Annotated in this window: 47 protein-coding genes (1 of these 47 only partly in view); 14 read left to right on the top strand and 33 right to left on the bottom strand. The window is 64.3% G+C overall.

The features are described 5' to 3' along the window. Positions 1-841: 841 nt before the first annotated feature. From OG474_RS29450 to OG474_RS29385, 14 genes are all read right to left on the bottom strand, one after another. Positions 842-2,056 carry a diguanylate cyclase gene (locus OG474_RS29450; RefSeq protein ID WP_405056847.1) on the bottom strand — a complete coding sequence of 405 codons (1,215 nt, stop codon included), beginning with the start codon at positions 2,054-2,056 and terminating at the stop codon, positions 842-844. A gap of 480 nt (positions 2,057-2,536) precedes the next feature. After that, positions 2,537-2,923, bottom strand: coding sequence for a hypothetical protein (locus tag OG474_RS29445; protein ID WP_405056846.1), 387 nt, complete (start codon positions 2,921-2,923; stop codon positions 2,537-2,539). Then, complete coding sequence (locus tag OG474_RS29440; RefSeq protein ID WP_405056845.1) at positions 2,920-4,674, bottom strand: type IV secretory system conjugative DNA transfer family protein; 1,755 nt, start codon at positions 4,672-4,674, stop codon at positions 2,920-2,922. The genes OG474_RS29445 and OG474_RS29440 overlap by 4 nt, the downstream gene beginning before the upstream one ends. A gap of 4 nt (positions 4,675-4,678) precedes the next feature. Next, the gene (locus tag OG474_RS29435) at positions 4,679-5,959 is read right to left on the bottom strand and encodes an ATP-binding protein (protein WP_405056844.1); all 1,281 of its coding nucleotides are present in this window, start codon (positions 5,957-5,959) and stop codon (positions 4,679-4,681) included. A gap of 125 nt (positions 5,960-6,084) precedes the next feature. Then, positions 6,085-7,503 (bottom strand): SCO6880 family protein, encoded by a 1,419-nt coding sequence (locus OG474_RS29430; protein WP_405056843.1) that lies wholly within the window; start codon positions 7,501-7,503, stop codon positions 6,085-6,087. Then, positions 7,500-8,738, bottom strand: a complete 1,239-nt coding sequence (locus OG474_RS29425; protein WP_405056842.1) for a hypothetical protein — start codon at positions 8,736-8,738, stop codon at positions 7,500-7,502. The genes OG474_RS29430 and OG474_RS29425 overlap by 4 nt, the downstream gene beginning before the upstream one ends. A gap of 12 nt (positions 8,739-8,750) precedes the next feature. Next, complete coding sequence (locus OG474_RS29420) at positions 8,751-9,041, bottom strand: DUF6112 family protein (protein ID WP_405056841.1); 291 nt, start codon at positions 9,039-9,041, stop codon at positions 8,751-8,753. A gap of 17 nt (positions 9,042-9,058) precedes the next feature. After that, on the bottom strand, positions 9,059-9,613 hold the full coding sequence (locus OG474_RS29415; RefSeq protein WP_405056840.1) for a CHAP domain-containing protein: 555 nt from the start codon (positions 9,611-9,613) through the stop codon (positions 9,059-9,061). Continuing rightward, positions 9,610-10,377: a hypothetical protein gene (locus tag OG474_RS29410; protein WP_405056839.1), complete on the bottom strand. Its 768-nt coding sequence runs from the start codon at positions 10,375-10,377 to the stop codon at positions 9,610-9,612. Before OG474_RS29410 ends, OG474_RS29415 begins: the two co-directional genes overlap by 4 nt. A gap of 36 nt (positions 10,378-10,413) precedes the next feature. Continuing rightward, a complete protein-coding gene (locus OG474_RS29405; protein ID WP_405056838.1) occupies positions 10,414-11,139 on the bottom strand; it encodes a hypothetical protein in 726 nt (241 codons plus the stop codon). A 110-nt stretch (positions 11,140-11,249) separates the two neighbouring features. Further along, positions 11,250-12,293, bottom strand: coding sequence for a toprim domain-containing protein (locus OG474_RS29400; protein ID WP_405064627.1), 1,044 nt, complete (start codon positions 12,291-12,293; stop codon positions 11,250-11,252). 12 nt (positions 12,294-12,305) lie between these two features. Further along, a complete protein-coding gene (locus OG474_RS29395) occupies positions 12,306-13,193 on the bottom strand; it encodes a hypothetical protein (RefSeq protein WP_405056837.1) in 888 nt (295 codons plus the stop codon). Positions 13,194-13,629: 436 nt separating this feature from the next. Further along, on the bottom strand, positions 13,630-13,998 hold the full coding sequence (locus OG474_RS29390; RefSeq protein WP_405056836.1) for a hypothetical protein: 369 nt from the start codon (positions 13,996-13,998) through the stop codon (positions 13,630-13,632). A 273-nt stretch (positions 13,999-14,271) separates the two neighbouring features. After that, positions 14,272-16,287 (bottom strand): hypothetical protein, encoded by a 2,016-nt coding sequence (locus OG474_RS29385; protein WP_405056835.1) that lies wholly within the window; start codon positions 16,285-16,287, stop codon positions 14,272-14,274. Positions 16,288-16,971: 684 nt separating this feature from the next. On the opposite strand from OG474_RS29385, the gene OG474_RS29380 reads away from it, so the two are divergent. Further along, positions 16,972-17,442, top strand: coding sequence for a hypothetical protein (locus OG474_RS29380; RefSeq protein ID WP_405056834.1), 471 nt, complete (start codon positions 16,972-16,974; stop codon positions 17,440-17,442). Between the two features lie 159 nt (positions 17,443-17,601). Here OG474_RS29380 and OG474_RS29375 read toward each other — a convergent pair whose 3' ends face one another. Continuing rightward, positions 17,602-19,311, bottom strand: a complete 1,710-nt coding sequence (locus OG474_RS29375; protein ID WP_405056833.1) for a hypothetical protein — start codon at positions 19,309-19,311, stop codon at positions 17,602-17,604. A 319-nt stretch (positions 19,312-19,630) separates the two neighbouring features. Then, complete coding sequence (locus OG474_RS29370) at positions 19,631-19,780, bottom strand: hypothetical protein (protein ID WP_405056832.1); 150 nt, start codon at positions 19,778-19,780, stop codon at positions 19,631-19,633. Between the two features lie 172 nt (positions 19,781-19,952). Between OG474_RS29370 and OG474_RS29365 the strand changes: the two genes are divergently transcribed. The 3 genes from OG474_RS29365 to OG474_RS29355 all read left to right on the top strand — a co-directional run bounded on the left by OG474_RS29365 (position 19,953) and on the right by OG474_RS29355 (position 23,282). After that, on the top strand, positions 19,953-20,273 hold the full coding sequence (locus tag OG474_RS29365; RefSeq protein WP_405056219.1) for a transposase: 321 nt from the start codon (positions 19,953-19,955) through the stop codon (positions 20,271-20,273). Beyond that, the gene (locus OG474_RS29360) at positions 20,270-21,154 is read left to right on the top strand and encodes an IS3 family transposase (RefSeq protein WP_405056218.1); all 885 of its coding nucleotides are present in this window, start codon (positions 20,270-20,272) and stop codon (positions 21,152-21,154) included. Before OG474_RS29365 ends, OG474_RS29360 begins: the two co-directional genes overlap by 4 nt. Positions 21,155-21,428: 274 nt before the next feature. After that, positions 21,429-23,282 (top strand): hypothetical protein, encoded by a 1,854-nt coding sequence (locus tag OG474_RS29355; RefSeq protein ID WP_405056831.1) that lies wholly within the window; start codon positions 21,429-21,431, stop codon positions 23,280-23,282. A gap of 390 nt (positions 23,283-23,672) precedes the next feature. On the opposite strand, the gene OG474_RS29350 is transcribed toward OG474_RS29355, so the two are convergent. The 8 genes from OG474_RS29350 to OG474_RS29315 all read right to left on the bottom strand — a co-directional run bounded on the left by OG474_RS29350 (position 23,673) and on the right by OG474_RS29315 (position 34,458). Beyond that, positions 23,673-24,428 (bottom strand): hypothetical protein, encoded by a 756-nt coding sequence (locus OG474_RS29350; protein WP_405056830.1) that lies wholly within the window; start codon positions 24,426-24,428, stop codon positions 23,673-23,675. 457 nt (positions 24,429-24,885) lie between these two features. Then, a complete protein-coding gene (locus OG474_RS29345) occupies positions 24,886-25,110 on the bottom strand; it encodes a hypothetical protein (protein ID WP_405056829.1) in 225 nt (74 codons plus the stop codon). Between the two features lie 15 nt (positions 25,111-25,125). Then, a complete protein-coding gene (locus tag OG474_RS29340; RefSeq protein ID WP_405056828.1) occupies positions 25,126-26,658 on the bottom strand; it encodes a UvrD-helicase domain-containing protein in 1,533 nt (510 codons plus the stop codon). After that, entirely contained in the window at positions 26,655-28,043 is a 1,389-nt protein-coding gene (locus OG474_RS29335; protein ID WP_405056827.1) for an ATP-dependent nuclease, read from the bottom strand. The genes OG474_RS29340 and OG474_RS29335 overlap by 4 nt, the downstream gene beginning before the upstream one ends. A gap of 1,745 nt (positions 28,044-29,788) precedes the next feature. Beyond that, complete coding sequence (locus OG474_RS29330; RefSeq protein WP_405056826.1) at positions 29,789-30,226, bottom strand: DUF4917 family protein; 438 nt, start codon at positions 30,224-30,226, stop codon at positions 29,789-29,791. Positions 30,227-30,399: 173 nt separating this feature from the next. Beyond that, a complete protein-coding gene (locus tag OG474_RS29325) occupies positions 30,400-31,368 on the bottom strand; it encodes a hypothetical protein (RefSeq protein ID WP_405056825.1) in 969 nt (322 codons plus the stop codon). A 476-nt stretch (positions 31,369-31,844) separates the two neighbouring features. Beyond that, the gene (locus OG474_RS29320; protein ID WP_405056824.1) at positions 31,845-33,329 is read right to left on the bottom strand and encodes a hypothetical protein; all 1,485 of its coding nucleotides are present in this window, start codon (positions 33,327-33,329) and stop codon (positions 31,845-31,847) included. 187 nt (positions 33,330-33,516) lie between these two features. Beyond that, entirely contained in the window at positions 33,517-34,458 is a 942-nt protein-coding gene (locus tag OG474_RS29315; RefSeq protein ID WP_405056823.1) for a hypothetical protein, read from the bottom strand. A gap of 735 nt (positions 34,459-35,193) precedes the next feature. Here OG474_RS29315 and OG474_RS29310 point away from each other — a divergent pair. Together OG474_RS29310 and OG474_RS29305 are read left to right on the top strand one after the other, a co-directional pair. Beyond that, positions 35,194-36,816, top strand: a complete 1,623-nt coding sequence (locus OG474_RS29310) for a hypothetical protein (protein ID WP_405056822.1) — start codon at positions 35,194-35,196, stop codon at positions 36,814-36,816. Between the two features lie 1,103 nt (positions 36,817-37,919). Then, positions 37,920-38,660 carry a helix-turn-helix domain-containing protein gene (locus tag OG474_RS29305; protein ID WP_405056821.1) on the top strand — a complete coding sequence of 247 codons (741 nt, stop codon included), beginning with the start codon at positions 37,920-37,922 and terminating at the stop codon, positions 38,658-38,660. Between the two features lie 117 nt (positions 38,661-38,777). Here OG474_RS29305 and OG474_RS29300 read toward each other — a convergent pair whose 3' ends face one another. After that, on the bottom strand, positions 38,778-39,323 hold the full coding sequence (locus OG474_RS29300) for a hypothetical protein (RefSeq protein WP_405056820.1): 546 nt from the start codon (positions 39,321-39,323) through the stop codon (positions 38,778-38,780). A gap of 1,715 nt (positions 39,324-41,038) precedes the next feature. Here OG474_RS29300 and OG474_RS29295 point away from each other — a divergent pair. From OG474_RS29295 to OG474_RS29285, 3 genes are all read left to right on the top strand, one after another. Next, positions 41,039-44,557, top strand: coding sequence for an ATP-binding protein (locus OG474_RS29295; protein WP_405056819.1), 3,519 nt, complete (start codon positions 41,039-41,041; stop codon positions 44,555-44,557). 419 nt (positions 44,558-44,976) lie between these two features. After that, the gene (locus tag OG474_RS29290) at positions 44,977-45,762 is read left to right on the top strand and encodes a hypothetical protein (RefSeq protein ID WP_405056818.1); all 786 of its coding nucleotides are present in this window, start codon (positions 44,977-44,979) and stop codon (positions 45,760-45,762) included. Beyond that, complete coding sequence (locus tag OG474_RS29285; RefSeq protein ID WP_405056817.1) at positions 45,753-46,490, top strand: hypothetical protein; 738 nt, start codon at positions 45,753-45,755, stop codon at positions 46,488-46,490. The genes OG474_RS29290 and OG474_RS29285 overlap by 10 nt, the downstream gene beginning before the upstream one ends. Before the next feature lie 991 nt (positions 46,491-47,481). Here the strand turns inward: OG474_RS29285 and OG474_RS29280 are convergent. Both OG474_RS29280 and OG474_RS29275 read right to left on the bottom strand, forming a co-directional pair. Then, positions 47,482-47,901 carry a hypothetical protein gene (locus OG474_RS29280; protein WP_405056816.1) on the bottom strand — a complete coding sequence of 140 codons (420 nt, stop codon included), beginning with the start codon at positions 47,899-47,901 and terminating at the stop codon, positions 47,482-47,484. A gap of 482 nt (positions 47,902-48,383) precedes the next feature. After that, positions 48,384-48,608, bottom strand: a complete 225-nt coding sequence (locus OG474_RS29275) for a hypothetical protein (RefSeq protein ID WP_405056815.1) — start codon at positions 48,606-48,608, stop codon at positions 48,384-48,386. Positions 48,609-48,775: 167 nt separating this feature from the next. On the opposite strand from OG474_RS29275, the gene OG474_RS29270 reads away from it, so the two are divergent. After that, positions 48,776-49,882: a GDSL-type esterase/lipase family protein gene (locus OG474_RS29270; protein WP_405056814.1), complete on the top strand. Its 1,107-nt coding sequence runs from the start codon at positions 48,776-48,778 to the stop codon at positions 49,880-49,882. Positions 49,883-49,890: 8 nt separating this feature from the next. Here OG474_RS29270 and OG474_RS29265 read toward each other — a convergent pair whose 3' ends face one another. Further along, positions 49,891-50,082, bottom strand: a complete 192-nt coding sequence (locus tag OG474_RS29265) for an alpha/beta fold hydrolase (RefSeq protein ID WP_405056813.1) — start codon at positions 50,080-50,082, stop codon at positions 49,891-49,893. Between the two features lie 104 nt (positions 50,083-50,186). Between OG474_RS29265 and OG474_RS29260 the strand changes: the two genes are divergently transcribed. Then, positions 50,187-51,143, top strand: a complete 957-nt coding sequence (locus OG474_RS29260; RefSeq protein ID WP_405056812.1) for a TIGR03557 family F420-dependent LLM class oxidoreductase — start codon at positions 50,187-50,189, stop codon at positions 51,141-51,143. Here the strand turns inward: OG474_RS29260 and OG474_RS29255 are convergent. After that, complete coding sequence (locus OG474_RS29255; protein ID WP_405056811.1) at positions 51,135-51,662, bottom strand: type 1 glutamine amidotransferase domain-containing protein; 528 nt, start codon at positions 51,660-51,662, stop codon at positions 51,135-51,137. The genes OG474_RS29260 and OG474_RS29255 overlap by 9 nt on opposite strands. A 15-nt stretch (positions 51,663-51,677) precedes the next feature. Beyond that, positions 51,678-52,286: a flavodoxin family protein gene (locus OG474_RS29250; RefSeq protein WP_405056810.1), complete on the bottom strand. Its 609-nt coding sequence runs from the start codon at positions 52,284-52,286 to the stop codon at positions 51,678-51,680. A 130-nt stretch (positions 52,287-52,416) separates the two neighbouring features. On the opposite strand from OG474_RS29250, the gene OG474_RS29245 reads away from it, so the two are divergent. From OG474_RS29245 to OG474_RS29235, 3 genes are all read left to right on the top strand, one after another. Continuing rightward, positions 52,417-53,121 (top strand): GntR family transcriptional regulator, encoded by a 705-nt coding sequence (locus tag OG474_RS29245; protein ID WP_405056809.1) that lies wholly within the window; start codon positions 52,417-52,419, stop codon positions 53,119-53,121. Positions 53,122-53,249: 128 nt separating this feature from the next. Continuing rightward, entirely contained in the window at positions 53,250-54,716 is a 1,467-nt protein-coding gene (locus OG474_RS29240) for an NCS1 family nucleobase:cation symporter-1 (RefSeq protein ID WP_405056808.1), read from the top strand. 4 nt (positions 54,717-54,720) lie between these two features. Then, a complete protein-coding gene (locus OG474_RS29235; RefSeq protein WP_405056807.1) occupies positions 54,721-55,413 on the top strand; it encodes an aspartate/glutamate racemase family protein in 693 nt (230 codons plus the stop codon). On the opposite strand, the gene OG474_RS29230 is transcribed toward OG474_RS29235, so the two are convergent. The 3 genes from OG474_RS29230 to OG474_RS29220 all read right to left on the bottom strand — a co-directional run. Next, the gene (locus OG474_RS29230) at positions 55,385-56,155 is read right to left on the bottom strand and encodes a class I SAM-dependent methyltransferase (RefSeq protein WP_405056806.1); all 771 of its coding nucleotides are present in this window, start codon (positions 56,153-56,155) and stop codon (positions 55,385-55,387) included. The genes OG474_RS29235 and OG474_RS29230 overlap by 29 nt on opposite strands. A 149-nt stretch (positions 56,156-56,304) precedes the next feature. Further along, positions 56,305-56,721 (bottom strand): Dabb family protein, encoded by a 417-nt coding sequence (locus OG474_RS29225; protein ID WP_405056805.1) that lies wholly within the window; start codon positions 56,719-56,721, stop codon positions 56,305-56,307. Then, positions 56,718-57,671, bottom strand: the 3' portion of a protein-coding gene (locus tag OG474_RS29220; protein ID WP_405056804.1) for an MFS transporter. It continues 210 nt past the right edge of the window; the window shows 954 of its 1,164 coding nt (coding positions 211-1,164); the start codon falls outside the window, past its right edge — the gene reads right to left on this strand; the stop codon is at positions 56,718-56,720. The genes OG474_RS29225 and OG474_RS29220 overlap by 4 nt, the downstream gene beginning before the upstream one ends.

Genomic DNA, 57,671 nt, shown 5'->3' with positions numbered 1-57,671 from the left:
GCTTTGGCGACGCCCAAGGTGAAGCCCCAGACAGTCCGCCCCGGTACGTAGTATGGATCGTAGGACTCGTTGGTGAAGCTCCACGTCGCCGCAGCGGCCGAAGCGGCCCGAGGGCCCTGAATCGCTGGGGTAGGAACGGCCTTCTGCCGCAGAGGCATCTGCTGCGCTTTCGCAACCTGAGCACGTCGCGCATCCAACGACATCGGCGCCTCTGGCGGCTTGGGCGACACAACCGCCGCAGCCGGCTCCGCAGGAGCGGGCACCACTGCAACAGACTTCACGCTCGCATCAGCACCAGCAGGCGCGAGCAGAGCCAGCAACAGGGCAGACAAAGGTAAGACGGCGAAACGGCGCATGATCATCCCCAGTCATGCGTTGGCCCCACGAACCCCACGTCCCCAGCCACGACCAACGCAACCACAAACACCACCACAAACACCCAGCAACGTCAACCAAGCTCTGAGTAATTGCAAGTTCCTGCAGCGATCGCCTCTGAACCGCCCGTCACTGCCGTCGGCTCGCGCGCGGGTCCGCGGTGGGCTGTTCGTGTGCGGCCGAGGAGGGCTGTCCAGTCGCGGAGGCGTCGGAGTGCCAAGGTCAGGTCGCGGTGGAAGGCCAGGGGTTCTGATGGGCCGGCGTCGTCTTGGAAGCAGAATTCCCAGAAGGTGCGGAGGGCCGAGAGCTCTTCGACGACGGCGCCGTGTTCGCGCCAGCACGGTGGGATGACCTTGTGGTCGAGGCAGTAGCGCTCCGAGGCCCAGCTGACCCAGTGTGCAAGGCGCTCCGCCTCCTCCGCCGTACTGGTCGAGTGCGGTTATCGGCACTCATGGCATGAATCAGTTCAGCTTTCGGGGCCTGTGTCCGGTTGCGCGGTGACAACGCGGTCGCGACCGGCGTTCTTGGCGGCATACATGGCTGTGTCGGCTGCTCGGCTGAGGTCGGCGACGGTCTGGCCGGTGTCTGGGTAGGTGGCTACGCCGATGGAGCAACTGAGTCCGTCGATGGTTGCGAGGCCGGTACTGGCGGTGACCTCGACGGTCAGCGCGGCGATCCGGCGGCGGATTCGCTCGGCGGTGGCGGTCGTGTCGGCGGCGGTGGTGTTCGGGAGTAGCACGGCGAACTCTTCTCCGCCGAGCCTGCCGACGAGGTCGTCGCCGCGGAGTTCGCGGCGCAGCTCGACGGCGATGGTTTTGAGGACGGTGTCGCCAGCGGCGTGGCCGTAGGCGTCGTTGACATCCTTGAAGTGGTCGAGATCCAGGTACAGCATTCCGAGCGGAGTGGTCGTGCGCTCGGCCCGCTCGAGTTCCTTACCGGCCAACTGGTACCAGAACACCTGATTCGCCAGCCCCGTGAGCGGATCGTTTTGGGACGCGTCCTGGAACTGTCCGACCAGGAGCGCGCGGTGCAGCCCGAGCACGGTGAGCAGCAGCATGACCAGTGCCCAGGGCTCGCTGGCCAGCACGACGGCGATCGCGACCCCGAGCCCGAGAGCACCGGCCACGATGAATTGGTCCGACAATCGCCCGAGCGCCTTGCTGGCCCGACCAGTGGGGTTGGACAGCATGACCGCGCCGACGACGAGGGCGTAGTTCACGAACCAGTACGCCAGACCTGCGGCACTGGCTGCGACGAGGCCGATCGGGCCGTGCGGATAGCCGGGGTAGGTCAGCGGGCTGATTGCTGCCAGGCACAAGGCACCGAGGGCGCCGGCCAAGATGACGGTGGCCGCGGAGAAGCACCACCGGTACGGCGGGACGCGGCGCAGCCGGAACCATGAATGGATGTACGTCGAGGCGATGAGAACAACAGCCAGCGGAGGCGGCAGAACCAGGATTCCGGCGAATGTCCACATCCCTTTGAGGTTCACGTAGGGCACGCCTTCAGCCACAACCTCCCGCAATCGCTCGATCCGGCGGGCACCTTCGATATGCACCGCGGAACCGGCCGCGAGGATCGCGAGCCAGATCCAGTGACGGCCGGTGACGTCAACCAGTCTGAGCGTGGCGATGATCGTGACGAGGGCGATCAGGTCGACGGCGAGGACGTAGCTAATCACGACCCGAGGTGCCGACCACAGGTTCCAGCGGGCAGGTGACCATGCGGCATCGGTTCGCCTGCGATTCCTGCGTCTGAGTACCCAATACCGGATACTCGGCATGAAAGCCCCCCAACCTCACTGTGTCCCCAGAGTTCAGGGTAGCTGCCGCGTCACCCATTGTCAGCGGCAGGGCCCACCTCCTGAGGGGCTCCCCGGATGCCGGGAAGGAGGTGCGTCGCGATGCGTAACAACGACTGGCACTGACCGATCCGCAGCCCGGCCCGGCACGGTGGCCGCGCACCACATTTGCAACGATCGGCGCCCGCAGCGGGTAGCCGTCGGAGCAACCAACCAGGACCGGCGTCGGCGCTCACTTCGTGCTTGACGCGGTAGTCACCGTTGTTCAGGCGACGGACCTGGCCGCCGCCCGCTCCACGCTGCCCTGCGGCGTCCGGGTCACGAGCTAGGGCATTGCGGGCATCTTCGACTCATTGGGGGTTACCTACCGTTTGCTCGTGTACCAGGTTCGCGGTGGGCTGTTCGTGTGCAGCCGAGGAGGGCTGTCCAGTCGCGGAGGCGTCGGAGCGCGAGGGTCAGGTCGCGGTGGAAGGCCAGGGGTTCTGATGGGCCGGCGTCATCTTGGAAGCAGGACTCCCAGAACGTGCGGAGGGCCGAGAGTTCTTCGACGACGGCGCCGTGTTCGCGCCAGCACGGTGGGATGACCTTGTGGTCGAGGCCGTAGCGGTCCGAGGCCCAGCTGACCCAGTGTGCGAGACGCTCCGCCTCCTCCGCCGTACTGGTGGGATCCAGGTCTCGCCAGCAGATGACGTATGGATCGGCGGATGGAAGGTCGAAGGCGCGATCGAATTCCTCACGGTGCTTCATGGGAGGTCGGTTGCTCGGGCGATGCTCAGGCGGATGGCGTCGGCGTCTGTGCGGGCTGTCCAGGGGGTCATGTTCAGGAAGATGGGTGGGGCGGTGCGGGCCAGTAGTACGCCTGTGCCGAAGGGGAGGGTGCGGATGACGTCGGGCGGGAGGATGGGGAGGCGGCGGGTGCTGGTGGAGGTGGTGCGACCGCCGTCGGGGCCTCGGCTCCAGTTGCGGATTTCTTCGTCGCGTTCGCCGCAGACGGCGGCGAGGTCTTGGAGGTCTCGGGGTTGGGCTGAGCCGCCGAGGATGAGGCGGAGGGTGGCGGCGTCCCACATGGCTGCGGCAGCTTGTTCACCCCAGCGTTCGCGGGCCTGGGCGAGGGACTGGATGACCACGTGGGTGGAGATGCCAGAGCCACCGCCGTCGGCCATGAGGGATGGCAGGGACGGTACGGCGCAGAGGTTGGCGATCTCGTCGAGGACAAGGGCCAGGGGTGGTTCGAGGCGGCCGCCGGGGTTGTGGGCGGCCATCTGCCGGGCCGATTCGGTGATGTCTTCGAGGAGTGCGGCGATGAACGCCGAGGTGGCCGAGGCACCGGCTCCGGTGCCAAGGAGGTAGATGGTGCCTCGTTGACGGATGAACTCGGCCGGGTCCAGGCCCTCTCCCTCGGGTGGGTCGAAGGATCGGCGTACGGCGGGGTCAGCCAGGGCGGACAGGGCGGAGCGGACGCCGGCCCAGATGGCGTCCCGGGTACGGCCGTCCATGCGGACGATGCCGTCGAGCGTGTCACCCCAGCCTTCGGCGGCGTCGTCTGAGCGGTTGAGGATGCCGACGGCTTCGATGGCGGAGGCGGGCTCGAGGCTCCAGCGGTAGAGCTGGCCGATCCCAGTGTCGTCGAGAGCGGCGGCGTGGAGAAGCCCGCGAAGCGCCATCTCGGTTTGACCGTGCCAGAACGCCGCGTCGCTGACGTTGCCTTTGGCAAAGCCGGCACCCGCCGCGAGACCCGCGGCCCGGATCATCGCGGTGGTGGGATTCTCGCAACCCCGGACCGGTGACCAGCGGATGCCTTCGGCTCGACCGAGTCCCTGTGGGTCGAAGACCGCGACGGGACCGATGGCTCGGCGCAGCTCGAGCGTGGCGGCGAGGTTGTCGGGACGGGTAGAGGTGGTGACGACGGCGCCGGGTGCGTCGATGATCGCGCCGATGATCTGATGCAGGCCCTTGCCGGAGCGTGGTGGGCCGACGTCGATTCTTGAGTCTTCGACCGATGCCCAGCATTCGCAGCCGCGAGAGTGCCCCAGCAGTGTGCCGACCTCGTACGGCGACCGGCTGGGTGTTTGCGGTCGGGCGGTGCGGCCGCGGCGTACCGCCTGACTCCTGCCGACCGCGGCTTCGATTTCGCCACGAGTCGCGAGGCCCGGACGCCCAGCCAGCGCTCGACCGCGATGGGCAGCAGTGGCCTTGCGGTTCTGCCAGAGGTACATGACGATGTAGGAGAGGCCGAGTGGGACCGCCAGCAGTACAGCGAAGATAGCCCAGTACACCGTCGGTGGCAGCTCCGACGACGTCAGCCCGAACGCGGCGGCTGGGTCGTCGGGATGGAGGGGTGCGCGCAGTGCGTCGATCCACGGCGAGGTGACCCACTCCCCCGTGGTGAGCATGCTCGCGACGCCGCCGGCCAGGTACAGGACGCCCGCGAAGGCGAAGAGGATCGAGCCCGCGATGAAGATGGTGTCGGTCAGGTCGTGCCCGGATCGCTGGTTCACCGCGCTACATCCTGGCGTCGGTGTCGAAGAGCTCAACCTCACGAGCGTGACGGACGAGCTGTACTACGAACGATCGGCTCGGAAGCCGCCACAGCGCACGGCCTTTCGGGAGTTTGGCGATCGTGGCGATCTCCACGTCGGTTAGTCCGAGCAGGCTCGCGGTGCGTGCGAGCTGGTCGGATTCCTGGCGGAGCATGATCCGTGTCGAGCAGTCGGCCAGGAGGCCCTCGGCGAGTGCCCGTGCTTCGGAGCCCACATCGCCCACGGCTGCCAGGTCGGACAGGCGGTGAACGATGAGGATGTTTGAGACGCCCCATGCACGGGACAGCTTCCACTGTTCCTGCATGCGCCGCAGCAGCGCTGGATCACGCATCACGCGCCAGCCTTCGTCGTACACGATGAACCTGTTGCCACCGGCGGGATCGGCGACGGCGGCTTCGAGCCACGACGATGCGCAGGCGAGGGTGAGGCGGAGTGCCTGGTCGTTGCCGCCGCTGCTCAGCCAGGACGAGTCCAAGGTGACCATCGGCAGAGACGGATCGAACGAGGTGGTCGAGGGACCATCGAACATCCCGGACAGATCGCCATGGACCAGGCGGCGGATCGCATGGGCCACCTCGCGACCGTCCGAGACCAGCGCCGCAGTCCGCAGACCGGCCCGCTCGGCCCGATCGGAATCCGGCGTGAAGAGCGCCACGACAACGTCCGGGATAGTCGGCACGCTGACCTGAAAGCAAGCCGTCTCAAGGGCCAGGTCTAGTGCAGTGTGCTCGATCGCAGCCAGTCCCCGGCCAAGAGTCGACTCCGCCAGAGTGCCGAGCAGGGCGCGTCGGCGGGACCAGACGATTCGGTTCCACTCGTCATCATCGATCGTTTGCGGCTGCCGGCCCGCGTCGAGCGGGTTCAGGCGAGTCGGCAGACCAGGTCCGAGCTTGATAGTCGAACCGCCCATCGCCTCGGCAACCGCGGTCCACTCCCCCTTCGGATCACACGGAACATAGGCCTTGTGCCCCAGTGCGAGCGAGCGCGTGATCAGCGCCTTCGCCGTTGACGACTTGCCACTGCCGATCACCCCTGCCAGCAGGATGTTCGGATTCGTGATGACTCTGTCCTGGTAGAGCACCCAGGGGTCATAGACAAACGAGCCGCCGCTGAAGACGTCGGATCCGATATAGGTGCCGTCCGCTCCGAGCCCGCCTTCAGCCAGGAACGGATACGCGGCCTGCAGGATCCGGGTGGTCGCCCGGTGCTTGTCCACCAGCAGACGAGTCGCTCTACCGGACACAGTCTCCAGCGAACGCGCACTCGGCTTGGACCCAGCTGAGCGTGCGATACGTCGCGGCTGTCGGTTGGCCCGTCGCGTGGCGCGGTCGACGCCCTCGAGTTCGTAGTATGCCGATTGCTGCTTCATCACAGTCCGATCCCGAACGGTAGAGCCGCGGCCATGAAACCCTCGAGCTGCTGACCGACCAGCCGCCGTACGTCGAGGAGAGCCTGCGTGGCGGCGATCTCGATCGCCATGCACGCGTCGTCGAGTGCCTCCTCGTTGTCGCCGGACACGACGAGCAGCCCCAGCCAGCGGACGTCGCCGTGGCCTGCGGCCAGGTCGCGTTCGCGCTGAGCCACGTCGGCGTCGAGTTGGCGGTCCTCCTCGGTCTCCAACTGCCCGATCCTGGATCGGGTCGCGCGGTCGGTGACCCGCTCGACCTGGTGCCGGCGGGCATCTCGTAGCGCCTTCGCCATGGGGATCGGCTGCAGCACCAGACTGAACGTTCGTCTGATTCCAGGCTTCAGCAGCAATGGGCTGAGGAACGCCGGGTTCGCCCGGACCCGCGGCCACTCGGTGACGACGTACACGCGGTGAAACGACGAGTCGGTGCGCAGCTGGTCCCAGTCCTCGTCGACCGCCAGCGGCCCCGCCTCCGACGCGTCGAAGTCCTGCGTCGACGGAATGGTCCGTGTCGCGGCAGGATCGAACGCCACTCGCAGACTCATCGCCAGCTCCTTCGCGCTCAGCCAGCAACCGGCCACCCCAGCGGCGGCGAGCGAGGTCTGGAACGCGCGGGCCTCCGATTCCAGTACGACGGTTGCCCCGGCGATGCCGCCTCCGTGCTTGCGGACTTCACGCCCGACCGCGTCCAGGCTGATAGCAAAGCTGAACAAGGTCTCGTGCCGCGCGGCCGCTGGTGCCGCCTGCCGGAGCAGGTCTGTGTAGATCGCTCCGGCTGGGGTCTTGCCGTCGAGTTTGCGTGCTTTGGCCCAGGCAGTGAGTTCGTCACCGGGATCAGGCAGGGTGCGCTCAAGAACCTGTGCCCGCGCGATCCGGTTGCTCTGGCACAAGCCGGCGACGAGTTGCCCGTACGCCGTCACCCGCCGGTCCTGCTCGTCGGCGTTTTGTAGGAGATGTGCCGGCCCTTCGAGCTTCGCCACCGCAATCAAGCGGCGCCGCCGTGGGTCGTGCACCACTCCGACGCCTGCGCTCGTCGTCAGGATTCTCAACGCACCGCCGTCACCGGGCAGTTGCAGTCGTCCGTGCTGCCGCGGCTTGGTCACGTCGGCCCGGTACGAGCGTCGCCGTACGAGATGCATCGCGCGCAACATCAGCCAGCGGTACAGCGGCACGTGCTCAGCCCGCAGAAACACGACGGCCAGGCAGCTCGACGCCGTGAACAGAGAGGCCATCATCGGGGCCATCGGCAACTGGTTGACGAAGGCCAACGTCACTGTGACCACGGCGAGAAGCAACAGGCCTACCTGGACTGGTCGAAGCCCCAGCAATACGGCGTTTCGTTCGGGGCGCGGGAAGCGCGTGGACAGAGGGCTGCTCATTGCTGGTTCCCTCCTTGGGTATCGGTGTTGCCGGCGGCATCCGACTGTTCGGCCGGTTGGCTAGCCGTGACCGAGACTTGGCTGGTCGCCACGGCAGTTGCCGAGGTCCCGCCGCTACTGCTCTGAGTCGGCTCGGGAGGTGGCGTGTTGCCGTTGTTGTCGATGACAACCACCTCGGCGCCAGGCGACACACTGAGGTCCGACTTCTCCGGCGCATCGCCACCGTCGCCGCCATCGCCGGAATCGAGATCGCCTCCGACCACCGGCGACGAATCTCCGCCTCCGCTCGAACCACCGAAGTGATGTGCAGCCCAGCCATAGCCCTGCTCGGCCCGCTGCTTGAGCGCGGTCGCACCGGTCGCTCCCTGCTGGAACAGATGAGTTGCCTCCGATGCGTGATCACCCGCCCAATGAATGAACGAGAACGTCGCCAGCGGAGCGAAGGCAGCCATAGCGAACAGCAGGATCCCCGCCAGGAACGTCCCGAGGCCGGCCTCACCGGCTGCGTCCGTGTTGCCGATTGCCGACAGGCCGAGGGTAAAGATCAAGGCCATCGCGATCTTCGAGAACAGCAACGCGCCGACGATCTCGATCCACCGTCGCATCCAGTGCCGCGTCGCCGACCAGGTCCAGCTCGCCATCGCGATCGGGGCGAAGACCACGAAGGCCACCAGAGCCACCTCCCGAACCAGCATCACGAAGTACAAGGAGATAGCCGCGAGAAGTCCCAGGATGACGGCGATCAGCACAGAGCCTCCGAGCGTCGGGACCGCCTGCAACGCCGTGATCGTCGTCAGGCGCTTGATCGCCTCCGCCGTTGCGGCGTTCCCGCCGAGGATTCCGACCGAGATCTGGTCGACCACGCTGCCCAGACCCGCGATGACAGCGACCGAGAACGGCACACCCGCCGTACCGATCAGCGCACCGACCACCGCGTGCCCCAGCCGCCCCGGCTCACGACGTACAGCGGCCGACACGCACTGAATCACGAACAGGCAGACCAGGATCGGCAGCGAGATCGCCACCATCAGGTCAAGGTTCTCCCGCCACCACGCCTGATCGAACCGCGGCGACGTGCTGTTGCTGAACGACTCGAACACCCATCCCGTCAGCTCGGTCAAACCCTTCGCCATCCACCGCAGAAACGACTGCCACATCGACTGAGCCGCCGCATCGGCAGCACCCTGCGCCGCGCAGACGCTCGGGTTCACCAGGCACTGAAGCCAGTTGTCCATCCCGACCTCCGATCAGGCGATGGTGATGCCACTGAAGAAGCGGATGATGCCGTTGGCCGAGCTGATCAAGATCGCCGCACCAACCGCGATCAGGCAGCCGAACTTGCCTTTGCTCGCGTAGCCGGCGTTGCCGTTGATGCTGCCCGTCCCCCAGGCCGCGGCCGAGATGACGAACACCGCGACACAGACAGCGAGGCCGAACGGAAGCAGTGCGCCGATCATGTGCTGAAGCGCCGGCAGGCCGGGCAGCCCGTCGGTGTTCGGTTGGATGCCAGGATCTGCGGTAATGATGAAGCTGGACACGTGGATTCCTTCGTTGATCAAGAGGAGGAGGGGTAGACCGGCGGCGCCCAGCCCAGGTAGGTCGCGCCCCACTTCGACTCGATGAGTTCGAACCGGACGCGGTACACACCGCCTTCGCCAGAGACGCTGTCGCCGATGTCGTTGGACACGATCTGGCCGTCACCGATGTGTACGGCGACGTGGCCGTACGGTCCACCGGTGTCCCAGAACAGCAGCGCTCCGACCGGCGGCTGCCGGTCATCTCGGTGCGCGTTGCCGGTCTGGAGCATCTGGCGCCACTGCACGGCCGCTGAGTAGTACCCGGAGTGCGGGCGGCCCCAGATGTTGGCCGCGAGGCGGGCGCACAGCTGGTAGTAGCCGTGACTCCCCACCAGCCGCAGCGCCCGCGCCACCGCCTCATCCGCGCCCGGCAAAGCGCCTGTACTCGCAGGCGGCGCCTGGCACTCAGCCGGCAACGACTCGGTAGGCGTCACGACGCAGGTGTCGTCGGCACGGGCCGCGATGGCCAGTGGCGCCATCAGTCCGATCCCACTGGCCAGCAGCGCGCTTGCCAGTGTCAGCTTGATGATCACAGCGACGTTTGGGCCGACGCCGACCAGAACTTGCAGGTGTAGACGCAGACCACGCTGACAGCCAGCGACCGGTCGATCGTCCTACTTTCCTTGCCGAACTCGACGGTCTGTTTGCCGCGGACGACGTACGCCTGCCAGCCCTGCGGGAGCCCATGCGTGTTCCGGAGCTTGTCCAGCTCCGGTGTGGTTTCCGCGTTGATCTCCAGCGCGTTGGCCCGAGCCTTCTGGAGGACGAGCTGCCTCCACTCGGCGAGTCCGGGCAGAAGACTGCGCGCGATGGCACCACCGGAACCGCCGGCGTCGGGGAACATGCTGACGGCGTTCTCCCAGTCGACGTAGCTGTGCTTGGACGCGTCGTACGTCCAGATCGCCCGCGCGAACTCGATCGCGTACTCACGCGAGTCAGCGGTGACCGGCACCTTCCACTCCTGCAACGGCGCCCGCGTCACCTGGACGTTGTCGCCCGGAACCGACGGGCCAACCGCCGTACCGGGTGTCCGTCGGCCGCAGCCGGCCAGCAGCACGACCAGCGCCGTACAGACAACGAGTGCCGCGGGGATCACGATCCTGGACCGGATCGACTTGTTCATGCGTGTTCCTCTCTTGGGGACTCGAGTACGGCGCAGCCAGGCGAATCCGAGCGCGGTCAGTGGCGGCGGGATGATCCGCAGACCGCCGAAGACGTGCAGGAAGAACCTGAGCTGCGCGCGGTAGTACCGAACGAGCCAGTGATGGCGAGGTACAGCTGGGTAGTTGTGCGTCATGCCGGGCTTCAACGGATGAGCCCGGAACTTTTTCCGTCAGGCGGCTCGCAGGAACCCCACGCCGACCAGTCGGCGGCGACCGAGGGCCCCTCTAAGCCCGAAAAACCGCAGGTCACGGCCGGACGCGGCCCAAATCCAGCGACGGACATCTGGATCCGCGAAGACCTGCCCCGGCGGCTGCCCGGAGGCGAGCCTGGCCAGCGCTGACCGGCCGGCGGCACCGCCACGCAGTAGCCAGCTGAAGGCTTCGGCCTGCTCCTTGGACGCGCCGACCCGTCGTAGACGGACCACGATGGCCGCGCGCTGGTACGACGTACCGTCGGCCGCCGCGGCAATCAGCAGCCGGGCGACCGCCGGCGCCATGCCCTGTCGGGCGAGCTCCTCCACGATCTGATCCAGATGGCCACCCAGCAGTGGCCTCGGCAACGCCTCTGGTTCTGGAAGTGGAGTCGTCAGCGGATGTTGCCGCCGGCGATGGACCTCCGCACGCAGTACGTCGGTCAGCCGCCACCGGACGAAGTTCGCGAGATAGCCCCACGTGACTCCGCCCGGCGGTACGACCACCGCCAGCTCGTGGCACCGCTCCCAGGCGATCAGCCGAGCAAGCTGCGCCGCCTCGTCATCGCCGAGAGCGATCCGGATCCTGCTCGGTAGCAGGGACACGATCCGCTCCTCGATCCCCTCAGCCAGCCGGCTCGACGGACCCTCCGCCCAGCCCGACCTGGCTGCGTCGCTGATAAGGACCTCCAACTCCACGTTCATCGGTGACTCCGTCCTGGGGAAGGAGAAGCGGATCGCTCCGGCTCCTCGTCGTACCGCCGTGCCACCAATCTGCTGCCCACAGCCCGATCCCAGAACCCGGATTTACTAGATCAAGGAGTCCTGGAATTAGCAGGCCCCTCATCCAGGACCCCGCCGTCCCAACCACCGCGCTTGCGTCCCGTCGAGCGCCTCACCGCAGGTGTCAGCACCTCCCGCGTCACGACAGCGACCTCAAGGTCCAGGCGCTCCGACAGGCGCCCAATCTGAGCCGCGACCTGTGCCGACGGCAACTTCCTCACGAACGGCGCAACAGCACGCAACGCGTTGACCTGACCACTCACGTGATCCAGGACCGGCTCCCACTTCGCCAACTCGACGTTGATCGCGAACTCCGCCAACGGACCAGCAGAGTCCAGGCACTCCTGCAGCCGTCGCGGCGACCGTTGGAACAGCTCTGCCACGTCCAGGCCGTCCGGCAGCACCGCCGCCTCGACCGCGCCGAACACCTCGTCCAGCGCCTTCAGGCTGCGTACCGCGCCTAGCCGGCCACCCAGGTCGGGATCGAACGCGACCACGATCTTGTTGCCTGGCGCAAGCTGTCGGATCGCCGATGCGTGCTCACGAGTGACCGCCGTACCGCAGGTCGCGACACCCGCCCACCGGCTCCCCAACTGATCCACCGCGAGGGCATCCATCACACCCTCAACCAAGACCGGCATCGCCCCACGCAACAATTTCCCGCGCTGCGCCAGCAGACCGACTGTAGCCTCCGATTTGCGGTACAGCTCTGTCGTCGGACTGTTCAGGTATCGCACCAAGCCGCTTCGAGCACGACCGACGAACCCGGCAAGCTCCAAGTCTGGGTTCTCGGCCGCGAACATGATCCGGTCACGAAACCGGTCGACGAGGTACCCGTTCATCGTCGGTGCCGACAGACCGGCCGCCATCAGACTCTCCTCGGCGAACCCCGACTTCCGCAGATGATCGGTCAACGCCGTCCAACTGTCTGGCGCATACCCGATCCCCCATGCAGGGTCAGTCAGAGCCATGCCCAGGCCACGATCACGCAAATGTCTTGCCGCCCAACCGTCCTGCCTGGCGTTCAGTTGCCGTTGATAGAACTCCCACGCGTGCCGATTGAGCTCCAGCGTCACCTTCTTCACGGCTCAGCCCAACCCCGGTCCCCGGGCCGGCGGATTCAGGTCCCCAACCAGCTGATCGTCAGCACCCTTCGACGTCACGACTGATCGCGGCCCCGACAAGATCTCGACCAACTGGCCCTTGGTGCCCTCGTGCATGACCGCCGTTGAGATCGGCATCGACAGCTGAGCTGCGCGGACGCGATCGAAGAACAACGCGAGATCAAACACGCAACCCGCGGTCTGATTGCGCGCCGCATCCTCCCCGGTCAGTACGACGATCACCTTGTCCGACCGAGACCACCGCCGTACAAGCCGCGCCTGCGCCGTCGACAAGGTGCCCTCGCAGACGGGAATCCCCACCCATTTCCCACCCGTCTCCCGGCTCAAGTTCGTCACCGCGATCGCGTCCATCGGATCATTCACGATCACCGGGACCGCGCCCTGCGTGAGCAGGTCCAACTGCTCCTCAAGACCCACCAGGACGTTCGACGGCCGATGAATCGCATTAGCCGGAGTCACCGGCCCCGCGTGACCATCCTCGCGAATGCCGACGAACCCGACCGGCGACAGCCGGTCATCACGCGCCACCAGCATCAACTGATCCCGATGCCGATCAACCGCGTCACCACCCGCCGACCACTCGACCAGCCCGGCCTTGACCATCGTCGCGTAGCTGACGCCGTCGCCCCGAAGATGGTCAGCCAGCCTCGTCGAAGCATCCGGCGCGTACCCGACCTTCCAATCCGCGCTGACCGTCAGCACGGACTCGGCCCCTCGCGCCTTCAAGTACTCCACCGGCCAGCCACCCGTTGCCCCAAGCAACTCACGGCGAAAGAACTTCGCCGCCGCCATATTCGCCGCGAGCAACCGTCGGCGTTCCTCCGCCGACACCACAAAACCCGGATCGTTCACCACTACCTCCGCAAGCTGTCGTCGAAACTGACAGCCCTGAAGGTGCTCGCTCACTCGCCCCGGCAGAACCCGGAATCACAGAACCAGGACCCCTGCAGGTCTCAGATCAGGGAAGCTCCACAACAGGCGCTTCCTCGTAGTCAAGAGCCTCACTCCGAGCCGGGCTACGTGGCCGCCTGCCACCAATCGGCCGAACGACGGGATCCTGCTCCGTCCATTCAAAGCCGAGCCCACCAGATCGAGCCAGCTGCTCGCCCGCAGAGTCGATCGCCTCGTCCAGCAACGCGATCAACCGTGCAATCGACCACACCGCCGATGCAGGGCCGTGCCTTCGCTCAGGTCCTGAGAACCGCTCGCCACCCGAATCGTTGTCCACGACAACAAACGTCGCCTGGCACGAACCCATCCGGAACCCGGATCTGCCAATCCAGGACCCCTACCTCCCGAGCTGCTGCCCGTGCTCGAGCTCATACCCCTCGAGCTCAACCGCAGGACGAGCGACCCCGCCCCGCCGTGAGGCTGCGTTGACGTGATGCTCGACAGCATCGATCAGCCGCCCTGCCACGCTCACCACATGCCCGCCCACAGTCCCGACCACGCGCGCCGACGGCCTAGTCCCCAACACGCTCGACACCGCGATCAACCTCTCCGAAGTCTTCGCCCAGGCGGCCAGGCGGCGAAGTCGCAGCTGCTCCTGAGGTTGCCACGGATCCAGCAGGTCTCTACGGACGGAGTCGAAATCGGCCGCGGCAAAGCAACCAACGGCGACTGCGGCTCTGATGCCGTGCAAGGTCCGTGGACCCATGAGTCCAGATCGTCCCCCACGTCCCCAACGGCAGCGATTCCCGACTCATGCGCCCTCCTTGCATCGCACCCCTAACAGAGGTGACGTGAGGCACGCTCAACGTCTCAGCCTTGCGGTTTTGGCTCTCCAGAAACGCGACGGATGTCCGCTGCAAGTGCGTCAGGGTTCGTGATCCCTACATATCCGGCAGTGGACTGCCAGAGGTTTCTGCATCAACCGAACCGGGGGCAGTCCCGTCCTCGCCCGCAGAAGCAGAGGTTCGGAAACCGCGACCTATGGTTTCCCCGGCGGCAATCGACTTTGGAGCTCATCGATCTGCTCGCCGGCGAGCTCGGGACTGTCCGGCAGGTTGGCCCGAACAGCAGAGATCGCTTCAATGAGCGCGAGGCTGTCTGCGTCTGGTGGTTCGCTGATCACCGAGTTGGCGATGTCATGATGTCGGGTAAAGAGCTGTTCGACCAACGAGTAGTAAGCCAGTACCGCCTCTAGGGCAGCAGCTTGCCTGTCCCCTTGGTCGACCAGCATGTTCACCCCAGTCTGCAGCGCGACGGAGTCGGATCCGGCAGTCACCAGCAGCCGGACCAGTGCACCGTCATTGTTAGGGACGACCCCGGAAATGGCTCCGGGAGACGGCGTGGGCTGCTGAGTGGCTGATCGGCCTTGAGCGCGCAGATCGCGGAGAAGCCCCCGCACATAGGAGGCAGTCTCGGCGCGTATCAGTATCCTCGTAAGAGATGCCAGGTCGTCCAAGCCCGTACTCAACCGCGCATCCACAAGGCTACGCGCAGCCCGGACAAGGTCACGCGGTACGCCCCCGGCCAAGCAGTGGCACAACACTAGAAAAAGGTCAGGGAATCCGGTCACACGGCGACGAAGCAGCGCCAAAGACTCAGACACCGTGAACTCTGGCAGCCATACCACTTCGTCGAACGACGTATCCACAGCCGTGCGAGTGGTAGCGATCCGACGCTCGAACTGCGCCAACGCCTCTTCCGAGACGGTCACTAGGTAGATGCAGCCCGGCACATTGAAAGTCGCCTTGATCTGATTGAGCAGACCCTCGGCTGCCTGCGCGCTAGCGATCCGGTCCATTTCATCGATAGCGACGAGCAGACCGACGCCATGTTTGTCTGGAGGCTTGGCCGCGACTGTCTGTGCAAAATTCCGGTAGCGCCGTACCAGCTCAGGCACCGTGATCGGCTGCTGCGCCAGCTGACGCGTCCGGCGCCATCCAGTCCCAACTAGCCAACGGCTCGCGGTGAGACTGCGTTCACTTTGCAGTGTCTGCAGGTAATGGATCTGTCCCAGCTCCTTGATGGCCCGCCGGGCCAGGTCCCCTGAGCCACCGCGTCCTATCTTCCGAGCGGCGATGTTGGCGCCGATGAAGCCACAGGCGATCACGAGTTTTGCGCCGGAGCTGACCGCAACGTTCAAGCCAACAGCCCGGACAATCAGGTCGGAAAGTTCCAGCGGAAGCCGTGCTGCCGGGTTGGTGCGGTCGCCCCAACTGTGCACGACGTACGCGAGTCCGACCACAAGGCACAGCGATCTGATGATAGATCTCGTGACTCGAAGCGTCACATGGCCTGCCTGCGTCCGCGCCCGGTATCGCTGACCGCCGTCGGCTGCGATCACAGCCTCACATAGCTGAGCAAACAGATCCAGCAGGAAATCACGCGGCGCATAGTCGACCGGCGCCTCTACGAACACCGAAATCGGCTTACGCAGCAGATGCTCTGTGCCTGCGGACTGCTTCCGGCGACCCGAGATCGGCTCTTGGGCCTCGGCGGCCGGCGTAGTGACCGATCCGAGGATGTGTCTGAGCAGCGTTGTCTTCCCCATTCCGCGACGCCCACTCACCGCGATTGCGGTAGCTCCAAGCTCGGTCACAAGGCTCGCGATGCGGCGCGATCCAGCGCGTTCGATCCAGCGATCCGCAGTATCGGCCGCAGCGAGCCCTTGCGCAGAGTTCGCCCATAAGCGTGTTGGAGTCGATCCGCTGACCTCGGCGTTTACCAGAATCCGAAGCTGTGGATGGAGAAGTTCCTCAACCCGCTGCCCCCAGGCGATGCAGCAATTCGCAGTCCAATTCGCAAGTCGGAGGAACGCGACTACGAAGAGCACGTTGGCGACCACCAGCAGCCCACCACCAACCAGCCCTGCACGCTCGACCGACTTCGCCGCAAGCTCTGCGATATCGCCTACAGACCTGTCTCCCTGGGCAGACCACCACCCAGACAGCGAGTAGAGCTCGGCGGACGCAACTCTGACCAGCAGTTGCGCTGCCACGAGAGCAACTCCGAGGGAGAGATAGGCAGTTCGACGTTCCTCGAGAGTCTCCCGCGCCAGCCGCCGATTGAGGCCCGACACACAACGGGACCGAACTCGCGGTGTGGCTGAAGGAACATCCGCGAACTCACGGAGCGCCTGGGCACCTGAGTAGACCGCCCTCAGCACGAGCCATGCGACCGCAAGATCGACGATCCGGGGCACAAAGAGCCCCCACTGCTTCAAGCGACTCAAGCGACGCGCCACAATCCCCCTCCGGGGCACCACCCATGTCCGACTGGTCCCATGAGCGATTGAGCCTAGGCCGTTCAGGCACCAGAAGCTTGTTGTCTGGCGCGTCGCCAACAGTCCGCACCAACCCCAGCAGGCATTGCTCGTACCTCAGGCGATGACGCGCAGGCCTGACATCGTCTCGCTGTATCAGCCAAGCCTGATCAGGAGTAAACCAAACCGGGCAGATGCATCCGACACGCAGGGAGCGCCTCAGATAAGGGTCATCCGAAGTCCACGGCTCGACCGCTCGAGCGACTGTCAGCAGTCACGACCCCAGGGCCAGCCACTCGCTGCGCTACTTCGTGCCTCAAAGGAATCCCGTTCGAGCGCAACGAGAGCTGTAACACCGGCGCCGCGACACCGATGCTCCCTGTGAGGGGATGGGGGCAGCAAACAACACCCCCGCTAGACATGGACGAACTGTCTGCACGATTCGACCTGCTCAAGCTTGAGCTCAGCGAACTACAGCAGGCTATCCGCGCTGCCGACACCATCCTGTTTCAAGTCAAGGGCCTGGCTGTCACAGTCGCTCTCGGATCAGCCGGCATAGGCCTGACCACCGACCGTCCCCTTGCCGCAGGGCTAGGCGTGATCTCAACGGCGGCATTTGCGTTAATAGACGCTCATCGGAAGGTCGTGCAGCGCCGGCTGTCGGCGAGGTCCATCGAGATAGAGATGGCCGTGGCGAGCAACAAACTCTCGGACATCCTCGCGCCCGAGAGCAGCCTCCACGTACCAGGCATGGCAACCCATCTGACACGAAGCTATCCCCGTCGTCTGAGACGGCTGCGCGACGTACTTGCTCAAGTGGCCAGGCTGCAGACAAGCACACTTTATGTAGCTCTGTTGGCCCTGTCCGTACTGGCCATCTACCTCACTTGAGATCAGACATCGTCGGGTGTGGATTGATCGCGCTTCGCCCAGACCAGAGATGCGATCCCAACAGGCCCGATCCTGGCAATGGCGAACTGCTGTAGTTCAGAAACCAACTCTGAGCTACAGCAGCCACCAATTCATGGGCAGCGGCTGCCCCGCTATCGGTCAGTCGAGCCAGTGAACGGTGCGGGCCACCTGGTGGACGGCAGCAGCCTTCGCGAGCAGAAGTTTGCGGTAGGCGACAGCCTCGGGACTGACATCCGTCAGGACCAAGGCGCCATGCCCGATCAGATGTGCGCTCGAGGTACAGGCCACATCGAGTGTCAGGGCTAGTAACTCCGGGCTGATGCCTGTCCCCCACACCGGACCTGCGTGCAGGAGATGGAGATACCCGAGCGGCGTGCTGTGGGTGACCTGACTCAGCAAAGTGTAGGCCACCTCCAACCAGCCCGGCTCGTCGAAACCGACGCCGAAATCGCGAAGCATGCTGGCGATTGGCGGCAGCGGAACGCGGTTTTTCGCGATGTCGTCCGCCGAAGCATCACGCAGTACGCCGTCCGGCGGAGCCAGCAACCTCTCGGCAACAGCTCGCTGGACCCCACTGCCGGCGAGCGTGTCGATCGTGCTCTTGCGCATGGCTCGGAATGCGTCGAAGTACTGCTTAGCGCGCGCCTTGAACTCGTCCTCGGTTACGGCGAACCGCCAGGCGAGCCGGGCTGCTTCCTCGAGCAGCATGCGCGCCGAGCAGACCGCGATTACCTCACTGCCCGGTTGGTTGTACGTCGCCAGCACGCCCTCAAGCAGCGACCGTCCACCGGAGAACGTCAGCATCTGCTGCAGGACGATTTCGCGGCGCTGCCACGGATCGAACGAGACCGCCTGCACGCCCTCGTAGAACGCTTCCGCGGCGGCGACTACGGCGTCCGCCGAGTTGAGATCCGGAAGGTACGACGCGTCGTCGATCACCGCGGCCAGCGGTCGCAGGATCGTGGTGGCGTCCGAGCGCCGGGCTTTGCCCACTTGCGCCGGTGCCTTGCGGACTCGGCTGAGGCCGTGCAAGGCAACCGCTGCGTCGCAGACCTTCTCGGCCAGCGCGACAGCCTCGTCCAGGAACGCATCCATTGCGATCTCAGCCGGCCAGACCTCGGGGACTGCAGCTGCCGAACCTAGCAGGATGCTGACAACGCCGGCAGCCGCAGCCTGCAGGAACAAGGCTTCGTGGTCGGCGCGGAGGTCAAAGGCCGGGACACCATCGCCGGTCAAGCTGCTCTGCAGTCCCAAGTAGTTTCCGTGACCAGCGTGCGCGAGGATCATCACTGCACCGCGTAGGCCAGCCATGTCGAGAAGCACGCGGCCACGGGCTTGGCGAACGATGCCCAGCTGACCGGCCAAGAAGTCGCGCAGGAGTTCGTCCTCCGAGGTCACCGGCTCGACATCGATCCAGCTGTGGGACTGACCGGTCAAATCCGCGACTCTGGGGATCGGCAACAACCACCGCGCCAACCCCATCGCATCGACGTCGGCCTTCTCGAACGATACGCAAAGCCGATTGCGCTCTTCGCGCAAGTCGCCGAGAATCCGTCGACGGCGCGCCGGTTCCTCGCCAATCCACAACCACCGGAGACCCTCGTTGAACAGACTTCTCGCCAGTGCGCCGACCACAGTTCCGGCGAAGCCCGCGCCAATCATCGACTCGGCACACGCGTAGCGCTGCCGGGCGAGCATGAACGCCTTGCCCGCGAGGAATTGCTCCGGCGGCACGTCGAGGTCATACACGATGGGCAGAGTGTCGAGGTGAAGCCGCAACTGGCGGGTCGCCGCCCGCAACCGCAGGATCTCGGCCGACTCCATCCGCCCATCCGGACGCGTCGTCACACCACTCATCGTTCAGCCAATCTTGTCATTCACGAATCCCGAACTGGGGGGAATGCACACCAAGTGTGCGCCTCGGCTTGGCTGCACCCAAGGGGGTTTCAGTCCGATGCAGCATGTACACCACCTGGACACGCCGCATCGCGTCGGCAGCAGGACGTCCGAGCCACCTACACTCTGTGAGCGGGGAGGGGCTCGCGCCAGATTGCATCAATCTGGGCTCGGCGAGTGCAAACGTATGTCTGATATCGATCATGCTGGCGTCGGCTCGGGGTCCCCAAGCTCGATGTACCTTGGCGAGGTCAGCATCACTGGGTTTAGGTCATGCTCTGACGTAGTTGTGAGGTGCCCCGACCAGCTGCTCCTGGCTGAACATAGTCGAGATCTTCGTCGGCATCATCACCCGCCAAACCATCCGCCGCGGCACCTTCACCTCCGTCGGCGACATCCACGACGCCATCCGCGACTTCATCGACGCCTACAACGACCGCGCCAAACCCCTCACCTGGACCAAGAACGCCGACACCATCCTCACCAAGATCAACCGTAAACCAACTTCAAACACGCGACACTAGCTCAGGTTTGAACCGTTCCCGCTTCGGTGGACACCTGGGGTAGCTGCCCGATTCGTCGGGAGTTTGTAGATGGGTTCGACTCGTCGTAGTTTCAGTGAGGAGTACAAGCGCGAGGCGGTGGGTTTCGTGCTTGCTGGTGGCCGGTCGGTTGCTGAGGTCGCGCGCAATATCGGTGTTCACGAGATGACGTTGGGTAGATGGGTGAAGAAAGCTAAAGACTCCGAGGAGCCGGCGGTGCCTGATGATGGCCCGTTGGGTGAGTCCGAGCGGCTGGAGCTGATCCGGTTGCGGGAACAGGCCAAGAATGACAAGGCCGCGATTGCCGAGCTGCAGATGCAGGTCGAGTTCGCGAAAAAAGTAGCGACCTGGTTCGCGAAAGGAAAGCAGTGATTTTCGCTGCTGTCGCGGATTGGGCTGATTCCGATGTTTATCCGGTGGCGTTCATGTGCGCCGAGCTGGGTGTCTCCAGGTCGGGCTACTACGCCTGGCGCAAAGCTGCCCCGTCGCAGCACCAGACCGACGACGAGGCGTTGATGGTGCTCCTGCGGCATCTGCATGCTCAGGCGCGCGGGAACCCTGGCGTGCGGCGGATGCGCGCGGAGCTGGCCGCTGCCGGGCACCGGGTCGGGCACAAGCGCGTCTACCGTCTGATGCGGCTGGCCGGGCTGCGTGGCCGGCATCCGAAGGCCTGGAAGCGAACCACGGTCCACGGCGACCATCCAGTCAACGCACCAGACCTGATCGACCGCTCGTTCACTGCTGACGAACTGAACCAGAAGTGGTGCGGAGACATCACCTACGTCAAGACCTGGACCGGCTGGGCCTACGTCGCGACCGTGATCGACCTGCATTCGCGCGCCATCATCGGCTACGCGATCGCCGACCACATGCGCACCAGCCTCGTCACCGACGCGCTCGACATGGCCATCGCGAACCGGAAACCATCGGCCGGTGTCATCTTCCATTCCGACCGCGGCACACAATACACATCCAGCGAATTCGACCGGTACTGCACAAAAGCCGGAATCCGCAGATCGCTCGGCCGGACCGGGATCTGTTACGACAATGCGGTATCCGAATCAACATTCGCGACTTACAAGAAAGAACTCATCCACACCCGGCCCTGGCCGGACCTTAAAACCCTCACGGCCGCAACAATCGACTGGGTAGATGACTACTTCAACACTATCCGCCGTCACTCCACTCTCGGATATTTGACACCCCGAGAATACGAGCTAGGGTTCAGAGAAATCAACCAACTGGCAGCCTAAACCGGCGTCCAAAAAAGCGGGAACACTCCAGTTCTCCTGCCTGCGCGACCCTCGAGCTTGAGATGCACGTTCCCGGGATCTCCATCCGATCCGATCCGCCAGCCCCGGCGGACCATCAGGCACGGGCACCGAGTGGTCCGCGGCGATCTTGGCATCCAAGCCCTAGATCACCTGGCGCAGACTCTTCATGATCTCCTTCCGCTGCTTCAGCGACGACCTGACCACTTCGGCCTAGGCCGACATCAGCGCCCAACCACTCGCCCTGCTCCTGCAGGTGACCAGCGAGACCATCGAGCGGCGCCTGCAGCCAGAGGAGAGCAGGCCGCATCGGAGCGCGAGAAAAGGTTCGTGGGAGATCTGTCGGCTTCATCAAGGCGCCAGTACAGTACTGCGCACGCGTGGCGGTTCTTCGAACTCGCCACCGCTGGGGGGGAATGTGGCTGGCCAAGTTACCAAGGCCGAGGCGTTGCAAGCACCGGTCGAGTCGGATGAGATGGAGCGGCTCTTCGTCCACGAGAAGTTCGAGGTCATCCGCGAACAGGCCACACTCTGGCTTGAAGCAGAAGACTTCAACAGCCGCGGCTACTACTGGTTAGCGCGACTCGACCGCCACGATCGCGCTTACGGGCGGGCATTCGCGAACCTCGAGACCGCCTACGCGCTCAACCCACTGAACATCGATGTCGTCACGGTCTACCTGGACGTTCTCTTCTGCGTCGACGCCTTGCGGAAGGCCTGGTTGTTCCACGACAGCCTCCCCGCCGTGATCACCGGCAACTCCCGAGTCAAGTTCGAGCTCTCCTGGCTGTACCGTACGGCGGGTTGGCCAGCTCTCGCGCGAAAGGTGTTATACGACGACCACCCGAGCTATCGCACAATGTCTTGGCACGAGCGGATGCGTTCGCAACTGGTCGTACTGACGATCGACAGGCTCACGCGTCGACGCGAGCTCCGCCAACTGAAGGCCGTTCGGTCAGCAGACCTTACCGTCGCGATCATCGACGCGCAGAGCTTCTCAACCCAAACGCAGCGCTTCCAAGCGCACGCCTCCGTCGATCAGACCATGATCGACCTGGCTCGCCGAACCGCACGGATCCGCGCAGTGGATGTACAAGGTACGCGCCTCTGGCTCCTCTGTTCGGTGATTGCGGGACTGGTCTGCACAACGAAGCTTCATCGCGACGTTCAGTATTTGGTCGCCTTGCCGATACTGGTCACGGTCACCTTCGCCATGGTCGGAGCATCGGCTTGGATATTCAATCGGATCTCGACCTACGTGCGGGCAACCCTCGCCACCAGCCTGGCGGCGCTGGTACCCGCCGGCCTTGGAGTACTAGCCCTACGTAGCACGGAGGGTGATCTACTCCACTGGCTGGCTACCTCCGTCGTCTTTGCGACAGCCGTAACCGGCGGCATAGGAGCTCTGTACTTCTTGGCGCTCGCGTTGTGGTCACTAACCGGCCGCGGGCTCTATCAGGCGAACTGCCTAGGCTGGATCGTTGGAACCCTCGCACGCATCTCCGCAGGACTGGCCGATTGCGACGAGAGAGCGAGCTGGCCGCAGCGTCGCGAGTGGATCCGTGACCTCGAAAGGGTCGCCAGACTCACCGAAACGCACCTGGCTGATCGGGTCACGTTCGCAGACGCCAATACGCGGACCTGGCTCAACGCTCACATGAGGGGTGTCGGCGAATCGATTCGCCACCTCAAGCGACATCTCGTTGCCCCGTCAAGACAGGGATGGACGACCTTCGAGCGGACCCTCCGTCAGCAACTCCACGCGTTCGCCACGGAGAACTGGCACGCTGCGCACTTCAGGAAGCCGCCCGAACCGAGCCGCCTGTCTCGCCGCGAGCGGGCACTGTCAGGCGTAAAGCTCATTGCAGGGTCGTTGGCTCCAGGGCTCATCTATCTCGCCATTGCCCCGCTGATCGGTGCCGACAAGGACGTCTTGCAGCGTGCTGCAGCGCTCAGTGGGGCGTGGCTGCTGCTCTCAGTATTACTCGCGCTGGACCCAGCGTTCAGAGAAAAGACATTGCTGGCAAAGGAGATGCTCAACACGTGGAGTCCACTCCTCAACCGCAAGACCGACAGCCAAGAGAAGCCCGCAGAGACACCTCGTTCGTAACCACAGCAGCCAGCATCGTGAACCCCGGGCCTAGACCCTGTGCGTCAGATTCTGCAGCATGGCTAGTTCGGCAGAAGGCAGTGCCAGCGTTAACAAGCAAGGTGCACGAGGTCAGCGTTCACTTCTCCGGCGCGTCGGCCAGTCCGTGAGATCGAGCACTCGCCAGCTGATCGATGATGTTATCGACTCGTACTGCTTCGGCTTCGACGTCCTACTGGGCGACGACCCGCATACCGCGCGCACGACGTATCACTCGTACCGAGGGCGGCCTGTGTATCTCCGATTGCTTAGGCACTCAGACACGAACGAACGATGACCCGAGCGCCACGGCGGTCGGCCTGGCCCCGGGGACCGACGCAGAAACTCAGCCACTGCCACGAAGCGCCAGCCTCAGGGATAGAGGTTCCAGCCTCGAGAGTTGACCTGCGTTCTCAATCGCTCGGCGCGCTGATTCAATGCAGGTAACGCCGCTAGCTCGATGTCTCGCTCAGCTCGAACCCTTGCGATCTCATTCGCGAAGCGCTCGCTTTCGGTCTCACCTGCGCTGGCACGCTGTGCTTCGAGGCTGCGGATCTCGGCGGTGAGCTGTTCGACGCGGTCCTCTACGTCCCCGCGCTCATCTACAGCGTCAAGCCAGCTCATGAACTCCTCCGGCACCTCGGCTTCAGGGTTCTTGTGCCGTGTTCCTTTCACGGTTGGAGTCGACCCGATCCACCGGATGATTGGATACGCAATCCAGTCGGCCCGACTGCCGTGTTTCTCCGCTGAGCGTCCCGACCTGTAGCCAGCCGCGAAGGATGTCTTGATGACAGCCTCGACGTCATCACGGATCTCGCGCAGGTCTACCGTTCGAGCCTCCGATGACTCCGCGGCTTGAGGGCCTTCGCCGAGTGGTTCCGCGCCACTCTGTATCTCGGCCTCGATTCTCTCAACGAGCGCACCAGCTGAGGCTGCAATTGCTGAGGTTGCCTCAACCTCGCTGGGATCGAACTTGACCGTTCCTGCGGGTGTAGCTGCTTCCCTGAGCCGCTTGAACAGCTCGCTCAACCGTGCCCTGAACAAGACCATGGCGAACGCCACTACCCCCGGCCAGACGATGACTTTGGCCGACTCATTGACCTTGTCCCAAATCTCTACTCCGTGCATGTTCAAAGTCTGTCGCATCTGCGGATCATCCGACTGCGACGCCACAGCGTGCGCACAGCACGCGCCCTGCACCGAAAGGCGGCCCGCTGATGAAGACAGCTATCTGCCTGATCGCCGCCGTGGACCTCGCCGCTCGTCTGACCGGCGTGCGGCCCATCGAGCGGGTACCACGTGCCGTTTGCGTGGACGACGCGATGACCCTCCCTGCGGCGAAACCCGAATCCGTCGCGAACCTCGCGCCCGTACACGCTGTCGACCACAAGGACCTAGACCACCAAGCCGTACGGCTACGGCGGCTACCACCACGACGACTGCGACTGACGACAGCTGCGAGGAACTTTCAATAGGCCCACGCCGGCGCGCCAGAAGCAATCGACATCCCCTGGGGCGAGTGTCAGTCTGTTGCGCAGTAGCGCTTCTATCCGGCAAGCAGACGCCTCGGGTGCGCGGCTCCCGCTTATCTAGAGCAGCGAACTCCCTCGGCTGCGTAGCCAAGGGACGGCTTAGCCGCCGTCGGGGTGGGGCCGCCGATCCGGCGGTCCTCGCCGTCGAGGTCCCACCGGTCGATCTGCTCGTTGGGTTCGGCCAGCGAGTCAACCTCGAGGACCCGGACGACCCCGGTTGCGGAGAACCAGCCGATCTGCCCCTCGCCACCACCCATCAGGCAGTCTGCCGACGTCAACGGCGACGGATCCGATTAGGCAGTTGTTCGCGGGAACACCTCGATGGTTCGGTATCGGGCCCGGGTACAGGCGACGTAGATCTTGCGGTGCAGGTCTTCGGTCGACGAGAGGCCGGAGCCGAGAGCAGCGCGCTCGTTGTCGCGCAGACGGATCCCCACCCTGTCCCACTCTCCGCCCTTCGCCTGATGGGTTGTCAGCCCTGGGACCGGCCGGTCGGTGAGCGTCATCCGGTCCCGCAGTAGGGCCATCCTGCTGGTATGAGCGGAATGCGGCGGGCGAAGATGCCGAGCGGACACCACTCTGACGACCTCGACCAACTCGAGGTAGGCGTGCTTGACCGCCTGGGCCCCTGCGGACCGCAGAATGTCGACTACGCGCTGAAGGCCCGGCTCCAATTGCCGCAGAACATCGCGATCGTGAATGTTCAGCGCGGTCAGGGCATCAGTGACGTAGGTTGCGTCCAGGTCGAATATGTTACGGGTAACGTGGTTTAGGAGCAGGGTTGCGGCAGCCTCCTCGTAACCGCCCTTGAAGGCGTGAAACGCGAGTGGCAGTACACCGCTCACGGCCCAGAGCTCCTTCCACCACAGGGCGAGGACAACGTCCATTGGCTCGGGGTCGATCGGGAGAATGATCTCCCGACCTTCCCGCAAACGGGCTGCGAGATCGCGCTGCTCCTCGGACTGCCATCGAAATGACCGCGTCAGCGGCAGGGTCGGGATGCCTGCACGCGCGAGCAACTCGGGGACAATGTGCGGCCTGGCACCTCGGAAGAGATACAGGGCCTGCCACGGATCCCCGATGAGTGTGACCGCGACACCCGACTCCACAGCGGTCTCGATGATCTCGATATCGAGATCATTCGCGTCGAAGATCTCGTCGACGACGAGCGCCCGCATCGAGCTACCGAGCCGTTCGCGGGCACGCTCCTTGCAGGCGGGATCCTGCAGCGCCATTGCGAGGATGTCCCGGACATCCTGGTGGGTACAGATGCCTTGCAGCATCAACGGGACAATGTCGACTGCGGGCATACGGTTTGCCCAGTTTGGTGCGAAGCCCGCTCGGAGGTGGACGTGCCGGCCGTGGAGTTCAAGTGTGTAGACGGAGCGGGTGGACGTCGTTCCACCGCAGGCGGCCCAACTGTCGCGGACGTCAAGCCGGATGTCACCGTCGGGCCACAGGGCCTTCGTGTCGGGCCACTCAATGAGGCCCTGGCGAAGAAGGTCATGAAGGAGATCAGACATGATCGTGTCGAGTGTGACGATACGGTGCGGCCATGTCAGGGCGTCCGTTCCCCAGAGCCGTTGGACGCGTCGGCGAAGGTTGTAGGTAGCTGCGCGGGTAAAGCTGACGGCTACGACTGCCCGCTGGTCGTATCGATAGCCGTCAGCGAAGCGGTGGACGCCAAATCGTTGTGCGGATACGGTCGTCTTGCCAGTGCCCGGCCCGGCTTCTACAAAGACGCAGGTCAGCGAGTTCGCCGCGGCGTACCGCTGCTCTGTGGTGAGGGTGTCAATTGCGCCGGCGGCGGCAAGTGCGTCTGTCACTGCGCAGCCGGCTCCTCTTCCCCTTCGGGAGCAGTACTCAGCGCTGGTGTGGAGTAGAGGAACTCGAAGACTCGCGCGATCGGATCTGGAACATGCACGCTCCTACCCGCCCCGTCTCTCGCATCGCGAAGTAGACCTGCTACGGCCTCAGCGAACTCACCCTTGCGACGAGCACCCGGGCCCGCTGACACGGTGACACCGTCTGCCTTGTGCCGGCTGCGGAAGATGTCGCGGATCGCTTCGGGTGTCACCTGGTCGGGAATGTCGAGGCCGATGGCATCGAGCGCCTCCCCGATGAGCAACTCATTCCCGGCTGTGAGCTGCGGTTCGAGGGTCGGATGACAATGTTCGACGACCAGAACCGCCGGATCGTGAGCGGACGCCCAGGAGGGCTGAGCCGGAGCCTGGTCGAAGTCCAGGTCGCTGTCTCGGAGCACAGCGATCCGACTGCACAACTCGTGGTCGCGCGTAGCGAGAAGACGCACCGCCCATGGCCCGACCTTCGTCCCCATCGGGACAATACTCAACGCGTCAACGAACGCCTGTTTGTCCACATCCGCGCCGGCCCAGACCCATCCGAGCTCACGGAGAACAGCAGCTTCGGTCACGCCTTCGACCAGGAGGACCCGTTCGGCGAACAGCGACGCGGACCGGCTGGCATCCAGATGCAGGCGCGCTTTGCGAAGCACTTCGGCAGCATCTGTCAGGGGAATGTCGGAGATCGCTCGCGAGACTCGCTGCCCGCGGTGGTCACGGCGCACGATGACTAGCTCGGTCGGATCGCAGGAGCTGATGATGTCGCTCGCATGGCTGGACAAGATCACTTGGAGCTCAGGACGGAGACGGACCTGGCGGCGGAGGTAGCGGACTAGCGAGTGCTGGAGCTGCGGGTGTAGGTGTGCTTCCGGTTCCTCGATGAGAAGCGTGACGTGAAATGGGTCGTCGGGGAAGAAGGAATCTTCGGCGCTCTCGCTCTCGGCACGGGCCTGACGCAGCACTCGGTCGGCCTCGGCGATGTCCGTCATTTCCGGCTCGGCGGGCATCTGCTGGTCTGCCGGCGGTTGGCTCGGTTGTCCTTCTGCTGCTCCCGCCGCCTCGGCTGCTTCAGTGGCTGCTGCAATCTCGGTAGCGTCGGGGATCGCCGCCAAGGTGACTGCGATGTGCAACAGGTTCACGTACCCAAGCGCCACGACCTCGAGCGGCAAAGCCTGAGCCCGCCCTTCCACGCTGGCGAGCATGAGCTCGAGTACTCGGGCAAGGTAGCGATCGTCGACGACCTGACCACGAATGTACGGCCAGTTCCGGGAGACACCGGCCGACAAGGCACGCAACTGTTCGCTGACACGCTCCTCCAGGCCCACGAGGATATCGTCGGTCGCGAGCATCTCCAGCAACCCGGAGGCCCGGCCGCGCAGGTCGGACAGATCGCGACCGCGACCGCGATTCTGCTGCTGCGCTCGCAGGAGTTCGACCAAGACGCGTGTCTCCCGACGAGCCAGCTCGTCGAGCGGGTTGCGCCACGCCGGCAGGTGCACGAGAAGTGTTCTGGCTTCGATGTCGCTGGTGCTACCAAGAGCCTTGGTGGTGACAGTTCCGAGGCTGCGATGCAGGGTCCGAGCCCATTGCGCGGCGACGGTTCCGGGAGCTGAGCGTCCGCTTTGGGCCTGAAGCTGGCGACCCAGCGGACCCTCGGCGCCGGCATCCGCCTCGAAGCGGTACTCGACCTCGATGTCCCGATCACCGGCGCCGAGGGCAGCCGCAGAATGCCGTGGCAGGTAGGGGAACCGTCTACCATGACCGAGGTAGACAGCATCGCTGAGTGTCGTCTTACCTCCACCGTTGGCGCCACAGATGACCGCGAATCGCCCCGGCAGGTTGATCTCAAGTGGATGCTCCGCAGCTCCACGCAATCCGCGCACTCGCACACGGCTCAGGTACATGTAACGACCTTCTCCACTGGACGGCGCATTGAACGTACACGCTGCGCACACCTTTCGGGGTGCACCACGGGCGCTGGCGCAAACACACCACGACGGAACTCCTCAGGAACGATCTGATACGACAATCATCCTTCCAGCAAGTCAATGCGCGCAGTCAGGCGTCAGACGAAGGTCGCGCCTGACTGGTCCGGACGCGCCTTCGGTGCAGACACCTCTGCGAGAAACGCAGCACAGAGCTCAGCAACGGTCTGAACGGTCGGCAAATCCACCGCGCTGTGGAACGCACCGGGGTCTTCGGTATTCATCCCGAACAACGCGTCACCCGTTGCCACCGGAACAGCAACAAACGAACGCCACTTCTCGCCGGGGTTTCAGCCGGGCGGGTGTCGGCGCGTCCTTGCCGTCCTACCAAGCGCGCGACTCCCGCGCATCCATAGCAGAGAAGGTCTCCATACCGCGGCCGCCGCCGCTCCATACACCGTGCGCATCGGCGTCTGGTTGCCTCGGCCAGCGCGCTTGATGTACACCAGTCGGCGATTCGGCTTCTCACCCTCCACCAGATACAGGAACACCCGTGCGCCGGCATCCCACCCGCCATACAGATAGGACAGACCCGCAAGAGTGGCACTGGTCGTTTCACCAGCCAGTTCCTGCCTCCGCAGAGTTTCGCCCGGATCCAACAGGGCCAACTTTCCCAAAGGACCCCGACGATCGTGATCTGATCGATGCCGTGAATCTCATAGGCGTCGGTCAGATGGGGCCGAACTCGGTGATGCCGAGGCAATGGGTCGTGTCGCCGCCAAGGCGGGCGAGGAGGGCGAGCGCGTGCGGGTGACCGGTCTGGACGGTGATCATCGGGCCGGGGAGACCTTAGGGAACCACGCCGACGCGATGTCGCTGCCACGTCCTGTGCTGATCGAAAGACTACGTCTGGGCTCGTCGTGCAGGCGGCAGCGGCCTTCAATCATCCCTTCTCAACGGCGAGAACATCTGGTCCGAACGCTACGGCGCCTCGAAGGGAAAATACTGGTCGCTCAACCCGCGATCAGGATCCCGCTGACACCTCATCCAATGTCGCTCAGCCACGAAACCTTGCCGTTCGACCAGTAGCACGGCCCCTGCACGGTCGTGAAGATGTGCAACGCAGTTTCAACCCAACGCCAGGAATCGGTGACGGCAGGCTCATACCCTCATCCCCAGGCCTTGGCCGACTCCGAGGCGTAGAACCTCACTCGCAGAGGCCGGCCGCCGTTCTTCTTGCGCGCATGAACGAGCGCCTTCGCCTGAATCTCGACCTCATCTCGCGTGCGAGAGGGACCGCCGAAGAGGCCAACGTAGACGGTCCCGACCCTACTCACCTTACCGCTGAGAGCTTCGAGGATGTGGCCGTCGTTCGATGAGAGGGCCATGCCGTGAATAAACAGCGTACCGCTGAGCCGGCGGAGTCGATCAAGACAGTAGGTGAGGTATGCACTGCGAGCGATCCTGGCCTCCTTGTCCGACCGGCTTCCCTCAGTTACGACCAACGGGTAGAGGTCAGCAAGCAAGTTCGATCGGAGCTGCATGAGCAGTGGACCGTTGCTGAGTTTAAGCTTGTGCACCTTCCGGTTACTGACGTAGAGATGCACCGCCCGTGAAGGTAGAAGATCTCCTGACTCTTCGCCTCCTCCGGGCGCCGCCATGGGAGCGCCCCATCATGTCGTCCAAACCCATCTCGCATCACGACGCCTCCGGCGATGTGCTTCTGCATCGCTGCCCAGTCTCCCTGACAGTTGCCAACTTCAGGTCAGCGCGGCTGGGCTCACGAGTCGCCTTGCCGGTCCCGAATGAAACTTGGAGAACCTGATCGAATGGCCACCACGCGTACAGCCTCCTCCGGATCCACCACCTGAATCCCAACCTGCAACCGCAGAGCTTCGCGATTCTTGAGTACACATTGGTCGTCAGTCACGAACGCGTCGTGGCCGGCCATCCAATGCGCCGACAGATGGTGCACGTCATGAATCCGTCGGCCCGGATCCTTATGGCCGGTCGCCAGCCCCTTGGCCAGGAGGATCCTCTTGATCTTCTCGTCGATATCCCCCATCGCGCGAACTACAAGAACGTCCCGACCGCCGAGAGGGGAGAGGTTGAGCCGGAACGGACCGGGAACCTCTCCGATAGTTGGACGATCCTCAAGCCATGCGAGATTTGCAGCTCGCGCCTCAGCAGGCGCGGTCGTCTGGTCGTAGGAAAAGGCAGTCGTCAGCCACAGTTCGACGATGCCATCCTGAGCCAACTGGAGGAGTCGATCGATGCACTGACGGCGGTGTTCATCCTGTGCAGCGGCTATTACGCAGCTCGTGTCGAGAGTGAGCCGGACCATCGGTCCCATGGAATCCCGGTAGTGCCTGCAGTACAACAGTGCGAGCTGCACATCTGCCCCGAGCCAGACGCGATCGGGCACAACACGTCCCGTGGACAGCCATGACCGAGCCTCGCTGACCTTTGCGAGCACGGACCCATTGACAGGCGTTGCTGACAAACTCATTCGGGGCCTCGGCTGGCGCTCGAGCAGCGCAGTAGCGATTGGCGTGGAGGTGACTACCTCATCGCCGGCGACTGGCGCGTAGACGAGGCTGAGTTGATCTACGTCCAGCACAACGACGACATGGGCGAGCCCGCGGAAGCGGAATACGAGGCCTATCCAACGCTGGTCTACGTCGACCGAACGCACCGCGCAGACGACCTGAAACAGACACTGACCAGCCTGGGGATAGTCCTCGTGCAACGAGACAATTCGGATGGTCCACGCGATTTTGACACCACACCTGCCCTGTCCCCCTGATAGCTGCCAACCCGTCAGCGCGGCACGGGTCAAGAGTCGGCTTGCCGATCCCGTAGCGACGCCGTAGGCGCTCTTGATGCGTGTCGCGGTGGCCGTACGATTGAGCGGCCAGCGGGACGAGGCCAAACCGCCGGCCTTGCCGACATCGTCAGCGACTGCCCGTCCGGCGGAGTCAACGGTTGAGGATCGATGATCCCCAGATGGTGCGCGGGTGGAGGGCGTCAGCCGGAGCTCGTAAGCCCGAGCCGCGCTGCGCGCCGCTTGTGGCGCGCCTTGATTCTTAAGAGGTCAATCCGGCGGCCCAGGTGGCTGGCACGGTATCAGCCGACGGCCGACACTTGACGCGCGTCCGCCCGAGGAACGCTGACGGTCGACAGCACGGATCGCCGCAGATGAGTACCCTGCCAGCGCCAGGCTCTTTAGTGCGGTCGGATCGGCACTGTGAAGCCCAATTGCCAGCGGAGGCTTTCTTGATGCCGAGCCGCAAAGGGGTCATTGAGATCGTCGCTGCTCGGTGGCGCGTCAAGACTTGGTGTCGCGTCCGCCGTAACTAGCCGCTCTACCGGCGTGGCGACCATCATCGCGTTCATCAACGGTATTGCGGCCTGGAGAACGTGCTCGACGATGAGGTCGGGTGTTGCATGGAATCGTCCGGCGTCAAACTCGGCGAGCCCCCAGTTCTGGTCCCATCCCCGACGCATGAGGACTTCGACTAGAGCTTCGGTTTCGCTGGCCGGCAGCGACACGCCGGTTCCTCGCCGACGAGGCCCGGCGGCAAGGCCCAGAGCCTGCAGTGCAGGCCCGTGCACAGTGTTTCGGAGGATGCTGAGAACCTTGAGCAAGTCGGCGCCTTCGGTTCCCTCGGCTGCCAGGGCGCCCAGGTCAGGTGCAGCCACTGTAAGTTTCTTGAGCCAATCATCTCGCCGCCAACCAGCCTGCTTTTCAGCTCCGCTGGGAGATGTTGAACGGTGAGCGACCCTGGCCAACACGTCGAACGCTCCAACGAGGAGCACCAGGACGTGGTCCAAGTCCGTCAGAGCATCCTCCGCAACATCGTTATCCTGGCGGCTGCTCATATTCAGCATTAGCGAGTCTCGCTTCCGCAACGCTCTGGCCACTCGCTGGAAGAGCGACTGCGCGAGAAACGTCATGGGAGCGTGGGGGTCACCCGCGTCGCTTGCAGCGCAATACGAGAACCATCGCCATCCGGCCGGCAGCAGCGCTCTCGTGCCGACCCAAAAATAGAGCCCACGGTTTAACTGCATGAGAGGCCCAGTCTCTGGCGTAGCCCAGGCTACGAAGGTCGAACGCGTGCGTAGGAACAGTCCTACGACCGCCAGGGCCTCAGTTGGATCGCACACCGTCATCTGGCCCGGCATCCTCCATCCTCCTGACAGGAGGAAGGGGCGGTTGGTAGCCAGGACATCGGCGCCCGACTCGAAGGCCGCAGCCATAGCCACCGAGTCATCGTGCCGCCGTTTAGCTGCTTCGTCGGCGGTGTACTTCGAGTACGTCGTATCCTCACGAGCGATTTCGCCCCGACCTAGATCGCCCACGATCGCAGTCGTTGACACCTCGTCGCCATCGCAGTAGACGACGCGATGGCTTGTCAATCCGGGCTCAACTTCGGGTAGAGCCTGGATCCAGCCGACTGCCGCTTCACCGAAAGGGCTGCCGATCCGTTCGGCACTGGCCGGAGCGCCGCGTTGGTCATATTCCAGGGATTGCACAGTCTTGCTGGCGACCAGACCGCGGAGAAGGTCCACCTTGTGGCTGTCGTCAGGATCGTCATATTCACCGACTGCCAGGTCCACGACCACGCGCAGATCACGGCCCGAACCCGCAGCCTCAAATAGGGGTGAGGCCTCTCCGTAACGCTCGTTTGCTAGCAACCGTCTGACCACTCGGGCATTATCGCAGGCACATATGCACGCAGGCGGTCCTGCGGGTTGGCAAGGCGCTCAGCTGTCACTAGTCATCTAGTCTGATGGGATCAGCTGGATCAGGAACGTCAGGTGCAGACAGCCCTCGGCGGATGGCGCCCTCTAGCTCCGAACTTCGGCCCATCTTTAGGTGACGCACACACTCCAGTCACTCTGATGGCTCTGCCGTCGGGGGCTTGATCCGAACATCGAGGTATTGGCCGAGTCTGGCACCGGTGTTACACGACACTTCGAGTACGTGAAGGCCGAGGTCGTGCAGGGTGCCGGTCAAGTGAAACGCCAGAGGTAAACGATCGAACCCGTTGGGCTCTGTCACCTTGATTGTTCCGGAGATCTTCTTGCTGACGGTCGCTGTCTTGCTGGGTGTGATCAACTCGGCGATAACCTCGATTGGCATCTCCGTTCCAGGTTCGAGATCCGCCCAGACTACGTCTACCAAGACATGCAATGCGGCGCTGAAGGGGCCGGGCAACTCGCCCATGTCATAGGCACCCCAGCCCGCTCCGCTGAGATAGCTCAGGCCGTTGATCTCGACGTGGTTGGCGAGCACAGCCGATGGAATAGAGGTCGTGACTGCCTCTGCGATGGCCTTCGGCGGGGGCGAGTGAGCTTCGCGACCAGCTCCTGGCATGACAAGCCCGCCGAGTCGCATGTTTCCGCTCGCCTCGCCCGGCATGCCATCGACCCCACCACGGCCGGGCAAGCCGACCTCGACCTCGATGCTTTCGGGTAACTGGTCCGCCTCGAAGGTGTAGACATAGTGATTGCCGCCGGGGCCACCATCGCCGCCTCTCGCGCCTGGACCGATGGCTCCGCCGCCCGAGCCGCCTGCGCCTGGTGCAGTCGCAGCCTTGCCGCCCAGATCGATCACGGCGCCGCGGAAGTCCATGGACAGAACAACAGCCCGTTCCACCATGTCCTCGGAGATGTTCACCGGCTCAGTTGGCGCGTCCCGTAGCTGGACGGACTTCCACCCCTCAAGGACGTGAACGGGGTAGCGATCGACAAGCCTTGGCAGGTCGATCTCCTCTGCGTGCGGGAGACATAGAAGAATCAGGTTGTCGAACGCTCGGCGTTGCTCGTCATCCATCGCCTCGTCGTATCGCGGTCCTTGCTCAGATGCCGCGCGTATATGGGCAATGCGCGAGTTCAAGACCGGATCGTCGACGCCTTTGATCCACCTGAGCAGTGGCTCGCTGCACGTCGGGTAGGCACACGTAGTGGCAGTGCCATACAGCTGCTTTACGGTGCTTTCAGAGATCGCTAGCCGTGCCATGGAGTCATCTTGTTGGATATCTCCTTCGCCCACCAGCCAACGATGGACACGCCCCGAGGAACTAAGTCTCGACGCGCTGCCACCCTGCGGCCTCACGCCAGCAAAGTATGTCTGGCTGTCCAGCCACTCAGCAGAATGTGAGCCGAACGCATGTCGTTGGCTGTGGTTCCGTAGTGGGATTCCGGGCCACCGTCGAGGTACTCGAGACTGCCCTTGGGGCGTGTCGTGATGACTATACGATCGAGCGGCCGGGCACGGGGCCAACCGCCGACCTTACCTACATCACCAACGAGTAGCAGCTGGTGGAATGGACGGTTGAGGATCGGCGATCGCAGCGGAAGCCGTAAGCCCCAGCCTCGCTGCGCGCCGCAAAGCGGCGCGCCTTGATACCTAAGAGGTCAATTCAGCAGTCCAGGCGGCTTGAGACGTGTCCACAACCGGGCGAACGTTCTAGGCTGCGTCCGCGGAACATCGAGAATGAGGTGAAGGGTGCCGGGGCGGACTACAGCGGAGCGGGATACCGAGATAGTGCGCTTGTACGGGGAGGGCGTGCCCGGGACTGAGCTGGCGGAGCAGTACGGCGTGACTCGGCAACGGATCGACCAGATCCTGAAGGCCCGAGGCGCGATAGGTGCTGCCGAGGCGAGAGGAGTGCGATCGGAACGACGGACGCAGGAGTTCGACGCCTCGGTCAAGGACTTCATCGGACGATACGGCGACGACTTGCGCTCCCTCGCGTCAGCCGGAGCAACGCGCGTTGAGGTCGAGAGCAAGTTCGCCTATCTACTGCCGACGGTGCCCGCGGATGTGGTGCGAGAGGCTGTCAAGTCGTCGGGCACGCTCTTCAACGTCAACCGTGAGGAGTACAACTTCGGCCAATCCGTAATCGAGGCTGGCATCTGGCATGTGCTTGCCCGAGCAAAGGGACTTCAAGGCGACTTGTCGACCGCGCTGAGCGAGATTTCGCTGGAGGAGATGGCCGAGATTGCACAAGCGCTCGCAGCGCTCGGGGTCACGACCGAACATACTCGTGAGGTTTTCCTCTCGATCGCTGGCGCACGGCATCAACTGACCGTGGATCCGGATCTGACCATCTCCAAGAAGCAGTACGACGAGCAGCGAGGAGCTGCGATCGAGCACCTGGGGCTGACGGGCGGACAAGGGTCGCTTGCATGGCCGCCGACATCGCAAACTGTCATGAAGCGCTTGGGCAGTGGCTACTGGACAGATGCCTTGGCCTCAGTCGGCATCACCGCGTCCATCAAGGGCCGAAGTAGGGGGCTCCTCCTCTTCGAGGAGGCGGACTACCACAGCGCGATCATGGACTTCCTAGGCCACTGTTTAGCAACGGGTAGTCCTGAATCGTTCGATGCCTTCGAGGTCTGGGTTGCCCACGAAGACCGACTCGGTCGGCAGCGTCCCTCAGGTCCGGCGGTCCGGCTTTACTACCAATCGTGGATCAACGCAAAACGAACCGTCCTTACAGGTTCCTCAGCGCAGATCCTCCGCCTGCCCGCGACGGTTGCTGCTTCGGCCGCCCGCACTGCCCTGCATGATGCGAGCAGCTCCCAGCGTGCAGAGCTCGAGAGGCTGCCCAAGCTCCCTGCTCGGGATCGAGCTGCCGCGTTGGTGGCCTTCGTGAAGGACTTCATGGGCGTCTTCGAAGCTCGCCGTCGCACGTGGTTTCGAGCAATTGTCAGGAGTGATTCCGACGCCGTAACGCGGAGGCTCGCTGCCCAGGGACTGAAGCCAGCTCAGCGGATACATCTTGAAGCAGTGCCCCCGGATATCGATGCCGTCCTGACCGACATGTTTCTCGATCGACTTCTCGGCAGCGCCTCGGGGATACGCAACACTGATTCATGGTTAGCAGATGAGGCTCAGGACGAGCTTGACTCGATTCGCGACGTGGATCTGGCGGCAGCTCGGGTCATGCGCGAACTTCGAAACTACTTCACTCACGATTCAGCCGAGGCGCAAGGCCGGCTCACAGAGACAATGCGAGAACTCGCTGAGTTCGACGATCGGTTCCGGACTGACCGTCCGATGACACGTCGCTTCGTCTGCCAGTGGCTTCTGAATGACGATGCAACGCGGCTCGCGGTCTTGTCAGGTTCGATTCTCGCGGCCTGGCGCGCGATGCTCGCTGCGGAGGCGGTCGCGGGTGGATAACTCCTACAGGTCGAGCAGGGTAGGTCTTCCCAGTTGTGACCGGCCACCCAACCGACCTCCACGGACTCGCGCGCTAAATCACCTGCCATCGAAAGCGCCGACGATGAGCAGGTTGCGGGCGCGCTCGGACCGCCGGCCAGCCTGGAATGGAACATGCCAGCTCGAATGCGCCTATCAACCTGATCTGGACATCGTCGTAGCGACGTCGTAGACAAGCGGCTCGATCAGCCTGCCCTAGTCGCCGCGGTCGTACCAGGCGGTGAGTTCGACAGTGTGGCCTGCTGGGAGCCGCCGCGCTCAACCGTTGGCCATCATCTCCCAGGTCGTGCATTGGTCCCGATGGGGGGCGATCCATGCGACCGCCCTGGCCCTGGGCGTCTCAGCTTCGTGTGGTCGCGTTGGGAATCTCATCGGGCGGCGTCACAACCTCTCCGACCGGCATGAATCACGGCTATCGCGATGGCGGTGCAAAGTGAGCACCGGACCGAGGCGCGACTCGGAACCACCGACGCTGGGCGCGAAGACAATGCTGGAGCGAGAGACGACTCGGCGGCAGGTCAGCACGGGAGCCTCGTGCCGACAGTTGCCTACTGGACGATCTACTTCCGGTCACAGCAGCCGCTGATCACTCGTGCGCCGTGACATCGCGGACACTCCGAACGTCGGACACCCTCGGACATTAGCCGACCAGTTCCCCGAGGTCAGAGGCACATCGATGCGGTAAATGGCACCAAAACGTTGATCCGCGATCACCGGTCTTCCCTGTCGCCTACCAAAGCGCTACGGTGATGCACGTGCCGTTAGACTGTGCATCTGCACGTGCATATGGTGGTCCGTGAGGTGGCGGCCCTGTGCGCCGAGGCGTCAGGAGGAATGCGTTGTCCCGAAGGAGTCTCAGAGCGCTCCATCTACTAATACACGCGCACTTCTCTGCAGGAAGCAGACGCGTTCTAGCGTGGGGCTCAGTTGCGTCGTCGCTTCTCCAGCTTGTCGTAGCGCCGTTCGCCCAGGGCGCCAGCCCTCATCCGACAGATACCGCCTCGTACATCGCAGCGACTGGTGGGGTGGCCGAGACTCTGACCGACTGGGGATGATCGAGCCCCGTGGACGCTCTTTCGAACCACCAAAGCGAGCCGGACGCCCTGAAGCACAGGACGGAGTTTGCTGCATTGCTCAAGCAAGCGCGCTGCACCGCCGGCCTTACCGTCCGGGAGTTGGCTAGCACGATCGGATACACGCATCCTCATGTGGCGCGAGCGACGACAGGTGACCGCCTTCCTAGCTGGACGCTCACTTCCGCCTACCTGGACGCGTGCGGGATCAGAGGCCCCGATCTGCGGGCTTGGCGTCAATTTTGGGAGGCCGCGAGGTTGATCGACCGCGAGTTCCGGAGTCCTGATTTCCCTCCATCGGAGGTGAACCTCGTCGACGATCCTACGTGGCAGGTCGCGGCTGGCGCGGTGCGCAGGATCGAGCCGCTCGGCGGCTTCGTTCGATCGGTCAGCACGCTGGAGGGCTTGAGTGTCGCCTTGCGCCGCTTGAGCGTACGCAGCGGATTCGACTCGCTTCGGAAGATCGAGTCAGCGACAGGTATCCCGCGGGCAACTCTGCATGGATGGTTCGCGGCCAAGCGTCGCCCTAACAGCGCCAGTCTAGATCGTTTGCTCACATCCCTCGGCACGACAGAAAATGAGCGCTACGCGTTTGCAGCGTGCCTTGACCGCATCGACGCTCAATCACGTGCGACGGTGTCACTCGCGAGACTGTCCGCGACACACGAGTTGCCTGACGCACCTGCAGGGTTTCACAGGACGGCTCGCGACAGATACTGGCTAGACGGCTGACACTCAACCCAGGCTAGGTTGGATCGACGACGGTGCCGCGGAGTCCAGCGGAACGCCACCTCTAGACAACTGACAACGAAACGCTCTCGCTCGGACAACCAACGCGGCAGATCTCGACTAGGCCGCGTGTGTGAGTGAAGGATGCTCATCCAACGCTCTGCTGTAGCCACGCGCTGCCGTGTCGGCGTTGAACCTCGACTGTTCCACACGCTTGGCGCCCCACGACCCACCAAGCATCTGGAGCGGGCGGAGTATCCACCAGAAGATGGACCCGCCGGCCAAGTGCAGACTCAGTGCGCCTATTAGACGCCGGTCGAATGTAGCCATAATCTCGCACTGCTCTGGATCTAGCTCGGCGTAGGGTGGCTGCAAGTCCTTCGCCGGGTCGATACCGTGATTCGCCATGGTGACCAGGACAGCCACCGCACGAGACGTGCCGCCTACGCGGTACGGATCCTTCACCATGACATCAGCTTTCGCGATGAACTGCCGAACGGGCTCGATGTCCGGCAGATTGCCGTAGCGGACCGCATCGTCGCAGTCGTCTCGGATCTCAGAAACCTGAGCGACGAAACGAGCCGCCGACGCCGCTGGAACAACGACGATCACTGCTACCCATAGGGCTACCGCCGCAGCTAGAAGCAGTACCAACACGCTGATCATCCTTCGCCCCCATCGTCGTCCCGTACCTCTACAGTACGCAGTCGCCTAGATTCTGCTACCCCAAGCGGCGCTTCCATCAGCCTGAAACCCCGTCAGATAGATCATTTTCTCGGAGCCTCTGTTGCAGTTCCTTGACATCTCGCTGCAGATTCTTGTTCCGGTCGTCCAAACGATCCGCCCGGCGCTTGTGCCGATTACCCCAGATCCACGTGCCCAGTCCCGCCAACGACACAGACACGGTCAAAGTGAGCGCAAGTTCTACGTTGAGAGTTGTTGATTTGCCGCTGAGGACGTCTGCCGGCAGAGACATCGCCGCCACGACCGCAGCTAAGCCAAGCAAACTCGAGAACGGACGCCAAACGAGTCGGAGCCTCGCCTCACGCAATGCGATTTGCGCTAGAAGCACCTCATCGGAATCCGCAGGCCTGTTGCGACGGACGCCCTTGGCGGCCTGGACCTCTGCACCTGCATTGGGCCCGTCTTCCCCAGTTGTTGGGCCTGTTGTAGTCACAGCTAGCTCCCCTGACCTCTCTGTAGGTCGCCCGAAGGCTACAGCGCGCTACATAGCACTGCAAGATCCAAATGCCGGTAGCCCTTCCTGCGGCCACGATGGCCAAGCCAGGCACCTGTCTGCACAGCAATTTGTCCAAAAAGACGATGCCGAGACAGTTCGCTATTGACCTTGCCGAGTTAGCTCCACATGCAGTGCCTGTGTGGGATCAGCAACGGCAGATTCAGGTCGCAGGACGCGCCATTCGCTTCCAGACAAGCCGAACGACTCTCGCCAACACGCATGCACGCTCAATTGAATCAATCGTTCGCATGTCGTGATGGACTCCGAGGCATCGACCCTCAGCCCTGCAACTCGCCCGTGACCGACGCTGCCACAGATCCCCAGTGGGCCAATAGTTCTGTGAACCCAGCTGGCCGATCTTCGCTCGGCGCGAGCCAGTGAGAGACCCCGAGTGTCGAGAGGCTGCTGTTGCACGACCCGCCTTTGGACAAACGTTCGCGTCCTCTTCGACCTGATCGACGATGCGATCCCATATAACGCCGACACCCCCGACAACATGGCAGCCTGGGGTATGCCGCCACGATCGGGAGCTGCAGCACCGAGCCAGATCCCGAGTCCATCAGCGACTTGGCCGAACAGCTTCTTCCACGCCGCGTGGTCAGGGCAAGGATCTCACCGCCCACGATTCTGCCAATTATTGACGGAGTCCGGGCCGCCACTGGAGAGCTCTCTGCGCCGGACCCGTTGCCTGCAGCACTCAACGAGCTTCACGAGATGATGCTGCCCCGCCGCGAACCGGCAACTGCGGCCCCCGCCTCATCGTCATGGCGATCGCCGGACTCGATAGTCCCGACCGCCATGCCGTGCCACCCCGAATCTCTCCGAGTCCGACATAGGCCTATTGGCGATGACCGCAGTGGTCGGGCCGAGACGTCTCGCGGATTGCCAACGCTGAGCTACCTAGCGACCTGCAGGGTGCTTGCCGGGCAGCAGACGGCGGCCGTCCGCTCAGAGGTGCACTCGATTGCTGGCCGCCTTCTCTATCAACCGACTATCGTTCGCAACCGTTCGAGTCGTCATCTAAGGGCCTGGGTTCATGGAGTTCGTGTGCTTGATTCGTCCTCGGCCAGATCAGAGACTGATGGAGTAAGCCCGCAGGATGAGGCAACTGTCTCGTGTGTGAAGGCTGACAGGAGGACCGTTGCCTCTCATCGAGAGAATCGAAAGCGCACTGGACAAGGGGGTTGACGCCACCAAGTTCGAGCGCACGGCGATCGCCCTTCTAGAGAGCCGCTACCCGTCCATCTCGCCTGTCGAGGCGGGCAAGGATGGGGGCCGCGACGCTGACATCTATAACGTCATTGCAGACGATCCCGACAGTCGCGGACGCGTGCTCGCGACCACTGGAGATCCACTCGCCAACCTCAAGAGCAGCCATCAAAGCTGGCAGAAGCAACCCGGATTTCGCGTCGACAAGATCGTCATGGCGCACTCGAAGAATCTCACTGCCACGACCCGCGCCAAGATGGACAAGTACTGCGAGACACAGGATCCGCCGCTCCCGCTGCCCGAGTACTTCGCTCGCGATTGGCTGGTCAGAGAACTGATTCGCAATGCCGATTGGAGAGAGTACCTGACCGGCGTCGCCGGCCGGATGGACTCTCTGATCAGCGCACCCTATGCCGTCGATTGGCAGAACAGACCTCTGGTGGGCCGTGACAGAGAACTCAACCAGTTAAGGTCCGCGGTGCAGCAAGGCGACGACATCTTGCTTGCGGGTGTGCCCGGTGTGGGCAAGAGCAGGCTCCTGCAGGAACTCCATCGGGACACCAGCCTGCTGTTCGCCGTGCCAGAGGCGCGCCAATATCTGGCCGGCGATCTCCTCGAGGTCATCCCGTCGTGCGTTGTGGTGGACGACGCCCATCTCCATCAGGATGTACTTGTCGAGCTCATACGTCTGAGGCGTCAAGAAGGCCTGACATTCAGCATTCTTGCCTCGGCTTGGCCTGACCAAGCCGAGGCAGCGGCCGAGAAGATGCCAGGCTGCCGGCAGATACTCGTAGACCTGATGAGCCGCGGCGACATCGACGCTGTCGTACAGAGCGCCGGCGTCAAAGGATTCCACGCACGGCGGCTGGTGCTCGATCAGGCGGATGGTCGCCCTGGCTGGGCTATCCAACTCTGTCGAGCGCTCATTGACGGCGACGGTGAACGAGTCGTATCAGGCGACCATCTCCTGGAGAAGGTCGATCGCTACTTGCGAGTGGCTACCGACTCCGCTGCCGCCCTTGATGCGGTCGCATGTATCGCCGCGCTCGACGGAGCAGATCAGGACGACCTCGAGCGCCTGAGTGAACTGGTCCGTATGCCGCTGGCATCGTTGATGGAAGCCGTCCACACTGTCGCCACCAGAGGCGTCATGGAGCTGCGAGCAAATCGCTGGGCACTGGCTCCGGCGCTCCGCCTGCCGCTGGTCAGCAGGTGGTTCTTCGGCGCGCGGCAGTTCCGCAGCTGGAAATCCCTGCACACCGAGTTCCCCGATGCCGAGCAGATTCTCGTCGAGACGATGCTGTCTGCGGCAGCGACCTCAGCCGACGTCCGAACCGCAGCGGATCATTGGGCCCGGTCAGCTGGTGCCCCAGTCACCTGGACCGGTGGAACGCTCATGCAGATGCAGCTCTATGCGCAGACATCGCGGCAAGCAGGCGACTTAGCGTGCCGAGGCGCACGAGTGGTCTTGTCCACTACTCGTGAGGTAGAGAAGTCTCCCTGGGGCACTACGTTCGATCCCCTGGGTGATGGCGCGCGGGAGGTGCTCCTGACCTCCATGAGGACATGGCTCAACACTGAGGCAATCCACGGCGTACTGGACATGTCGATCGACCCCTCGACACCGCCGTCCAGCGACAAGCCGCTTGAGGAACTCGGCAAACTCACCCGATACCTCGACCCCGACCGCGGTTCATTCTTCGAGATCCGCAGCGCAGTTCTCAAGGACGCCATCGACTGGACCAAACTCGACGCCAGGCCGCGCTGGGAGGTCTGCGCGGAGATGATTGCCTACTGCTTCGATCCCTCAGTGGAAGGCCTCTGGACCGATCCGGTCGGGTCGGGCGCCATCACCGTCGCAAACGGAGTCGAATCCCCATTTCGGCTGCGCGAGCTCGTGAGCCTCTGGGATCAGGCGGATGTGTTTCTGTCCTCCCATACGTCTCGGCCATCCGCCGAGGCTATCGGGCACTTAATCCGCCTCTTCGGAGAGTGGTTGCGTCTGGCCGGAGGCCACGCCAACGGCGCAACCGCACCGTCTGACGAACAAGTTGCGGTTGGCGCCGACGGCGCCTGGCGCATCCTAGAGACAGTGCTGCCATTGCTCGACTCTCATGCCGGGCTCGCCGTGCGACTGCAGCGTGAGCTAGATCTGGCCGAGCGCTGGGACTTGCGCCCCCCGGATCATCTTCCGCCAGTCGTCCTGGACCAAGACCTCCTTCTGTTTGTTGGCCGAAGTGACCTCGACGACCCCATCGAAAACTGGCGTCAGCGGCAAGCGTCCCAGCGCAGAACCGTCGCTGGCAGCATCGTTGCGCTCGGCCCGGAAGCCGGCACGGTCCGATTTGTTCAACTGGCCATCCTCGCCGCGGAGGTGAGCCAGAACGAGCCCACTCAGATGGTCGCCCGAACGGTCATCGACCTAGCTGCCGATCCCGCTGCATGGATTGGACCAGCGATCGACTTTCGATCCGCAGATCTCCTCGTCAACGCCCTGTGGGCAGTGAGGCAACACGCAGAGGCCGTCGACGTCGCCGCTGTTTCGAGGGCATACGAGGATCCTCCGCTACGTAACGCCGTCATCGCAGCATGTCTGGGTGTCGGAGGTATGGACGATCTCGCCGTCCTCACCGTCGCGCAGCTTCAACCGAGCGATGCCTGGCACCTTGACTACCTCTACACCAGATCCGCGGCTGACGCTGTTCTGCTCGGATTGCTCGAGCATCAGGTGGTCGACATCCGGGCGGGAGCGTCGCTCGCGTTCAACGTCGGCACAGGTGATGGAGTGGACCTTCCCGAAGATTGGGTGCCGGCCTGGGATGCCGCATTCCTGGAGGCCAGCCCGAGTACCCTCCACGGCAATCAAGAGTGGAGATTGCGCGAGATGCTCAAAGCTCTCACCCAAACCCAACCAGCAACTTGCGCGCGCTGGTACGAACGCCGCCTGCAGGAGGACAAGAGGTTGATTCGCTTCCGCTCACCACAGGCGGGCGACCTTGACGGAATCCCATCCCAGCTGCCACAACCACAGCGCGAGCAGCTCGCGCGGCTCACGGCACGCCTGGGATTCATCGGTTACGGCCTGCTGCCCGGCCTCCTAGGCACCGATACCGAACTCGCTGCCCGACTCCTCGAGGACGGAACCCTCGAGGGAATCCGAGCTCTCGACATACTGACCGGTCGCCTCGACGACGGCATAGAGATCTTCGGTCCGCTGCTCCTCGCGCATGGCATACCGGCAGATCAAATCGCCCGCCGGATCTCGTCGCAGCGTTCCTGGGTGGGGGAAGAGTCCGACTCCATCAGGTCCGATATTGCTTGGCTCCGTGAGATGCAAAGGCGGACTTCCACCCTGAGTCAGGTCGGCGACCTCGCGATCGACCGTCTGAGTTCGGAGCTCGAGACGACGCTGAAGGAAGAAGCCGAGCGCGCACGTCGCGGCCAGCTCTAGGTTTCGGTCCAACCAAAGCCATCGATGGCGACGTCAGCTTGGACCTCGATGAATGGCGTCTGCGCCTAGCCGACGTCTACAACAGCGTCACAGACCCGATCGCGATGACCGCGAGCCCCTGACGCTCCTCAACACCTTGCGCAAATGTCAGCTCGTGTTTCGGATATGGGTTACCCGCCGCCTCAGCGCACGACCGGCAGTCCTCCAGCGAAGCCTACGCATCATTCCCATGAACCGACCATACGAGCCGTTCTGACACTGGTCCCGCAGAAACGAGGACCCCGAGCCGCCGATCCGGGGCGCCAGGCCGACGCCGCCGGCTGCTGGGACTTCACGTTTCGGTCCCGCCCGACCGGGTTGCAGCTTGTGACACGCTGGATCAGTGGATGCATCGAGGGAGAGGTATTAGCGTCTGCGGGATGAGTGACGCGGTTCTGTTCGACGGCTGGTGCGGCAAACCTATCGCCTGGTGCAGAGTCGGTGATCCGGTCATCGGCCAGGAGTGGACAGAGAACAGGCGCGTGGCTGTCACCGAGCGACTGACGCCTGAGAAGGCGGTCCAAACCTACGGCCCAGTCACCGAGGTGGTTGTCGGCCGCCAAGGCGGTTTCCAGTCGGTCACCTATGGAACGGAGAAGTTCGTTTGCCGTTTCGTCGATCCACGCGGCAGCTGCCTGTACGACGACTCGGTCGTGAAGGTGAACGACCCGGTTCGGGACAACCACGAATGCCCGGCCTGCGGCGCCGAACCCGGTTGCTGCTGCACCAACGACAAAGGCCACGAACGCAGCAACCACAGGAAGCGGAGCGACGGCCGGACCCGCTGGGAGATCGAGCGAGCCGAGGCCGAAGCGCGAGCGGCGCGCGAGAAGGCCGAGGCCGCGCTGCAATGGGAGGGCGAAATGTCCAGGCCTCCCGAGCATGGGAGCCGGCTGGAGCTGAAACGTTGGAAATGGTCGGACGATCCGGGCGTGTACGAACGCGTGCAGGACACTTCCGAATGGTTCACCGTCGAGCGGACCTACGCCAATCGAACCGTTCTCTGCAACGAGAAGACCTTACTGGCGCGCAACGAGTACACCGGCGACTGGTTCATCATTTGCGGAGTGCCGACGTCCGCACGTCTCCCCTGCCGGAACTCCTTGCCCTGCCGCACCAGCCACAAACCTGGAGTCACGCTCCATGAAGGAAAGCCATGGCTCTGAACAACGCAGAACCGCTCCTAGGACAGCTCAGCGAGGACACCGCAACGAGCCTGCTGAGAACCTTCGCCGTCCGCCTGGCCACGGAACTGACGCTCCCCGGCGAGGAGCACTACCCGCCCGGAGCGGTCGACTACCACGCCTCCTTCAGCCTGACCTGGTACTCATTCACAGCTGACGATCCGTCGGACCTCCAACTGCTCGAGACCATCGCCGACCAGGGCACGGAGACCGACGACGGGATCGAGTTCACGGTCGGCCAAGCGCATCTGGTCAAGGTCGATCTCAGCCAGAGCGGACTCTTCGACGCTCTGGACGCCCGAGAGGCCGATCTGGAGTACCTCGCGTCGCTGCTCTTCACCGAACGCAGCAACGGCGAGTACGAGATCGAATCCGAGCTCGAAGGCTTCTACAGCGACGCGATCCTGGTCAACTCCGCTGAAGTCGATCCGCTGTGGCGCGGGCACAAGCTCGGTCTGCTCGGCGCCGGCACTGCCATCAACGAACTCGGCCGAGGCTGCGGCCTGGTCGCCCTCGATGCCATGCAGCCCGGCACCCGCGGCGCAGCCGCGCGAAAGGCGTCACACCAACGCCTCGCTGGCTACTGGTCACAACTCGGATTCACGCCTTGGCGCGACCGCGTACTGATCCTCGATCTGGCCCTCAGAACCTTCGACGACCACCTCACCAAACTGGTCCGCGACGCCGGACTCCACCTCCGCTCGATTTGAGGCAGTTCAAGGACGCCGATCCGTCCCTCACGCCGCTAGATGCGCACCTCTTTACGCACCTGATTCAGCGCGAAAGGATAGCCAGCGATGACAACTCATGCGCAGGAGTCAGTCGCCAAATCCTTTACCTGTAAGAGGATTCGCGCAAAGTTGGCAAACAGTGGTCAGCCTCGGCTGCAAATCAGCGGGTTCGGGGTTCGAGTCCCTGGCGGCGCACAACACCGAGGCCCGGGCACACATCGCAATGTGCACCGGGCCTTCGTGTTCCCCGGGCCACCGCCGGCACCCTTGATCTGATAGTGACTGTGCGTCATGTCACATCGATGCTCACCGTCGCCGCCCCAACACGACCGCCGCCGAACGAGCCCTGCTGAAGAAGCTCCAGGACCGCGCACGCTCAGCTCATGCGGGCGAGCTCACCACATTGCACAAGATCGGCGACTTCTCGATCTAGGGGCAGCCAAGTTCAAGAAACTCGTCGAGCTCGGCGAGCGCTCCCTACCTCCTACGACACCTACGAACGCGTCGCACGCCTCCACATCCGCCCCGCCATCGCCGAACTACGCATCGGCGAGTCCCTCGCCGTCCTCTGGTCCGAGGTCAGCCTAGAGGCCGCCCCGTTGAAATCATCCACACCATCGTCCGCGTCCACGAAGAATGCCTTCTCCGCAAGACAACCAAGTCCAAAGCCGGCGAGCGCAAGCTGCCACTCCCACGATGGCTCGTCGTCATCCTCCGCAAACGCCAAGCAGCTGGCGTCCGGCTCGACGCCCCGATCTATGCCGACGGCAACGGAAAGTTCCGCGACCCCTCCAACACCCGTCGCGACCTCCGCGCCGCTCTCTCCCCCATCGGCAGCACCGCTCGCCGCAACCCGGACTAACCGTCCGGGCCCTCTGCCGCGCCGGCAAGCAGACCCGCAAAGTGGCGCCACGAAGATCGACTGGTCGCGCTGGCGCAGCGGTGTCGCACAGTGCGCGACACCGCTAGTTCAGCTCGTCGGGCTGCTAGGTGTCGGTCCACTGGGAGTGTACGGCGGGTAGGTCCTCGTCGGCTGAGACGGCAACTGCAGCGCCTTGGCTATCTGCTGAACCAACATGATGGCGTCAGGAACCGCGCTTCGCCCCTTCCCCGGCCGATAGACCCGGAGGTTGATGTACCAGTCACCAATGACCGCGTTGGCCACCGCACCCTTGCGAAGCTCCCCCATCTTCGTGCCTTCCAGACGACTCTCGTACGCCGGCTCGGCATAGCCAATGGGAGCCTCGGCAGGAAACAACGTCCACGCCGGCTTCGGATGCTTCAACTGCCACTCGGTGAAACCTTCGTCCTGCCCCCGGCCCCAGACAACTACCTCGATACTCGGCGCCGCCCGTCCGTCCGCCCATACCGTGCACCCAGCAGTGCTCAACGGCTCGCCATCTCGCCGCCCCTCCAAGCTACCGCTCGTGCTGAGGTTGGAACTCCCCAGCACTGCAGCAGCATCGACCTTGGGGAGGAAACCGCACAGCGACTCGCCGGTGACTCCCAGAGTTGAATACGTCGTCGGAGCAGCATGCAGGCCGTCGTCTCCTCTGCATCCCCCAAGAGCGCCACATGCAAGGAGCGCGAAAGCAACTCCAAGCACCCGACGCGGGCGAGACGACCTAGTCATTATTTGCGTGGCCACGCGCGGTCGTACGGAACATCGACATACGTGAAAATCCACGCGTTACCTCCATAGGTGTTCGACCAATTCCGGTAGGCCTCACGTGCCAGATTGAAGGTAGGAGGTTCATCTACGATCCACCGCCCGCCCGGGCCGGAATGACCTACCAAGGCAGCCGCCGGCGGTGGTACATGGAGCTGCCCTTCACTCTGCTTGTTTGCCGCTGCGTAGTGCTCCGGACGCATCTAGCCAGCCTGCAGCAACATGTTCCGGACACTATCCGCCAATGCCTTCCGACTGGTCTCATCCATCGCCTTGTAGTCCTGTGCGTAGGAAGATTTCGGTGCCTTACCAAGCTCCGCCAAGGCGCGGTCCTGAATCTGGCCGAGAGCGTACTTGCTCCCCTCACCCACGCTGGCCCCGATATTGAAGATGGGCAGCGAGGTGAGGGGACTCAGGGTCTTTGCCATCAGCGCTCGCTGCCGAGCTACTTCTTCATCGCTCGCTGCAGCCCCGTCACGGCGGGATCCACGCCATGAGCACGCGATGTCAATCAGTGACGGTGTTGTTACTTTGAGATGACACCTCCGCGTGGTGTCATGGCCCCTGAGTCCGCCCCGACGAAGGAGCCGCACCCATGAGGCGTCATCTACCCATCGCACTCGCCTTCTCCGCGCTGGCTGCGCTGGCTGTGCTGAGCCCGCCGATGGCGGCAGCGGCGGCTGACGAGGTGCCCGCCGTACCGGTCGATCGGCAGACACCGACCAAGATCATGCCGGTGGGTGACTCCATCACGGACGGAGCCGACGAGGCACAGGGTGGCTATCGAACCGATCTCTGGCAACTGCTGCGGGCGGACAACCGGCCGATCGACTTCGTCGGGTCGAACTCGTCCGGATCGACGGCACTGGGAGACCGGGACAACGAGGGCCACGGCGGTTACACCATCACCCAGGTCCAGAACAGCATCGTCCCACGGCTGAACGAGTACCTTCCCGATGTCGTCACGCTCCAGATCGGCACGAACGACATGTACACCGACGAGCTGGCCGGCGCCGCCCCCGATCGGCTGTCCACGCTGTTGGACACGATCACAGAAACGATGCCCGAGGCAAGGGTGTTCGTGAGCAGCATCCCGCCGATGAACAACTCGAGCCACAATCGAGCCAACGCGTTCAACGCGACGATCCCCGGCATGGTCGCGGCGAAGGCCGCCGACGGTCAGCACGTCTCCTTCGTCGACACGAACCCGGCGTACTCGAATCCTTTCGACATGATCGACGCCGTACACCCGAACTACGGCGCGCTGTCGAAGGGAGCGGCCATCTGGTACGCCGCCCTGACCGACGTTCCGACGACGCGCTTCGAGGCGGAACAGACAGCCAACGCCACCGTCGTCAACGCCGTCCGTGCCCAATCGACGTCAGCGTCCGCCGGCGGAAAGGTCGGCAAGATCGACTTCGCGGACAGCTCGGTCACCTTCTCCTTCCAAGTCGCTTCCGCGGGCACCTACCGAATCCGCGCCCGCGCATCGAACGGCATGAACAAGACCTGCAGCCACAAGGTCCAGGCCAACGGAGGCGCCTCGGCATCAACCGGCTATCCGTCGTACTCCTGGGACCTGTACGCGGTGTCGGCGGTCGATCTGCCCCTCGTCGCGGGAGCGAACAAAGTCAAGTTCACCGTCGGGAACTGCTATGCCGAACTGGACTCGATCGATGTGAGCAAGGTTCCCTCCGCGTAACCCCGCCATCACCCCACCAGTGACAAACAACGGTCCCGCAGATCCGGACAGACCACCGCGAACCCAGCCTCCACGAGCCGCGGCGCAACGGCGTACCACGTCGTGTGCGTGCGCGGATGACCATGCAACAGGACCACCGCCGGCCCCGACCCACCATGCCGCACCCGGATCCGCACCCCCGCGACATCCAGCTCCTCCACCACTAAACCCTCGAACATCTCAGCCGCCATACCCGGCGGGTTCCCGGGCGTGAGCTGGTGAAACGTCTGGTTTGCCTTGGCCGAGGATGGAAACCGGCGGGGACATGAAACTGGGCTTCAAACTGATTGCCGAGGCGTACGGGCCGCTGGAGATCGTCGAGCAGGCGGTCCGGGCGGAGGCCGCCGGGTTCGACTTCGTCGAGGTCAGCGACCACTTCCATCCCTGGGTCAGCGAGCACGAGCACTCCGGGTTCGCGTTCTCGATGCTGGCCGCGATCGCGGCCCGGACGTCGACGATCGGGCTGGCGACCGGCGTGACCTGCCCGTTCATCAGATACCACCCGGCGGTGGTCGCCCAGATGGCGGCAACGACCGCGATCCTGTCCGGCGGACGGTTCACGCTCGGGGTCGGCGCGGGTGAACGACTGAACGAGCACGTGGTCGGCGCCGGTTGGCCGGCGGTCTCGACCCGGCACGAGATGTTGCGCGAGGCGCTGGAAATCATCCGGCTGCTGTGGAGCGGCGGCTACCGGTCGTACGTCGGTCAGCACCTGCGGCTCGAGGACGCGCGGGTGTTCGACCTGCCGGACGTCCTCCCGCAGATCGCCGTGGCCGCCGGTGGACCCTCGGCCGCGCGGATCGCCGGTGAGCTCGGCGACGCGCTCTTCGTGACCGAACCCAGGTCCGACCTCATCACGACGTACGAGAAGGCCGGCGGCAGCGGACCCCGGTACGCCGAGGTCCCGCTCGCCTGGGCTCCATCGGCCGACGAGGCGGCCGAGTCCGCCCGCCGGCTGTTCCGCTTCGGCGTCACCGGCTGGAAGGTCCAGGCCGAACTCCCCAACCCGGTGAACTTCGATGCCGCGACCACGCTCGTGACCGCGGTCCACATGGCCGAACAGTTCGGCTGCGGTCCCGATCCGGAACGGCACCTCGAAGTCGCGCGGCAGTTCACCGAGGCCGGTTACGACCGCCTCGCACTGATCAACGCCGGCCCCGACATGGACGGCTTCTTCAGGTTCTTCACCGACGAACTCGGCCCCGCATTGCGGTCAGCCTGACGTCAGCGCCTCGAGCAGGGTCTTACCGAAGGCCGGGAGGTCGTCGGGGTTGCGGCTGGTGATCAGGTTGCCATCGACAACGACCTCCTGGTCGACCCAGGTCGCGCCCGCGTTCCGGAGATCGGTCTGCAGACTCGGCCAGGACGTCAACGTCCGGCCCCGCACCGCATCGGCCTCGATCAGCGTCCACGGCGCGTGACAGATCGCCGCCACCGGCTTGCCCGAGGCAACGAACTCCTTGACGAAGGCAACCGCCTTCTCGTCCAGGCGCAACGCGTCCGGGTTCGCCACCCCACCGGGCAGCACCAGCGCGGCGAAGTCCGCCACCGAGGCATCAGCGACCACCTGGTCGACCGCCTGCTTGCCGGCCGCCGTCAGGTGATCGAACGTCTGCACCTCACCATCGGCCGGACTCACCAGCACCGGCTCGTGACCGGCATCCCGCACGGCCTTCCACGGTTCGGTCAGCTCGACCCGTTCGATACCCTCGGCAGCGACCAGGAATGCGATCTTGCTCATCGAAAACCTCCTTGTTCAGCTAGCGGGATAAGCGTTGTCACGCAGGAGCCGCGCGAGGTGCGCGGCATTCGCTGCGGCGGTCTTGGTGGTCGCACCGGTCGTGTCCGGCTTCGGTCCGGCGTCGTTGTAGTCGACCGACCCCATCGCCTCCCCGACCCAGTACGTCGCTCCGGCCGCCGGGACCGTGAAACCGACATCGTTCAGCGCCTGAAACACCTCGGCCGTCACGTGATGAGCGCCGTCCTCGTTGCCGACGACACCGACAATCGCGACCTTGCCGTAGACCAACGGCCGGCCCTCGTCGTCCTTCTCGGACAACTCCGCGTCCAACCGCTCCAGCACCACCTTGCACACACTCGCCGGCTGCCCCATCCAGATCGGCGTCGCGATGATCAAGATGTCCGCGGCAAGCACCTTCTCCCGCAACACCGGCCACTCATCACCGTCCCCCTCGTCGACACTCACCCCGAACCGCACATCATGATCGACGACCCGGACCAGCTCGCCGTCGACATCATGATCGGCGAGCGCAGTCAGCAACTCCCGCCCGATCAGCTCCGAACTCGACTTCGCCGGCGACTTCTTCAACGAACAACTCAGTACCAACGCCCGAAGCGACGACATCCGCGATTTCTCCCGTTCCGGCCGGCATCCACAGCCAAGCCTGCGCCGACCGGTACCCACCTCTCCCGGTCTTTCACCCCGGATGCGGTGACCAGCACTATCAACGTGCGCCTGCCAGTATTCTGCAGAGATGCGTCGTAGATCGGCTTTCGCCTCTCGGTTGGTGCGGACTGGTGCCGTGGACGAGAAGCCCTCGCTGGAGGACGATCTGCGGCGATCCGTGCTGACCGGCGGGCAGCAGCCTGGGACGCCGATCGCGATCGACGAGGTAGCCGCGTTCTTCGGGGTCAGCCCCATTCCGGTCCGCGAGGCGCTGAAGACGCTTCTCGCGGAAGGACTCGTCGAGCACCGCCCGCATGTCGGGTACAGCGTTGCCAAGCTGACCTTCAACGAGTTCAGAGAGTTGTACGACGTTCGCCAGGTGCTCGAGTCGGCCGCCCTGCGCGCGGCGGCCGGAGCTGCCGACGCCGGCCACGACCAGCAGGCTCGGCTGGCCCATCAGGAAGTCGGAGAAGCCATCGAGCGTGGCGACGACCGCGCCTACGACGCGGCGGCACGCCGATTCCACCTGGCTCTGATCGCACCGTCGGGAATGCGACGGCTGATCACGATGTACGAATCGGCCTGGAACATCACCGAGCCCGCGCGGCCGATGTCTCACGTCGCCGACCACGATCGCGTCGACTTCCAGGCGGATCACCAGCGGATGCTCGATGCGTTCGCGGCCCGCGACGCGGACACGCTGATCGCCGAGTCGGACCAGCACTACGACCGGCTCCGGCGATCCATCGGCCGGTTCGCCGGAGATCCCGAGTGCTTCGCCGACCCCGACTGACCGCCGACGCATATATTTGCCCCGAAATCCTGGGTTCATCAGCGGTGTCCGCCGGCGAAACGAGTTCTCCTTAGCGTCGCCGTATCGGCCGCGTGACTCCGATCGCGGCTCCGCCCGAGGAGCTCATCATGACCGACAGCGTGACTCGGTTCCGCGCACCAGCTGAGGCGACCAGCTATGACCCCCGCCTCACCAACGAGGACCTCGCGCCGCTGAAGAAGCAGACCTGGGGCGCGTACAACATCTTCGCGTTCTGGATGTCCGACGTGCACAGTGTCGGCGGGTACCTGACGGCAGGCAGCCTGTTCGCGCTCGGCCTGACGACGTGGCAGGTCTTCGTCTGCCTGATCGCCGGGATCTGCATCGTGCAGTTCTTCTGCAACCTGGTCGCCAAGCCGAGCCAGCTCGCGGGCGTCCCGTATCCCGTCATCAGCAGAGTCTCCTTCGGGGTCCGGGGAGCCAACATCGCGGCCATCATCCGCGGCCTGATCGCGGTCGCCTGGTACGGCGTACAGACGTTCCTCGCCGCGGCCGCGCTGAACATCGTGTTCCTCAAACTCTGGCCCGGCCTCGCCCCGTGGGCGGATGCCGGCCAGCACGGCTTCCTCGGCCTCTCGGTTCTCGGGTACGTCGGTTTCGCCATCCTCTGGGTTGCCCAGGCCGCGCTGTTCTGGCGAGGCATGGACAGCATCCGCAGGTTCATCGACCTGGCCGGTCCGGCTGTCTACGTCACGATGCTCGCGCTGTGCGTCTACCTGCTCTTCAAGGCGGACTTCGCCATCGACCTCAACCTGTCCGACCACAGGCTGTCGGGGTGGACCACAGTCGGCACGATGTTCGGCGCCGTCGCTCTCGTGGTGTCCTACTTCTCCGGCCCGATGCTGAACTTCGGTGACTTCTCCCGCTACGGCAGGAGCTTCGCGGCGGTGAAGCGAGGCAACTTCTGGGGGCTGCCGCTCAACTTCATCTTCTTCTCCCTGCTGACCGTGATCACCGCGGCCGCGACCGTACCGGTCTACGGGGAGCTGATCACCGATCCGATCAAGACCGTGCAGCGGATCGACAGCACCTTCGCGATCGTGCTCGGTGCGGCCACCTTCGTCACGGCGACCGTGGGCATCAACATCGTGGCGAACTTCATCTCACCGGCCTTCGACTTCTCCAACGTCAGCCCGCAACGGATCAGCTGGCGGATGGGCGGCATGATCGCGGCGGTCGGTTCGGTGCTGCTGACGCCGTGGAACTGGTACAACAACGACACCGCGATCCACTACACACTGGGCATCCTCGGTGCGCTGATCGGCATCCTGATCGCGGACTTCTACCTGATCCGCAGGCAGAAACTTGTCGTGGCCGACCTGTTCACGATGGAGGAGACCGGCGCGTACCACTACTCGAAGGGGTACAACGTCAGCGCGGTCAAGGCGGTCATCGCTGCTGGGTTCGTGTCCGTCGCGTCAGTGCTCGTCCCGCGCTGGATCGACGCCGCCTTGTGGATCAGCGACTACAGCTGGTTCATCGGCTGCGGAGTCGGGTTCGCGGTCTACACGGTGCTGGCAAAACGGGCCGGCGTCGCCCGCCCGAGTGCGGCCTGAGCGGATGCGCCTCAAGATCATCAACCCGAACACGACCACGTCGATGACCGTCAAGATCGGCAAGTACGCGCGGGCGGTCACCGGCCCGGATGTCACCGTCGACGCGACGAGTCCGCGGCAAGGGCCCGTCGCCATCGAGAGCCACGTCGACGCCGCCCTCGCCGTACCGGGAGTCCTCGAGGAGATCGCCAGCGGCGAGGCGGCCGGTTACGACGGTTACGTCATCGCCTGCTTCGGCGACCCTGGGCTGAAGCCCGCACGCGAACTGGCCCGCGGTCCAGTTGTCGGCATCGCCGAAGCAGCCATGCGGACGGCGGCCTATCTAGGGCGTGGTTTCAGCGTGGTCACAACACTGTCGCGAACCGTCGGGCACGCCTGGGACCTCGCTGACCAGTACGGCGTCGCCCGGCAGTGCCTGGGCATCCACGCGTGCGAGATCGCCGTACTGGACCTAGAGACCGACAGCCGGGCACGAGCAACCGTCCTTCAAGCCTGCAAGCAGGCGTTGGCCAAAGACGGCTCGGACGCCATCGTCCTGGGCTGCGCAGGCATGGCCGACCTGTGCCACGACCTGTCCGCCGAGCTAGGGGTCAGCGTCGTCGACGGCGTCGCCGCAGCAACCGTAGCTGTGGAAGGCCTGGTCCGCATGCACCTCACGACCGGCAAACTCAACGAGCTAGCCTTCCCGTCCCGTTGAGGAGCCGAGTCCATTGCACGCGTGTCTGCCAGGGCAGCACGTATTCCGCGGCGGTGAGGCGGGACCTCATGGCGCCGACAAGGGGCTGCCGCTCCTCATCGGGAAGGTTCGCGACCCAGCCCATGGAGCCGAAGTAGGCGACCAGTCCCTGCGCATCGACAGTCTGAGGATTCGCCAACCGCACCTCGTGGATCTGCTCGAAGGCTCTTTCGGCGAAAGGCAGGTTCCACGCAGTGGGCGCCCAGTCGCCACTCATCATGTCGAGCGGGAACCCGGAATCTTGAGGCCAGATGGGAGCGAGAAGCTCCTCAGCAGCCGCGATGGAGGGGACCACCGATCCGTTCGCCACGTTCCACACCACTACGAGCGCCCCGCCCGGTCGCAGGACGCGCGCGATCTCCGCCAACGCGACCTCGTTGTCGAACCAGTGGAAGGCCTGGGCCACGAAGACCGCGTCGACCACGTCATCCGCGAGCGGGATCCGTTCCGCAGTTCCGTCGACGGCCTCAACACCCGGGCAACCCGCGTCAAGCCGGCGACGCATACCAGGGTCCGGCTCGACGGCCACCACACGCGCGAACCTCGAGATCAGCTGACGGGTGAGCTTGCCCGTCCCGGCGGCAAGCTCGAGCGCCGTCGCCGACGGCGCGAGCTCGGCGAGATCAACGACCTGCTCCGGGTAGCCAGGCCGGCCCCGCTCGTAATCGTCGTACCAGTGATCGGGCATCTCGTCTGTCGCCATCGCCCCATCCTGGCTGTTGTACGGCCCGACCGGAAACCATTTTCTGGGCCTGGGCCGGCGAGATCGCCGACAGGCCGGATCCAGCAACGGTTGCGACCACGGCGGCGGGCTCTCGCAACGCTGGTGCGAGAGCCCGTCGGTTGTTCTGGTCAGGCGTCTTGGGCCTCGGGGGCGGCGCTGCCGACGTACTCGGGGAGGTCTGAGACCAGCTTGTTGATGTCAGGCATTGTGTCGTAGCGGCGCTTGTGCAGGGCGGCGATCTTGGTGCCGAGGTCCGGGTCCTCGTCGTCGGAGATGTCGAACGAGACGAACTTCTCGACGAGGGGCAGGCCGACGCGGTCGGTGTTCAGGTGGGCCGGGTGGATGAGGTACTCCCAGTAGCCGTCCAGGTCCTCGATCACGTAGGTCGCGCCGTACTCGAACTCGCCGCCGAAGTCGCGGCCGACGACGAACGACTTCACCGCGGGGATTGAGCGGCCCTGGTTGCGCAGGCTCTCGAGCGCGATCTCGACCTGCTCGGGGTTGGCGTCGGCCTTCAGGGTGAATCGGTTGCCGTGGTAGATCATTTGTCTTTCCTTTCGTTGTGGATGAAACGGAACAGTGCGGCCACACCTGCGACGGCGATCAACAGACCGCTGGCGGTGAACGTCGTGCGGATGCCGATGGTTTGCACCAGCGGTTGCGCCACCAGTGGGGACAGGAACTGACCGAGGAAGATGCCGGACACGAGACCGCCGAGGACCTGGGCCCGTTGGTTGCTGCGGGCAAGTTCGGACAGCCGGAGGTTCAGGTTCGGTACGACGACGCCCACGCCGGCGCCGCCGATCAGCAGCCCGACCAGCACCAGGACGACCGAGGCAGTACTGCCGATCACCAGCCAGCCGACTCCGAGCAGCACCAGGCTCGCGGCGGTGATGGTCGCTGGGGTGAACCGGCGACGCGCGGACGGAAACATCAGTGCACCAAGGATTCCGGTCACAGTGCTGGCGGCCACGACGACGCCGGTCATCGCCGGCCCGATGCCAAGACTGGCCATCAGGAACGGCAGTTGCGTCGGTGCCATGAAGAAGACCAGCGTGGCTCCCAGCGCCAGCCCATAGATCCCGAAGACCCGCCGCCACTCAGTCGGCCGTTGATCGAGTGGAACGGCCACTCCCCCGGTACGTCGTTCGTCGCGCACCGAGCGGATGGCGAACGGCACGATGAGCGCGGCGACGACGTAGATCCAGAACGGCCACCGCCAGTTCCCAGCGGCCAGCAGCCCCGCGAGCGGCAGAAAGATCACGCCGCCCAAACTGGCGAACGCCTGCTGCAGTCCCAGGAACGACGCCCGCCGCGGACCATCGAACCAATCGGTGATCAACGCACTGACTGTCGTCATCATCCCGCCGACCGCGACCCCGAGCAGGATCCGCGTCGTGATCAGTACGGCGAGGTCCCGCGCGAAGTAACCGGCGCTCCCGGCGACGGCGTACAGGAGCAAGCTCCCGATCAGCAACCGCCGCCGCCCCCACCG

The organism is Kribbella sp. NBC_01505 (genome assembly GCF_045040285.1).
Taxonomy (GTDB): domain Bacteria; phylum Actinomycetota; class Actinomycetes; order Propionibacteriales; family Kribbellaceae; genus Kribbella.
The sequence above is the reverse complement of the archived record's forward strand: the minus strand, read 5'-3'. Positions and strand labels throughout refer to the sequence as shown.

Bases quoted from the DNA above. Each gene is read 5' to 3' on its own strand.
- OG474_RS29425 (WP_405056842.1), bottom strand. From the start codon at position 8,738: ATGGACAACTGGCTTCAGTGCCTGGTGAACCCGAGCGTCTGCGCGGCG.
- OG474_RS29370 (WP_405056832.1), bottom strand. From the start codon at position 19,780: ATGAAGTCGCGGATGGCGTCGTGGATGTCGCCGACGGAGGTGAAGGTG.
- OG474_RS29380 (WP_405056834.1), top strand. From the start codon at position 16,972: ATGGACGAACTGTCTGCACGATTCGACCTGCTCAAGCTTGAGCTCAGC.
- OG474_RS29300 (WP_405056820.1), bottom strand. From the start codon at position 39,323: ATGATCAGCGTGTTGGTACTGCTTCTAGCTGCGGCGGTAGCCCTATGG.
- OG474_RS29350 (WP_405056830.1), bottom strand. From the start codon at position 24,428: ATGCACGGAGTAGAGATTTGGGACAAGGTCAATGAGTCGGCCAAAGTC.
- OG474_RS29245 (WP_405056809.1), top strand. From the start codon at position 52,417: ATGCGTCGTAGATCGGCTTTCGCCTCTCGGTTGGTGCGGACTGGTGCC.
- OG474_RS29260 (WP_405056812.1), top strand. From the start codon at position 50,187: ATGAAACTGGGCTTCAAACTGATTGCCGAGGCGTACGGGCCGCTGGAG.
- OG474_RS29225 (WP_405056805.1), bottom strand. From the start codon at position 56,721: ATGATCTACCACGGCAACCGATTCACCCTGAAGGCCGACGCCAACCCC.
- OG474_RS29240 (WP_405056808.1), top strand. From the start codon at position 53,250: ATGACCGACAGCGTGACTCGGTTCCGCGCACCAGCTGAGGCGACCAGC.
- OG474_RS29270 (WP_405056814.1), top strand. From the start codon at position 48,776: ATGAGGCGTCATCTACCCATCGCACTCGCCTTCTCCGCGCTGGCTGCG.
- OG474_RS29275 (WP_405056815.1), bottom strand. From the start codon at position 48,608: ATGGCAAAGACCCTGAGTCCCCTCACCTCGCTGCCCATCTTCAATATC.
- OG474_RS29255 (WP_405056811.1), bottom strand. From the start codon at position 51,662: ATGAGCAAGATCGCATTCCTGGTCGCTGCCGAGGGTATCGAACGGGTC.
- OG474_RS29315 (WP_405056823.1), bottom strand. From the start codon at position 34,458: ATGGATGACGAGCAACGCCGAGCGTTCGACAACCTGATTCTTCTATGT.
- OG474_RS29445 (WP_405056846.1), bottom strand. From the start codon at position 2,923: ATGAAGCACCGTGAGGAATTCGATCGCGCCTTCGACCTTCCATCCGCC.
- OG474_RS29335 (WP_405056827.1), bottom strand. From the start codon at position 28,043: ATGCTCGCGACCGACGATATCCTCGTGGGCCTGGAGGAGCGTGTCAGC.
- OG474_RS29230 (WP_405056806.1), bottom strand. From the start codon at position 56,155: ATGGCGACAGACGAGATGCCCGATCACTGGTACGACGATTACGAGCGG.
- OG474_RS29290 (WP_405056818.1), top strand. From the start codon at position 44,977: ATGAGTGACGCGGTTCTGTTCGACGGCTGGTGCGGCAAACCTATCGCC.
- OG474_RS29285 (WP_405056817.1), top strand. From the start codon at position 45,753: ATGGCTCTGAACAACGCAGAACCGCTCCTAGGACAGCTCAGCGAGGAC.
- OG474_RS29365 (WP_405056219.1), top strand. From the start codon at position 19,953: ATGGGTTCGACTCGTCGTAGTTTCAGTGAGGAGTACAAGCGCGAGGCG.
- OG474_RS29250 (WP_405056810.1), bottom strand. From the start codon at position 52,286: ATGTCGTCGCTTCGGGCGTTGGTACTGAGTTGTTCGTTGAAGAAGTCG.
- OG474_RS29405 (WP_405056838.1), bottom strand. From the start codon at position 11,139: ATGAACGTGGAGTTGGAGGTCCTTATCAGCGACGCAGCCAGGTCGGGC.
- OG474_RS29235 (WP_405056807.1), top strand. From the start codon at position 54,721: ATGCGCCTCAAGATCATCAACCCGAACACGACCACGTCGATGACCGTC.
- OG474_RS29410 (WP_405056839.1), bottom strand. From the start codon at position 10,377: ATGACGCACAACTACCCAGCTGTACCTCGCCATCACTGGCTCGTTCGG.
- OG474_RS29430 (WP_405056843.1), bottom strand. From the start codon at position 7,503: ATGAGCAGCCCTCTGTCCACGCGCTTCCCGCGCCCCGAACGAAACGCC.
- OG474_RS29390 (WP_405056836.1), bottom strand. From the start codon at position 13,998: ATGGGTCCACGGACCTTGCACGGCATCAGAGCCGCAGTCGCCGTTGGT.